Here is a 44,702-nt window from a genome sequence, read left to right on the forward strand (position 1 = left end):
AACGAGTCTGGGCCGGCCTCAAACACCACATCGCCAACACCGCACCCGCCACCATGGCCGACCGCATCCGCCAAACCCACGCCCACTTTCAACACCGGACCACCACCCAGATGCTCACCACAGCCGCACCCTGGACCTCACCCTGGCTACCCAACAATTACGGACAACACTTCTGGCCACATGCTTAGCCGAGCTCCTTGCGGAACTGGACGGCCCGCGCGGTGAAGCCCATCCGCTGCTCGTAGAACGGCATCGAGGTGTGGTTGTTGAGCTCGGTGTCCAGCAGCACGACCTCGGCCCCCTGAGTGCGGCCCCACTGTTCGGCGGCCAGCATCAGCGCGGTGCCGACCCCGCCGCGCCGGTCGGCGTCCCGGACGCCGAGCGCGTTGATGACCAGCCGTCGCCGGGAGAAATCGGCCTGGATCTGCCGCTCGGCGGCCGCCATCGGCTGCTGGAGGGTCGCGGCCAGCTGGCCGGCGATCTCGCCGTCGGCGACCGCGACCAACTGGAGCCACTGGTCGTCGTCCCGCAGTTTCGCGTTGAGCGTCTCGAACCAGTCGGCCAGGCCTTCGGACCCGGGCACCCGGTAGGTGTCCGGGTTGATCCCGGCGAAGAACCGGCCGAGGTCCTGCCACACCAGGGCACAGCCCGGCCCGTCACCCGGCCGGGTGCCCCTGATCTCGATCTCGCTCATCCCATCACTGTGCCAGCCACAAAGGTGCCGGCCACAAAAGCCACCAGAACTAGGGCAGCCGCTGCCCGAAGAACAGCGCCGCACCGGCGCCGATCATCAGCACCAGCGTGCCGACGACGACCCAGGGCTTGCTCGCGTCGGCGTCCTTGAGCTCGTAGCCGATCTGCTCGCCGAGGTCGTCGTAGACCTTCTTCAGCTCGTCGGCGGTCGCCGCCTTGTAGAAGTCGCCGCCGGACAGGCTCGCGATCTCCCGCAACGACTCGTCGTCGACCTTGACGTCCTGCGGCTTGCCCTCGATGTCCACGCTGCCGTGCAGGGTGCCGAAGGAGATCGACGAGATGGGCACCTGCGCCTGCTTCGCCGCCTGAGCCGCGGTGTACGCGCCTCGCGGGGCGAACAGGTCGTCCGGGACGGTCTGCTTGCCGTCGCTCATCAGCACGATGCGCGCCGGTGGCGGGCCGTCGGCGCCGCCCACGATCGACGAGAAGCTCTCGATCGACTGCAGAGCCGCGAAAATGCCCTCGCCGGTGGCGGTGGACTGGGCCAGCTTCAGGTTGTCGATGCCGTTGACCACGCCCTTGCGGTCGGTGGTCGGCGCGACCAGCACGGTCGCGGTACCGGCGAACGAGATCAGTCCGAGGTTGACGCCAGGCGTCATGTTCTGGGCGAACGAGCGGGCCGCCTGCTGGGCGGCTTTGAGCCGGTTCGGGGCGACGTCGGTGGCCTCCATCGACAGCGAAACGTCGATCACCAGCATCACGGTCGCGCGGTTGCGCGGCACCTTCTGCTCGGCAGTCGGCCCGGCCAGCGCGATGGTCAGCACCAACATGGCCAGCACCACCAGCACCGCGGGCAGGTGCCGGATCCAGCCCTGGGACTTCGGCGCGATCTTGTCGAGCAGCTCGAGGTTGGCGAAGCGCATCGTGCGCTTGCGGCGGACCCGCTGCGAGATGACGTACCCCGCGGCCACCGCGGCGACCGCGAGCAGCAGCAGGAACCACCACGGGGAGGCGAAACCGGACAGGCTCACGCCGCTCCCCCCGACCAGCGCCGCTTACGGGCCACCACGAACCGGACCATGTCGGCGATCCAGTCGGAGTCGGTCCGCAACGTCAGGTGCGCGGCGCCCGCCCGCCTGAGCGCGGCCGCGACTTCCTCGCGGTGCGCGTCCGCCGCGGCGCCGAACTCCTTGCGCAGCAAGGCCGAAGCATGCACTTCGCGCTGTTTCCCTGTCTCCGGGTCGGCCAGCACGACGGTCCCCACCTCGGGCAGGTCCACGTCACGCGGGTCGACGATTTCGATGGCGATCAGATCGTGGCGCCCACCGAGCGCCCGCAGCGGCCGCTGCCATTCGGTGCCACCGAGGAAGTCGGAGACCACCACGGCCAGCCCACGCCGTCGCGGCGGCCTGCGCAGCTGCTCCAGCGAAGCGGCGAGGTCACCCCGGACGCCCATTTCGGCACGCGGCGTCTCCGCGATCTTGCGGACCAGGCCGCGCGCGTGCGGCAACCCGCCACGGGCCGGGAACCGGGTGGTCGCCGCGCCGTTCGACACGACCGCACCGATCCGGTTCCCGCCGCCGCCGGTCAGGTGCGCGACGGCCGCGACCGAGCACACGACCAGGTCGCGCTTCTCGCACAGCGCGGTCCCGAAGTCCAGGCTCGCCGACAGGTCGGCGACCACCCAGGTCTCCAGCTCGCGGTCCGCGACGGTCTCCCGGATGTGCGGGTTCGTCGTGCGCGCGGTGACCGCCCAGTCCATCCGGCGGACGTCGTCACCCGGCTGGTAAGGCCGCGCCTCACCGGGCTCCGAACCGGGCCCTGGCACCAGCCCGAGGTGATTGCCCTGCAGGAGTCCGTCGAGCCTGCGCCGCACGTCGAGCTCCAGCGTGCGCAGCCCGGCCTCCAGCCGGTCGCCGCGCAACACCGGCGGCGCCCACGAAGGACGTTCGCCCTTCTCGTTCTTCACGGTTTTTCCCTACCTGACAGGTGCGCCCGCGGGGATGACCTGGCTGCCGGGGGCGCCCCCCTGCGGCCGGGCAGACACCTGCGGCAACGGCACGGTCTGCAGGACGCGGGTGATGATGTGCTCGACCGGCACGGCGTCGGCGAGCGCGTCGTAGGACAGCACGAGCCGGTGGCGCAGCACGTCGGGCACGACGTCGACGACGTCCTGCGGGAGCACGTAGTCCCGGCCGCGCACCAGCGCGAGCGCACGCGAAGCGGCGACGATGCCGAGGCTCGCACGCGGCGAAGCGCCGTAGGACACCCAGCCCGCGACGTCGGCGAGGCCGTGCTCCCCCGGCGTCCGGGTGGTGAGCACGAGCCGGACCACGTAGTCGACGAGCGCGTGGTGCACGAACACCTGCGAGGCGACGTCCTGCAGGCGGACGAGCTCGGCCGGGCTGAGCACCTCCTGCGGCTCCGGCGGCTTCACGCCCATGCGGTAGATGATCTCGCGCTCTTCCTCGGCCGTCGGGTACTCGACGAGGATCTTGAACAGGAACCGGTCGCGCTGCGCCTCGGGCAGCGGGTAGACGCCCTCGTTCTCGATCGGGTTCTGGGTGGCGAGCACCAGGAACGGATCGGGCATCGGGAAGGTCTTGCCGCCGATCGTCACGTGCCGCTCGGCCATCACCTCGAGCATCGCCGACTGCACCTTGGCCGGCGCGCGGTTGATCTCGTCGGCAAGCACGAAGTTGGCCACGACCGGGCCCAGTTCGACGTCGAAGCGCTCGGCGCCCTGGCGGTAGATCCGGGTGCCGAGGATGTCGGCGGGCACGAGGTCCGGGGTGAACTGGACGCGGGAGAACGAGCCCCCGACGACCCGCGCGAAGGTCTCGACCGCGAGCGTCTTGGCGACGCCGGGCACGCCTTCGAGCAGCAGGTGTCCCTTGGCGAGCAGGCCGACGAGCACGCGCTCCACCAGCCTGTCCTGGCCGACGATGATGCGCTTGACCTCGAACACGGTCCGTTCCAGCAGCTGGGCGTCCCGCGCTGGCGTTCCGGGCTGCTGGCCGCCCGCACCCTCGGCGTAGCCGGGCTCGGTCACTCCTGCCTCCTGATTTGTTCTCCGCCCCCATGGCGGTGTGCCGCGGGCACCCGGTGATCTCGCGTGCGGTGCGAACCGTACTGCTTCACGCGGCACGACTGTTCGCGACGGTAGCCAACCGGATCAGCGGTATGACGGCTGTGAAGGGCCTTCCAGCGGGAACGTTAGGAATGCCGGTCGAGGTCCTCGGGCGTGTCGACGTCGGCGCTTTCCCCCGGCTCGGCGGGCACGTCCACGATCTCCAGCGCACCGAGCGTCCGCCGCAGCGAAGCGTTCTCGACGACGTCGGGAAGGGCGTCACGCAGGGCCGAAACCCGCCAGGCGCCGAGAAGCCACTGCCGGTGTCCCGCTTCGTCGAGAAGGACCGCGCCCGCGGCCTCGCCGACGGCGGCCAGCACTTTGTCCACAGTGGACCGGCGCACGCCGGGGAGGTCGGCGGCCAGCAGCGCCACGAGCTCCACGTGTGCGGGCAGTGCGGCGAGTCCCGCCGCCAGCGCGGCCACCGGCCCCGCGCCCACGACGTCCTCACGAGCCCAGACCACGCCGTCGAATCCCGGCCGGGACGGGCCCACGACGATCACCGGGTCGGCCTCGGACAGTGCGGCCAATGCCCTGGCCAGCAAGGACATCCCGCCGACCTCGAGCGCGGGCTTGTCCACTCCGGACAGTCGGCGGGCGGCACCGCCCGCCAGCACGATCCCGGCGTGCCGCACTAGCCGATCAGCCGGGTCGCATACGGCATGATGCCGCCGTAGCGGACCGAGGACACCCGCACGGTCGACCCGGACTGCGGCGCCTCCACCATCTGGCCGCCGCCGAGGTAGAGCGCCACGTGGTGGATACCGCCCGAGCCACCCCAGAAGAGCATGTCGCCGCGGCGCATCTGCGAGAGCGGGACCTGCCTGCCGGACGAGTACTGGTAGCCGCTGTAGTGCGACAGCGACCGCACGCCCGCGAAGGCGTAGATCATCAGGCCGGAACAGTCGAACCCGATCTTGTTGTAGTCGCCGTAACGGTCCGCCACGCCGCCGTCGCGGATGCCGCGGCTGGGTCCGCTGCCGTTGCCGCCGCCCCACGCGTAGGGCAGGCCGAGCTTGGACAGCGCCCTGGCGACCACGGCCTCGACGCTCGCACCGGCGGGGGCCGACGGGCCGGGACGCGACGACGCCGGGGGCGCGTTGTTCCTCGCGGGCCTGGCGGCCGCGGCGAGCGCCGCCTGCCGAGCCTGCTCCTCTTCCTCCCGCTGCTTCTGGGCGACCCAGTCCCGGTACCGCTGCCGCTGCCCCTGGAGCCCATTGACCTTCGACTGCGCGGCGTAGAGCTGCTGCTCGACGGAGGTCTTGTCCGCTTCGAGCTGGGTGTTCTGCACGGCCTGAGTGTTCTGCGCCTGCTGGGCCTCGCCCCGGGCGCCGTCGGCGCTCACCTTGGCGCGCTCGGCCACGGCCTGCTTCTGCTGGGAGACGTCCAGCGCCTGGCGCGCGGCGGCGTCCTTGTTGGCCTTGTCCGTCTGGGCCCGCTTCATCGCGTCGAGCGCGTTCAGCTGGTTGCCGCCGACGGCGTTGAGCAGCTGCGCGCGGGCGAGCAGGTCCTGCGGGCTGCTGGAGCCGACGAAGGCCGACACCGAGCCGATGGTGCTGCCCTGCTGGTAACTCCCGGCGACGAACTTGTCGACGTCGGCCCGGAGCCGCTCGATCGCACCGGCCGCGGCGTCGGACTCGGACCGCGCGTCCTTCGCCGCCTGCTGGGCCTGCGAAGCGTCGTCCTGGGCGGACTGCATGTCCACCAGCGCCTTGTTCGCCTGCTCCATCTTCAGCTCGACGTCGTCCTGCAGCTGCGCGAGCCGCTGGTCCGCCTGGGCCAGCTGGTTCGTCAGCTTGCCGACCTCGCCCGCCTTCGAGTTCGCGGCGGCCTTGCTGGAGTCGAGATCGGAGTCGCTCGGGTTCGGCGGAGGCGGCGGCACGGCCAGGCCCGTCCCCGCGGTGCCGAGCAACACGGCCAGCCCGAAGGCGCCGACGGTCAGCCAGCGACGGACTCCGCCACGGCGTTCCCGCTGGTCATCCAGGCTGCTCGACACGGATTCACCTCCAGATAGCGATTACCAGGGCACTGTGCCACTGCAGTCACATGATTACCAGAAGCAACACCAGAAACTTACGCACCGTAGGCACCATTTCCCCTTTACGGGTGACCCACGAAAGCTTGATCGTCTTCCCGGCGTAGCGGCCGGAGTGGCGCAGAACCCAGGCTCACCCCGCGTGTTGCCCTTGCCCTTAAAAAAGGACACGCGTACTGTTTGGAAGGACGGACGAGGTGTGCCATCCCGCATCCGCACTTACGGTGGGGGTACGCCAGACTCCTCCGGATCGACCCGAACGATCCGGATGACCACACCGAACTGACCCGGGACCACCGCTCGCGAGCATGAGTCCATGCCACTGGAGTTAGACGTGACTGCACCTGCCAGCAAGGACAGCTTCGGCGCCAAAGACACGCTGAAGGTGGGCGACGCCTCGTACGAGGTGTTCCGCCTGAACAAGGTCGAGGGCTCCCAGCGCCTTCCCTACAGCCTCAAGATCCTGCTCGAGAACCTGCTGCGGACCGAGGACGGCGCGAACATCACCGCCGACCACATCCGCGCACTCGGCAACTGGGATCCGAAGGCCGACCCGTCGATCGAGATCCAGTTCACGCCCGCCCGCGTGATCATGCAGGACTTCACCGGCGTCCCCTGCGTCGTCGACCTCGCCACCATGCGCGAGGCCGTCACCGACCTCGGCGGCGACCCGGACAAGGTCAACCCGCTCGCGCCCGCCGAGCTGGTCATCGACCACTCGGTGATCATCGACGTCTTCGGCACCCCCGACGCTTTCGAGCGCAACGTCGAGATCGAGTACGAGCGCAACCGTGAGCGCTACCAGTTCCTGCGCTGGGGCCAGGGCGCCTTCGACGAGTTCAAGGTCGTCCCGCCGGGCACCGGCATCGTCCACCAGGTCAACATCGAGCACCTCGCGCGCACGGTGATGGCCCGCAACGGACAGGCGTACCCCGACTCCTGCGTCGGCACCGACTCGCACACCACCATGGTCAACGGCCTCGGCGTGCTGGGCTGGGGCGTCGGCGGCATCGAGGCCGAGGCCGCGATGCTCGGCCAGCCGGTCTCCATGCTCATCCCGCGCGTCGTCGGCTTCAAGCTGACCGGCGAGATCCCGGTCGGCGTGACCGCCACCGACGTCGTGCTCACCATCACCGAGATGCTGCGCCGCCACGGTGTGGTCTCGAAGTTCGTCGAGTTCTACGGCGAGGGTGTCGGCGCGGTGCCACTGGCCAACCGCGCCACCATCGGCAACATGAGCCCCGAGTTCGGCTCGACCGCCGCGATCTTCCCGATCGACGAAGAGACCATGCGCTACCTCAAGCTCACGGGCCGCTCGCCCGAGCAGGTCGCGCTGGTCGAGGCCTACGCAAAAGAACAAGGGCTCTGGCACTCGTCTGACTCCAATCCGTCCCACGAGCCGGAGTTCTCCGAGTACATCGAGCTGGACCTTTCGACGGTCGTCCCGTCGATCGCCGGTCCGAAGCGCCCGCAGGACCGCATCGAGCTGACCGACGCGAAGTCGGCGTTCCGCAAGTCGGTGCACGACTACGTCGAGGGCGAGGACCTCACCCCGCACACGAAGGTCGACGAGGCCTCCGAGGAGTCCTTCCCGGCCAGTGACGCGCCTTCGCTCTCGTTCGCCGAGGACGACGCGGTGCCGGTCCTGCAGTCCGCCGCCAACGGCGCGACTGGCCGCCCGACCAACCCGGTCACGGTGACGACCTCGGACCGCGGCGAGTTCGTGCTCGACCACGGCGCCGTGGTGATCGCCTCGATCACCTCCTGCACCAACACCTCGAACCCGTCGGTCATGCTGGGCGCGGCACTGCTCGCGCGCAACGCGGTCGACAAGGGCCTCGCGGTCAAGCCGTGGGTGAAGACCTCGATGGCGCCGGGTTCGCAGGTCGTCACCGACTACTACAACAAGGCCGGTCTCTGGCCGTACCTGGAGAAGCTGGGCTACCACCTGGTCGGCTACGGCTGCACCACCTGTATCGGTAACTCCGGCCCGCTGTCGGACGAGATCTCCGCCGCGATCCAGGAGAACGACCTCACGGCCGTCTCCGTGCTTTCGGGCAACCGGAACTTCGAAGGCCGCATCAACCCCGACGTCAAGATGAACTACCTGGCCTCGCCGCCGCTGGTCATCGCGTACGCGCTCGCCGGGACGATGGACTTCGACTTCGAGCACCAGCCCCTTGGCCAGGACACGAACGGCGAAGACGTCTTCCTGAAGGACATCTGGCCCGGTCCGCAGGAGATCCAGGACACGATCGACTCCTCGATCACCCAGGAGATGTTCACCAAGGACTACGCCGACGTGTTCGACGGCGGCGACCGCTGGAAGGCGCTCCCCACCCCCGAGGGCAAGACCTTCGCATGGGACGCCGAGTCCACCTACGTGCGGAAGCCCCCGTACTTCGACGGCATGAAGCCGGAGCCGTCACCGGTCACCGACATCTCCGGCGCGCGCGTGCTGGCGAAGCTCGGCGACTCGGTCACCACCGACCACATCTCCCCCGCCGGGGCGATCAAGCCGGGCACCCCGGCTGCCGAGTACCTGGTCGGGCACGGCATCGACCGCAAGGACTTCAACTCGTACGGCTCCCGGCGCGGGAACCACGAGGTGATGATCCGCGGCACCTTCGCGAACATCCGGCTGCGCAACCAGCTGCTGGACGACGTGCAGGGCGGCTACACCCGCGACTTCACCCAGGACGACGCCCCGCAGTCGTTCATCTACGACGCGGCCCAAAACTATGCTGCGGCTGGCACTCCCCTGGTCGTGCTGGGCGGCAAGGAGTACGGCTCGGGTTCGTCGCGTGACTGGGCCGCGAAGGGCACTTCGCTGCTCGGCGTGCGCGCGGTCATCACGGAGTCGTTCGAGCGGATCCACCGGTCCAACCTGATCGGCATGGGCGTCATCCCGCTGCAGTTCCCGGCGGGCGAGTCGGCGTCTTCGCTGAAGCTGGACGGCACCGAGACGTTCGACATCGCGGGCATCACCAAGCTGAACGACGGCGAGACGCCGCGCACGGTGAAGGTGACCGCCACGAAGTCCGACGGGTCCACTGTGGAGTTCGACGCGGACGTCCGCATCGACACCCCTGGCGAGGCGGACTACTACCGCAATGGCGGCATCCTGCAGTACGTGCTACGCAAGATGACCAAGGCGTAAGGCTTCGGGGGCAAGCCCCTGAAGTGTCATGAAAGGGTCTTTCAGGGCATTTTTCGTCCTGAAAGACCCTTTCATGACACATCCGATGGATCAGGACGGCTCCTCGTCAGTAGGAGCAGGTCAACGTGAAGTCGTCGAGCCGGAGCCACTCACCGTCGTAGCCGCGGCCCGAGTCGTAGAGCCGGAACCGCACCATGACCGTCTGGTACCCGTACAACACGAACTGGTTCGACTGCACCGCTTGATAGCCGGTGAAGCTCAGGCCGCGGATGGACGAGGTCAGCAGGGTGCCCGCCGAGTTGTACACGTAGACCTCGATCGCGGTGGTGCGGTTGTTGAGCGGGTTGGCGTAGACCTGGGCCACGCAGTCGCTCCTGCCGCCGGACCCGGTGGGCACCCTGATCTCCTCGGTGGCGGCGGAAGCCAAGCTGTACCCCGAATGCAGCCAGCCGTTGTTCCGGGCGCTCCGCGCGTTGCCGAGGCCGAAGTCGAACCCGGCCTCGCCACTGCCGGTGCGCGTGATCGCCCACGCGGCACCCGGATTGTCCTCGAAACCGTCCTGGTACTGGCGGAGCCCGGCATGGGCCACGCCCGCACCGGCGATCACCAGTCCTGCCGCGGCGGCCACGGCCGCGAGCGCCCGGCCACATCGTCCGAACATCTTCATGATTCCTCCCCGGAAATCGGTTCGGCACAGCAAACCGGAACCGGGGTGGCGCGGGCACGGCCGAACGGCCGTGTCATCGACGCTGCCGACGCGCGCCAATATCTGCCCGAAAGGGCGCTTTACCTTGTCCGACAAAGGAAAGCGGCCCAGCCCGTGCTGGCATCGGTAGACTGGGAGGACAGGGGAGGCCGGATGACCACGGGCACGATCGCGATCGACAACGGCGAGCTGAGCTACGAGATCCGCGGCGCGGGCAGCCCGGTGATCCTGCTCCACGCCGGCGCGCTCAACGGCGGCATGTGGGACCACGAAATGGACTGGCTCTCCGAGCGCAATTCGGTGGTGCGGTACGACGCTCGCGGTTACGGCGCGTCCTCCGAGCCGTCCGGGCCGTTCACCATGCGCCACGATCTCCGGGAACTGCTCGACGCGTTGGACTTCCCGAAGGCGACGCTCGTCGGACTGTCGATGGGCAGCCGCACCTCGATCGACTTCGCACTGACGTATCCGGAGCGCGTCGAAGCGCTTTTCCTGTGCTCACCCGGGATCAGCGGGATGACCTTCCGCGATCCTGGCATCCTGGCATCCTGGCGCTGGAGAAGGAACTCTCCGAAGCAGCCGCCGCCGGGGACGGCGCGCGAAGTCTCGAATGCTTCCTGCGCATGTGGGTCGACGGCCCGAACCGCACCCCGGGCCAGGTCGACCCGGAGACCCGTTCGCTGTGCGCGCGACTGCTGGCCGACACCTACTCGCGGCACACCATGGCGGGCCAGCGCCTCGTCACCGAACTCGACGGGGTGAACCGGGCCGCCGAGCTGACCGCCAGGATCCTGGCGGTCGTCGGCGAGCCGGACTCGTCGGACATCCACGCCGTGGCGGACCTGCTGGCCAGCCAGGCGGCGGACGCGACCAAGGTCGTTGTGCCCGGTGCCGGGCACAACGTGAACCTCGAACGCCCCGAGGAGTTCCGGCAGCTGCTCACCGAGTTCCTGGCGGGCCAGTAGCGCTCGCGGGTGTCATGAAAGGGTCTTTCAGGGCATTTTTCGTCCTCAAAGGCCCCTTCATGACACCCGCGGGTCAGGCACCGACCAACGCCTCCCAGCGCACGCTGGTGACCGAGGGCTCCAGCGAGAGGCGGGAGACCGCGGACTCCATCTGCGCGTCGTCGCGCTGGTCGCCGATCAGTTCGGCGCGCACCTCGACCGCGTGCGCCTCCGGGCGGTCCGTGCTCTGCACCGACAGCAGCCGGAAGTCGGTGCGGGTCAACGACTGCACGAGCAACGCGCGGATGTGCGCCTCGGCGTCGCCGGTGGTCACCGCCTGGAAGGCGTAGCGGGTTGGCGTCTCGTCACCGGTGTCCGGACGGCGGTCGACCACCCGGCCGAGTGCCCGCAGCGCGACGTTGACGCCGACGACGACCGCTGTCCCGGCGAGGGCGACCTGGTACAGCCCGGTGCCCGCGAGCGAGCCGACCGCGGCCGAGCACCAAAGCGTCGCGGCGGTGTTGAGCCCGCGGACGTTGAGGCCGTCCCGCAGGATGACCCCGGCGCCGAGAAACCCGATGCCCGACACGATCTGGGCGGCCACCCGGGTCGGGTCGGCGTGGGAGCTGCCCGACAGCCCGCCGAACCCGTGCGCCGACAGCAGGACGAACAGCGTGGCGCCGACGGCGACCAGCGCGTTGGTGCGCAGCCCGGCCATCCTGGCCCGGTACTGACGCTCGAAGCCGATGACCGCGCCCAGCCCGACGCCCGTGCCGACCCGCAGCAGCATTTCGAAGGTGTTCATGATTCCGGCTCTTTTCCGGCGTGCCAACACAAAGCCAGACAGAAGGTGGGACCGGAAGAACCGCGCGGAAGGTCAGCGCGTGCGGGGCGCGAAGGTGACGGCGCCCAGAATACGTCCGGTCGTCTCAATACTGTCTTCCGGCATGTGCCGCTCACCTCGCTTTCGTGCTCGTGACCGTTTGATCAACCCGGTGAGCTTAACCCGGACGGGCCGGTCTGCCGCTGTGATGATCACCTCGCCGGTTCGCGCCACATCGTCAGCGTGCTGAGGCTGTCGTCGATCTTGACCTCGCCGATGACTTCGAAACCGAAGCGCGCGTAGTAGGGCACGTGCGACTGTTTGCATTCCAGGTAGGCGGGTAGGCCGTCGATGTCGCACTGCTCGAGCCTCGCACGCAGCAACGCCGTCCCGGCGCCCCGCGACTGCCACTCCGGATCGGCGCCGAGGTGGAACAGGTACCAGTGCGACTCCTCCGGGCGAGCCTTCTCCAGTGCCTCGCCGAGTGCGGCGAGCTTGGGCAACCGGCTCCCCACGGCACGCAGCATCCCCGGGAGCGCGCGTGCGGTCCGCACCGGCCCGGCCCGTACCGCTCCCGGCCGGTCCCAGACCGCCGCGCCGATGACCTCCCCGTCGGCGACCGCCACCTCGACGATGCCAAGCCCGGGGTGCAGGCGCCAGACGAAAGTACCCAGCAGCAACGGAAGCCGCCGCGCCCGGAGTCCGGTTCCGGGGTACAGCCACTCGTAGACCGGCTCGACCTGGAACGCCCGGCCCAGCACCTCCGCGACCCGCCGCCGGTCACTCCTGCTGGCGGTGCGGACGACGACATCCCGCTTCGGCCCGGCCATGTCAGCCCACCTTCCCGGTGACCCGCGCCCAGTGCCGCAGGAGGTGGGGCACCAGGTCTTCCGGCCGCTCGTCGGGGAAGAACAGCTTCGCGCCGTCGATCTCGACCACCTCCAGCACCCCGGGAATGGTGTCACGCAACCAATACGCCCAGCTCACCGCGAAGTTCGGGTCGTCGGTCCCCCACACCACGAGCGTGGGCACGGTGAGTTCCTTGAGTCGCGGCTCGATCGCGACCAGGTCCGCGGCGTCGAGTGACAGGACCAGTCGTTCGAACTGCCGCGCGGCCGTCGCGGTGCCGAACACCGGCTCGACGTAAGCGCGCAGCACCTCGTCGGGAACCAGGTCCGGACGCTCGAAGCCGAGGCCGAGCACGCCCGCGCGGGCCTGCCCGAGATCGGCGGCGAGCCGGGTGGACACCCTGGCCAGCAACCCGCGCTCGGCCAGTTCGACGATCGGCCGGAACGCCTCCGGCGGCAGGTTCGTGTGGGTGTCGCAGTTGGTGAGCGTGAAGGTCCGCAGCCGCTCGGCGTGCCGCACGGCGAAGACCTGCGCGACCGCGCCACCGGTGTCGTTGGCGACCAGGTCGAACTCGTCGAGCCCGAGCGCGGCGCGGAAGTCCTCGAGGACGTCCGCCAGCCCGCCGAGGGTGAAGTCCTGCTGCGCGGCGGCCGGGGACCGGCCGTGCAGCGGCAGGTCGAGCGCCAGGCAGCGCCGCTGCGCCCCGCAGGCTCCGAGCACGTGGCGCCACAGATAGGCGTTCGTGCCGATGCCGTGCACGAACAGCGCGACCGGACCGGTGCCGACGTCGAGGTAGCTGAGTTCGCCGGAGCGCGTCGACACGCTGCCGCGGTGTCGTTCCAGGGTCCGCAGGTCCATGGGTAGAGTGCCTCCAGCAGTAGACCGACTGACGGTCTAGTATCAACAGACCGACAGTCGGTTTGTCAACCACGGAGGGAACGACTGAGGGTGCGGACCAAGAGCGACCGTGGCCAGGTGACCCGCGAGAAGCTGATCGCCGTCGCCACCGGGCTGTTCACCGAGCCCGGTTACGACGACACCTCGATCGAGGCCGTCCTGCGGGAGTCCGGGGTGAGCAGAGGTGCGCTGTACCACCACTTCGCGGGCAAGGACGCCCTGTTCGCCGCCGTGGTCGACACCGTCTACGACCGGGTGGACGAGCACCTGGCGACAGCGGTCCATGGCCTGACCGAACCGGCCGCGGCGTTGCGGGAGGGCTGCTTGGCCTGGATCCGGTTCACCACCGACCCAGTGGTGCGGCGCGTGCTCCTCATCGACGCGCCGGCCGTGCTCGGCTGGCAACGGTGGCGGGAACTCGACGAACAGCGCACGCTCGGGCTGATCAAGGTCGCGTTCCGCGGCGCCGTGGCCGACGGCCTGGTCGAGAAGGCTCAGGCGAGCTTCTTCGCCCACGCCGTGCTGGCCGCCATGAACGAGATCGCCATGATGATCGCGAGGGCCGCCGACCACGACCTCGCGGCGGCCGAGGCGGAGACGGCGGTGCGCGAACTCCTGCGGCGGCTGCTCGGCCAGGCGTGAAACAGGCCGGGCGGACCATCGAGGATGATCCACCCGGCGCCGGGCGGAACGGCTGCCCCGCAGCGCCGTCCCGCCGCTCCCCGCGACTCCCGGTCAGGGGGAAACCATGGTCCGTCGTATGTCGACGGCACCGGTCACCGACGCCTGCTCGGCCGGGGCGGCGTGGTCTCGGTCATGGTCACAACCTGGGCCCCTAACCTGAGAATTGGCGCAGAGCAGCCTTGAATCCGCCAATGAACCCGGACGCTAGTACCGCCCGACGGTGCTGGTGTGCGCGTTGCCGACCGGACTCTTCGCCAGATCGATCTGCCAGTCCGACTGCTGGTCGAAAATGTCTTCGAACTTCTCGAACGTGCAGCCCGAGGTGAACCCGTGCCGCGCGCCGTCCCAGTCGGTGCCGCTCTTGAAATACACCTGGTAGGTGCCGGTGATCCCGCTGATCGTGGCTTTCGCCTCGACACGCACGTAGATCATCACCTGCGGCTTGGCGGGGTCGCCGGTGACCACCGAGACAGCGACGTCCCGGGTGAGTCCGTTGGTGATCTCGAGCCTGCCCCGGCCGCGGGGACCGGACCGTTCGACGATCTTCCCGTTGGCCGCCCGGCGGTCTTCCGGTGGTGAAGGCGCGGCCGTCGGCACCTTCGGCAGCGAGGTGCCCACCCGGAACTGGTGGGCGGCGAAGGCCGCGGCCGCCTTGCCCAAGCTGCTCTGTCCAAGGGAGAGCGCCCTGACCGAGGCACGGACGGCGTCGCTCACCGGTGGCGAGACACCGCACTCATTCGGGGTGGACGGCCGCGTCGGCTGCTCGAAAGCAGTCGCGAGCTCGTAGAGGCTCCGCCGCAGCTGTTCGTGTTCGGCAGCGACGGCGTCCGGCGGGACGAGCGCGCCCAGCTTGTCCGCCTGTGCCCGCAGCACCTGGGAAAGGCGAGCGTTCGCCGCGTTCAGCTCGGCCACCGTGCGCGCGGCGTCCACCTGCCCGGCGCCTGGCCGGACGGCGTCGTCGAATGCGGTCAGCGCACGCTGGTAGTCGGCCGCGGACACCGGCAGGTGATCGTCGGCCGCTACCGGCGCCAGCTGCGGAGCCGTGACGGACGGCGCCGGGACCTGACTGCCGGAATTGACCTGACCCGCCCAGATCCCGACCGCGACGACGACCACACCTACCGTCAGTACGAGGATCCCGCGTGCCTTGCCCATGACTGCCCCCGTCGATCGTCCACCCCACCGGCCGAATCAGGTTAAGGGTCGCGACGCGGGACGAGGACCGTCAGGCAGCAACCGGCCAGACACGGAAACAAGCCGGGCGGGTCGTCGAGGACGACCCGCCCGGCCTTCGCCTAACGCGGAGGATCAGCCTTTCGTCGCCGCCGCCGGTGGGTCGAACGGCTGGACGTTCGGCTGGAACACCTGACCGGAAGCGGGCACCTTCAGGTCGATCAGGTAGTCGGCCGCAGCCTTGTCGACGCCGAGCGCGTCACCGAGGATGCAGTGGCCGAAGGCGTCGACCGAGAGCAGCCGCGCGTTGCCGAGCTCCTTCGTCATCCGCTGCGCGAAGACGTACTGCGTGGCCGGGTCGTAGAAATTGCCCACGACCAGTACCGGGGTGTCGGTCGAGACCTGCCACGGACCGCGGTAGACGTCCGGCTTCTTGACGGGCCAGACCGGGCAGCCCGCGACGTCCGAGAACGCGTGGTAACGGCCGAAGGTCGGCGACTCCCGTTCCCAGTCGGCGGCGATCGCGGGGACCTTCTCCTGCTTGATCGTGATCTTCTTGTCCGAGCAGTTGACCCCGAAGTACGAGTCGTCGCTCGTGTACGGGCTGTCCGGGTTCACGTCGGCGCGGCCGGTCCTGCCTGAGCGCAGGGTCTTCAGCTCGACCCTGGTCGACTGGGTCTGCGCACCCGCCGGGTGGGCGAGCCCGTAGAGCGCCTGCAGGTCCTCGGCCAGCCCGCTGAACGACGCGGGCGAGTAGAGGGCGCCGGACACCTCGCCGGTGAAGGCGTTGATGTCGAAGGAACCGCCGTCCGGCAGCGCGATCGGCTGCTGGCGCAGATAGTCGCGCAGTTCGTCGAACTTCGCCCGCGGCTGGCCGGGGCTGAACGCGCATTTGGAGCCGACCTGCTGGCACTTCTTGAGGAAGCCGTCCAGCGAGATCTCGAAGCCGCGAGCACGCTCGCGGTCGTACTGGACACCGTCGCTGGTGCGCAGGGCCGGGTCGACGTTGCCGTCGATGACGATGGCCCGCGTCTGCTTCGGGTACATGTTCGCGTAGGTCGAGCCGATGAGCGTGCCGTAGGAGAAGCCGGTGAAGGTCAGCTTCTGGTCGCCCACGGCCGCGCGGAGCAGGTCGAGGTCACGCACCACGTCCTTGGTGGACATGTGGTCGAGCAGCGAGCCCGCGTTGTTCTTGCAGAACTGGCCGTAGTCGCGGTACGCGGCGAGCGTGTTCGAGATTTCGGTGCGGCTGAGCGGCACCGGTGTCTGCGCCCCGAAGACCTCGTCGGCGTCCTCGGCGGTGGTGAAGCAGCGCAGCGGGTTGCTGGCCCCGACACCCCGCGGGTCGAAGCCGACCGTGTCGAAGCGGTCCAGCACCTGCGGCTGGAAGTAGGCGCTCGCGCTGATCGGCATCCGCAGGCCGGAGCCGCCGGGGCCGCCCGGGTTGAGGAACAGCGAGCCGATCTTCTTGTCCGGCGTCTTCGCGGCACGCTTCAGCAGCGCGATGTCGATCGTCCCCAGCGCGGCGTTGTCGTGGTCGATCGGCACCCGATAGCTGGCGCAGCTGTAGAACTTCACCTGATCGGCGGGTACTCCGCGCAAGGTCGCGGCGGAGCAGGTGCCCCATTTGACCGGCTTCGTGGCACCAACCTGGGCCGCGGGTGTGCCCGTCACGGGCGCGGCCGCGCCCGTCCCCGGCAACCCGACCAGTGCCGTACCGGCCGCGAGTGCCCCCACCAGCACGAAGGCCCGCACCCGATTCCCTGACGATCTGGGCAAGACGTCTCCTCCCATCACTGCACCGTGCGCATCACATGTCACGGCGCGTCACCTGGGAGAGACTGGCACAAACCGGCGATTCCCGTCACCGGCCGAACGGATGGTACAAACCACTATCGAGTGGTCACGGTCAGGACGAAGATCGGCAGCTCCCGCCCGGCCGCCTCCAGCTCCATCGCGTAACCCGGCCAAAACCCCAGCAACTCCCGCCACATCGCCTGGTATTCGTCGCCGGTGAGCTCGCGAGCCTTGACTCGCGTCTCGCGGCCGCCGAGCGCGATGACCGCTTCGGGGTGGTCGCGCAGGTTCAGCGTCCAGGCCGGGTTGTTCGGCCGTCCCCAGTTGGACCCGGTAAGCACGTAGTCCGCGCTGTGCGGGAAGTAGAGCAGGTTGGTGCTGCGGGCGAGCCCGCTCCGGCGGCCGGTCGTGGTCAGCCGCAGGGAGGGCAGCCCGGCCATGGCGACCAGGCTGACCCTCCCCTTGAACAGCCGGTGCAGCTTCCTGTCGGCCCAGCTGATCCCGCCCGCGAGCTTCATCAAACAGGGTTTCGTGCCCAGGGCACGGGCGAGGGAAGCCAGCGGGTTAGCCACGCACAGATCTTGCCAGTGTCACCCCGAACCGCTTCGCCGAGTCGGTCCACCACTGCTCGACGGCGAACCCGGCCGCCGCGAGCTCGGCCTCGACCTTCTCCGGGCGGAACTTCGCGGAGATCTCCGTCCGGATGTACTCCCCCGCGGCGAAGCCGACCTCCAGGCCAGCGCCGGGGATCCGGACCGTGTGCGCCTCGCGCGCCCGCAGGCGCATCTCGACCCACTCCTGCTCCTCGTCCCAGTGGGAGACGTGGTCGAACGCCTCAGGGTCGAAATCCGCGCCGAGCCGCTCGTTGATCACCCGCAGCACGTTGCGGTTGAAGTCGGCCGTCACGCCCGCCGAGTCGTCGTACGCGCGCTCCAGCGTCTCGCGGTCCTTCACCAGGTCCGTGCCGAGCAGCAGCCATTCACCCTCGTCCACGACCTCGCGCACCGAACGCAGGAACTGGGCGCGGTCGGCGGGCAGGAAGTTGCCGATGGTGCCGCCGAGGAACACGACCAGGCGCGGCTGACCGCCGGGAAGGAGGCCGAGATGTTCGGTGAAGTCGCCCACCACCCCGCGGACCTCGAGCTTCGGGTAGTCGGCGGAGATCGCTTCGGCGGCCTCGGCGAGCGCGGACTCGGAGACGTCGAGCGGGACGAACGCCTCCAGGGTGCCGTGCTCGGTCAGCCCGTCGAGCAGCAACCGGGTCTTCTCGCTCGACCCGGAGCCGAGTTCGACCAGCGTGTGCGCACCGGTGACCTCGGCGATCTCGGCCGAGCGGGCGGCGAGCACCTCCCGTTCGCTGCGGGTCGGGTAGTACTCGGGCAGCGCGGTGATCTCCTCGAACAGTTCGCTGCCACGGGCGTCGTAGAACCACTTGGGCGGCAACCACTTCCGCTCCGCGGTGAGCCCGGCGCGCACGTCGGCGCGCAGGGCGTCCGTGATGTCCGCCGTACTGCGGTGTACGTCGAGATCGAGTTCGGTCATGACGCTCGGGTGCTCCGATCAGGTTCGGGGTTTTCGAGAGGACTTTCGAGAGAGAGGAATTCCACGATGCCGCCCGCGACGCGGACGGCGTGCCGGTCGGGTACCGGCCGCCAGTGCGGGCCGGGATCACCGGGCTCCGACGCCACCAGCACGCCCTCGGCCGTCTCACACACCGCGAGGGAGTGCGTCCAGGCCGTGGCGAGCAGGCTCGCGCCGTCGGTGAGCAAGAGGTTGAGCCGGGAACCGGGCGCGGCCCGTTCGACGGCGAGCACGAGCTCGGCCACCGCTTCGAGCGGCTCCTCCCCCGCCCGCAGCCGATCCCGCAGCAGCGCCCAGAGCAGGGCCGAGTCCGTCGGCGCGTCGAGCGTCAGCAGGTCGGTGACCGGGAGCTTGCTCGCGAGCTCCGCCACCGACTCCGGCCAGCCGCGCACGACGCCGTTGTGGCTGAACAACCAGCGCCCGTCGGTGAAGGGGGCGCAGGCCTGTTCCATGACCGGCATCCCGGTGGTCCCGTTGCGGATCGCGGCGACGAAGGCATGGGTTCTCACCGAGCCCGCGATCGCGGGCAGGGCGTCGTCCGTCCACAGTGGAGCGACCCGGCGGTACCGCAGCGGCTCGGGGCCGCCCGCGTACCAGCCGAGCCCGAAGCCGTCCGCGTTCACCGAGCCCCCGCCGCGCATGTCGGCGGGGGCGTAGGACTGCACGAGCAGGGAATGCGGGGCATGGAACAGGAACCCGGCGGGCGAACAGGGCGCGCCGAGGTACGCCAGATGGCGGCACATCCGGCTCAGCTCACCTCGCCCGGTCGCGCGTCGCGGGCACACCGGAAGCCGGAGAAGATCTGCCGCCGGATGGGATGGTCCCAGTTGCGGAAGGTCGCCCGGACGGCGGCCGAGTCGGTGCCGAACGAGCCACCGCGCAGGATCTTGTAGTCGCCGCCGAAGAAGACCTCGGAGTACTCGCGGTACGGGAACGACGAGAACCCGGGATAGCCCTCGAGACCGCTGCTGGTCCACTCCCAGACGTCACCGATGAGCTGGTGGACGCCCAGTGGCGAGGCGCCGGCCGGATACGCGCCCGCCTCGGCGGGCCGCAGGTGCCGCTGACCGAGGTTGGCGTGCTCGGGCGTGGGCTCCTCGTCGCCCCAGGGAAACCGCCGGGACCGCCCGGAGGCCGGGTCGAAGCGGGCCGCCTTCTCCCACTCCGGCTCGGTGGGCAGCCGCCTGCCAGCCCAGGCCGCGTACGCCTCGGCCTCGTGGAACGACACGTGCACGACCGGCTCGGCCGCGGGCACCTTCTCGAACACCCCGAACCGCGTGCGCCACCAGCCGTTCGCCGCTCGTTCCCAGAACCGCGGCGCGGTGATGTCGTGCTCCGTGCGGTACGCCCAGCCCCGCTCGCTCCACCAGCGGGGTTCGTCGTAACCGCCGGAGTCCAGGAACTCGACGTACGCGCCGCAGGTGACCGGCGTGGTGTCGAGGAAGAAGGCGTCCACGAACGTCTCGTGCGCGGGACGCTCGTTGTCGAGCGCCCACGGCTCGGCCGACGTGCCCATGGTGAAGGCGCCGCCCGGGACGAACACCTCGGCGGGCAGCCGGGGCGACCGGTTGCCCGGCGGGGCGGGCGCGTGCAGCACCGGCTCGCCCCGGCGCAGCTGGTGCGTAGCGAGCATCGTCTCGTCGTGCTGCTGCTCGTGCTGGGTGACCATGCCGAAGGCGAACGCGTCCTCGGTGAGCCTGCGGCCCTCCAGCGGCACCTTTTCGAGCACCTCGAAGGTCTTCACCCGTACCTCGCGGACGTACTTGCGCGTCTCCTCCGGGCCCAGCAGGGGCAGCCCTGGCCGATCGGCGCGGGCGTGCTGGAACGCGTCGTAGATCTCGTCGATGTCGGCGCGCAGCGCGGCGCGGCCGCCCACGTCGCGGACCAGCCAGAGCTCCTCCTGGCTGCCGATGTGGGCGAGGTCCCAGACCAGCGGGGACATCAGTTTCGAGTGCTGGCGGACGAGGTCCTCGTCGTCCACCGCGTCGGTCAGTGCCTCGCTGCGGGCCCTGGCCCTGGTCAGCGCTTCGGCGGCACGGGCCCGCAGGTCCTGCGGGCTCAGCTCGGACAAGGGAGTGGTCTCCCGCGTCTGGGCATTCCGAGTCTGGGCATTCCGAGTCTGGGTCATCGCTGGTAACTCCTCGATCCGTGCACGCGTGCCTGCACGCTCTCGCTGATCTCACCGACCACGGCGGTGGACAGCCCGGTCACCCCCAGTTCGGCGCACCCGAGATCCACCACCTCCGCGGCGACCGCGGCGATCGCCGGGTCGGCGAGGCCGGCCCTGGCCGCGGTGTCCCACCGGTTCGCGACCGGCGCGCAGATGTCCAGCACCTTGTCCACTGTGGACGGACGGGCGAGCAGCCCGGCGACGAGCGCCACCGGGTGCAGCCACTGCCCGGCGGGCTGGGCGTCGAGGTAGCGCACCTCGAGGTAGCCCTGCGGCCGGACCGGGGTGAACATCGTCGTCAGGTGGTAGGCCAGGTCCTGCTCTGTCGGCCTGCTCAGCAGCGGATCCGTGCCGTGGCCGTCGATCCAGTCGGCGAACGTCAGCCCGTCCGGCGCGTCCCAAGGCCGGTTGTCGCCCGGCAGCACCATCAGCGGGGTGTCCAGGATCCGGTGCGCCCAGGAGGCGGCGGGATCCGCCGAGGCCGCACCCGGCCGCACCCGCGTCTCCTCGGTGCCCATCACCGCGAGCCAGCGCGCGGACGCGAAGCCCGTGTCACGGCCCGCGTGGAACCGGGAGTTGGCGAAAGTGGCCAGCAGCGGCGGGCCCATCGCGTGGACGGCGGCCCAGCGGCCGGCGTAGGCGTCCGCCTCGCCGGTGTCCACGCAGATCTGCAGGCCCGCGGTGCTGCACATCATGGTGATGCCGCCTTCGCCCAGCGGGGCGAACCGGCGTTCCATGGCGGCGTAGCGCTCGGTGCGGAGCTTGCGCTCCGGCGCGCGGTGCTCGTCGATACCGGACTCGCCGAGGACGAGCCCTTTCCCGGCGAGCAGTGCGGTGAGGTGGGCCAGATCCGCGGAGACGACGGCGTCGAGTTCACGCAACGTGGTCTGCGGATGGGCGGAGATTTCGACCTGGCAACCGGGCTCGAGGCTCAGGGGCGAGCCACCCGGAAGGGGCGAAGCGGGGCTCTCGGGGCGCAGGGTCCGCGGGGTGTGCGGGCCGAGGGCGGTGGCGAGGTCGTCAGGGTCGAGGGGCCTGGCGGGGTCCCCGGCGTAGTGCACGGTGTACTCGAGTTCGACGCCGAGGAGTCTGGGCGGACCGTGCTTGAAGCACACGGACGCCACATACGCCTCACCCGCCGCCCGATCCGCGAGAACCCGGGCCGTCGCGTTGGACGCGCTGCCCGACTTCTCGGGGAAATCGTGAACCGCAGTCATGCTCTTACCGCCGTCCAGTCAGTGGAAGAACTTGACTTCGGACGCTACACGCGGGGTCCGACAAAAGCAGCGGACATCCTGCCGGTCAGGATTCGTTCACCACCCCGTAAGAACACCCTGATCAGGGCAAAGCGGATTCCGCGCCCAGGCCGAGTTCGGCCGCCGCGGCCCGCACCGCCTCGATGACCAGGTTCAACGCCGGGCGGCGCAGCGCCGTCGTGCGGTAGGCGATCGACACGGTCCGCAGCAGCGGAGTGGTGAGCGCCACGACGTCGATCCCCGGCGGGCGCAGGGTCAGCCCGAGGTCCGAAACCAGGGTCACGCCCAGGCCGGCGGCGACCATCGCCATCGCCGTCGACTGTTCCTCGACCTCGTGGTTGATCTTCGGTTCGAACCCGTTGCGCAGGCAGGCCGTGCGGACCGCGCGCCCGAAATGACTCTTCGCGCTCGCCAGGATCCACGGGTGCTCCGCCAGGTCGAGCAGCGAGGCACTGCCCGAGGGCACCGCGCCGGACGGCACCGCGGCGTGCAACCGTTCGACCGCGATGATCGCCCGCTCCAACCCGTTGTCCCACTGCATCGACGCGTCCGAGTAGTCGATGACGAAGGAGAAGTCGAGCGTCCCGTCACGCACCGCGTCCGCCGTGTCCTCCGGCGCCAGCTCCCGGGTCTTGACCTGGATGCCGGGATGGTCGGCGGCCAGCGCCGTGAGGGCCCTCGGCAGCAGCCCGGAGGCCACGGACGCCCAGACCCCCGCGGTGAGCCGCACCGAAACCGTCTCCTGTGCCTCTTCGAGCGCCATGGTCGCCCGCTCGACCGAGCTCAGGATCTCCTCGGCGTGCTCCGTCAGCAGCACCCCGAGCTCGGTCATCTGGACACGGCGGCCCAGCCGTTCGAACAGTTGGCCCCGACGTCCCGTTCGAGCTGCGCGAGCTGCTGCGAAACCGCCGACGCGGTGTAGTGCAGTGACGCCGCCGCGGCCGTGACCGTGCCCCTGCGGTGCAGTTCGCGGAGCATCCGTAAGCGGTGCAACGAAAGCTCCATGCACAAACCCTAAACAACATCGTGCAGGTTCGGTAACTGGACGCGCGACCTGGTGGTGGCGCACGCTCGGTCGGGCCGGTCGCGAGGCCGGCTCCTGGCTACTGGAGGTGGGTGCCCCGATGACAGTGCAGAACGCCGAACCGCTGATGAGGCTGACGTGGACCGACGAGGTCACCGGCGCGCGGGGCTACCTGGTCGTGCACACCCTCGTCTCCGGCGTGGCCACCGGCGGCACCCGGATGCGCGCCGGCTGCACGATGACCGAGGTCGAGGACCTGGCGAGGGGCATGGCCAACAAGACCGCCACCTTCAACCTGCCCGTCGGCGGGGCCAAGGGCGGCGTCGACTTCGACCCCAAGGACCCGCGGGCCTTCGGCGTGCTCGAGCGGTTCTGCTCGTTCCTGCGCCCGTGGATCGACAACCACTGGGTCACCGCCGAGGACCTCGGCGTGCCGCAGCACCTCATCGACGCGGTGTTCGAGAAGCTCGGGCTGCAGCAGTCCTACCATGCGGCGATCCGCCGTTCGGCCGATCCGGAGCGCACCCTGCGCCGGGTGCAGGCCGGCCTCAACGCCCCGGTTCCCGGTGGGCTGCTGCTCGGCGACGTCGTCGGCGGCTACGGCGTGGCGCAGGCCTGCCTCGGGGTCGGCGCGGCCTGGGAATGGGCCGCGGCCGACACGACGGTCGCCATCCAGGGCATCGGCACGATGGGCGGTGGCGCCGCCTGGTACCTGTACGAGGCCGGGATGCGCGTGGTCGCCGTCGCGGACGCGGCGGGCACCTTATACCAGCCCGAAGGACTCGACATCCCGGCGCTGCTGGAGCTGCGCGACCAGTTCGGCGAAGTGGACCGCACCCGGCTGCCCGAGGGCGTCCGCACGCTTCCCCGCGACGCCATCATCGGCATCGAGGCCGACATCCTCGTGCCCGCCGCGATCTCGTACGCACTGCGGGAGGACAACCAGGGCGCTGTCCGCGCGAAGGTCGTCATCGAGGCGGCCAACGCGGCGACGACCCCCGAGGCCGAGGTGGCGCTGACCGCCAGGGACATCCCGGTCATCCCGGACTTCGTCGCCAACGCCGGTGCGGCGGCCTGGGCGTGGTGGCTGCTGCTCGGGGAGGTCGGGGCGGACCCGGCGGACTCCTTCCTGCGGCTGCGCACCGAGATGCAGTCCAAGGTCGCGCTCCTGCTGAGCCAGTGGAACCTCGACCGCATCGCACCCCGCGTCACCGGGCACGAGCTCGCCGCGACCACCCGCGCGGCGCGCACCCAGGACGCGCTGGCCCCCGAGGGCGAACCGGCCCTGATGATTCCCTGACAGCCCCCGATTGCCCCTGAAGGCCACCTTCACGGCGTAAAACGCCGTGAAGGTGGCCTTCAGGGGCTTTCCGTCAGAGGTCGGTGGTGGCCAGCTCGCGCAGGGTCTTGGCCAGCGCCGCCGGGGTCGCGGGGGCGAGGTGGATGGCCTCGTCGGGCCCGGTTCCGGTGGTGTAACTCAGGTAGCGGCCCCAGTCGGTGTCCGCGAAATGCAGCGGCTGCCGGAGGAACGTGTGCCTGCCAACGTCGTCGCGGCGGCCCGCGTAAAGCTCGCCGCTGCCTTCGACGGGCCGCTGGACCAGGCTGACGACGTCGGCGAGCGCGGGATCGAGCGGGTACGCGTCGTCACCGAGCTCAGCGGTGCGGGCAAGGTCGGAGACCAGGACCGTGCGCGGGTTGCCGCCGCCGGCCCGCAGCGGCGGCAGCTGGCCGATCAGCTCCTCGACCAGCCGCTGCCGGTCGATCGCCTGGATGCCGACCAAGTTTCCGACCAAGTTTCCGACCGAGTTCCCGCCCAAGTTCCCGCCCGACACCGCCAGCACCGCCTGCAGGCCGCGTGCGGCGGCGAGGATTCCGTAAGTGCGGCCGCCGGTGCGCACCCAGCCGTAGTACTCCACCGAGGGCTTCGACAGCAGCGGCAGCCAGTCGAGGAAGTCGACCGTGGTCCGGCCACGCTCGTCGACCAGCCCGGCCACGGACAGCGCCTCGTCGACGCGCTTGTCCGCCTCGGCCTTGTCCTGTGCGGACAGCCACAACGGCTCCGGTCGCAGCGTCACGTGCAGCTGGCCGACCTGTTCCCGCTCGGCCAGCGCGACCAGCGCCTCCACGGGCACGTCGACCCGGCCTGTCACCACGTTCAGCCTTTCCCTACTCGCCGATGACCGGCGGACTGGTCCGCTGATCGGTGCCGAACACCGCGTCGGGATCGGGCTCGATCAGGAAGTCCGGCCGCTGGTGCTCGGCGTCCTCTTCGCCCTCGGCGGTCCGCCCGGCCGCGCCCAGCGGACCCGGCTGCCCGCCACGAGCACGGGCCACAACGCCGTCCCGAGCAGCTGCTGCCCCGCTGAGACCGGATCCCTTGGCGGTATCCTGGCCACGCGCGCTTTCGCCGGTCACGCGGCTTTCGCCGTCGAGAGGCCTGCCACCGGCACTCGTCCCGCGCCCGCCCGTGGCGGCGGTGCCGAAGCCGGGGCCGTCCTGGTCGGCCTGGCCGCGTCCCGGTGTCGGCAGGACGTCCGTCGGCGGCGGGGTGGGACCGACGCCCAGCTTGCCGCCGACCGGCAGGGTGCGGTCGGCGCGAGGCCCGGATCGGACCGGCGGTGTCACCACGCCGGTCGGCTTCGTGTGCCCGCCGGTCTCGTCACCGGAAGACCCACCGGACGAGCCGTCGCTGGTCAGGCCCTGTCCCGGCTGGACGTACCCGCTGGACGACGTCTGCTCGCCGGACCCGCCGCCGCCCTTCGACGGCACGGTCGTGACAGGCGGGCCGCCGACCGCCCCGGGAGCCGAAGGCGTCTTGAGCGCGATCGGGGCGCCGTCGGACTTCAGCACCCCGAAGTCGGCCGGGAGCACGGACCGGGTGCCATCGGTGGAGTTGCTGTACTGGTCCATCACCCGGACATTGGTGTCGTTCGCGGCGTTGTACTTGGTGACGCTGTCCTGGTACGAGCTGAGGTCGCCGGCCGCCATGAACGGCCCCGCCAGCGGGATCGCGGCCTTCAGCCCGGTGGTCCACGGGCTGGGCGACTCCGGCTTCGGCGGCACCGGCACGACAGCGTGCCCGGAGCTGTCGAAACTCGACGCCTGCAGGTCCACCGAGGCCTTGGTCATGTCCAGCGGGGTCGCGGTCTGCGCGAAAGCCTGCTCGAGCGGGCCCGCGCCGGCGTTGGCCGCGTCCGCCCCGCTGCCCGTCCAGGCCTGCTTCATCCGGTCTTGCAACGCCTTGATGCTCTGCGCGCGCTCGAGGTAGGACGAGGACAGGTCGCTGACGCCGTCCGCGGCGTCGCGCAGTCCCCGGGTGTCGCCCTCGGTGAAGTTCTCGAAGATCTGCTTGCCGTCCATCTCAAGCCCCCTTGAGCGTCTTGAGCACGGCGGCCGCGACCTGCCCGGCGGCGGCGCACGAGTCCTGCTGCCCCTGAAAACCGGACGTCCCGGCGGAGAACACCAGGTCGTCGGCGATCCCGACGACGAGGGTGCAGTCGCCCTTCGGCCGCCGGTCGCTCAGGTCCGAATACACCGCCGGATACCCGTCGACCGCCGGGGCGGGCTCCAGGAAGCCGAGCTGGCCGGAGCCCTTCGCCGTGTACTGGCCGGTGAGCCCGCCTATCCCGGCCGCCTGGTTCCCGGTCTCGAGAACGAGGAGCACGCTCAGCCCGTCGGCGCCGATCCACGCGCACCCCGGACCCGCCTTCTCCGAAGCCGACTGCCCGACCCGCGGTTCACCCGGTGCGGTGAACCGGAGCGCGGCCATGGCCGCCGGGGGCACGGTCTCGCACGGATCGGACTGGTAGGCCGACACGGTCAGCGGGCGGGCCACCCTGGGCACGTCCGGGTTCCGGGACGAGGTGGACGCCGGTGGGCTCGGAGCCGGCGTCGCGGTGCCGGAGTTCGTGCCCGAACACGCGACGAGCCCGAGCGCGGCAGCCGCCGTCAGTGAGCCGCGCAGCAGTGCGCCCGGCACGGTCACGTCGCCTGGGTGAAGGACTCGGCGCCGGCCTGGTCGGTCTTCGCCGTCGCGGTCTTCGCCTCGCGCAGCTTCCGGATGTACCCGGTCACGTAAGCCTTCATGGAGTCGTTCTGGTCCTGCAAGGACTGCAGGGAGCTGGCGCCCGAGGTGACGTAACCGCTGCTGACGACGTCCTTGCCCGGCGACTTGAGCAGGCGGACGATCCCGCTGATCTTCAGGCCGTCCTCGGTGATCAGCTTGAGCTGGTCCTCCCACAGCCCGATCACCGAATCGAGCTCATGGGCGTCCATCTCGAAGCGGCCGCCGCCCCCGGTGGCGCCGCCGAACACCGGGGGCTGCTCACCCCAGACCGTGTGCGCGGCCTGTTCCGCTTCGCCGATGAACACGCCCGCACCTTCCCCTCAGCTCCCGCACAACGCGCTGCGCAAAGAGTAGCCAAGGCCACCACTGCGTGTCAGCAGAACCGCCGGTCCCGTGCCGTTGACCCACCCGGTCACAGTACGTACGTACGGATTGCATTACCCCGGTGGTCGGTGTCAGGATCTCAGGATGCCACGGGTCAGCCAGGATCACCTCGACGCACGCCGGCGCCAGATCCTCGACGGCTCGCGGGTGTGCTTCGCCCGTTATGGCTACGAAGGTGCCACTGTACGCCGTCTCGAGGAAGCGACCGGACTGTCGCGCGGCGCGATCTTCCACCACTTCCGCGACAAGGAGTCGCTGTTCCTGGCGCTGGCCGAGGACGACGCCGTGCGGATGGCCGACGTCGTCGCCGAACAGGGCCTCGTCCAGGTCATGCGCGATCTGCTGGTCAACCGCAGCGAGCACCCCGCCGACTGGCTGGGCACCCGGCTGGAGGTCTCGCGGCGGCTGCGCACCGACCCCGAGTTCCGGGCCCGCTGGGCGGAACGGTCCGAGCAGCTGACCGTCGCGACCCGGCAGCGGCTGCTGCGCCAGCGTGAGGCCGGGAAGCTGCGCGACGACGTCGACGTCCACGTCCTCACCGCGTTCCTCGAACTCGTGCTGGAGGGACTCGTGTCACATCTGGCGATGGGCCTGCCCGGCGACGACCTCGGCCCGGTGCTCGATCTCGTCGAGGAGACCGTCCGGCGCCACCGGGTCGGCAGTGGGACGACTCACCCCGCCTGAAACCGTGCGGCCCGCGCCGCACCGTGCTGAACTGTGCGCGTGGAACTTCTCGACGCCCACGGCGAAGCCCTGCAGCTGTTCGACCGGGCGGTGCGCGCGGTCGGCCCCGAGGACTGGGAGCGCGCCACGCCGTGCTCCGAATGGACCGTCCGCGCCCTCGTCGATCACCTGGTCACCGAGCAACTCTGGGCGCCGCCCCTGCTCGGCGGGTCGACACTGGACGAGGTCGGCGGCCGGTTCGACGGCGACGTGCTCGGACCCGACCCCCTCGACGCCTGGACCTCCGCCTCCGGCGCCGCCAGGGCCGCGTGGCTGCGGCCCGGCGCGCTGCGCGCGACGGTGCACGTGTCCACCGGCCTGATCCCGGCGGAGGACTACGGCTGGCAGATGACGGCCGACCTCGCGGTGCACGGCTGGGACCTGGCCAGGGCGGGCGGCGCCGCCAACCCGATCGGCCCGGCGCTCGCCGACCGGCTGATCACCGAGCTCAGGCCGCAGATCGACGCCTGGCAGGGCATCGGTTTCTTCGCCCCGCCGGTCGCGGTCCCCCGGTACGCGGACGCGCCCACGCGCCTGGTCGCGCTGCTCGGCCGGACGCCCCGGTGAGTCCGGCGACACAGGGAGTGGCCGCGATCGGCGGCGAGGACACGTTAAGATTGCGGCAAAACCCCTGTACAACCGCTTTCCTTCTGAGGAGTGACTCCTTTCGTGCGCGACGCGCAGTCACCTGGTGACAGTATCGAGCCGGGTGACAGCCCCGGCTCCCCCTTGGCCGCTCTCCGCGGCCCGGTCGACATCCCCCGTGCCTTCGAGGCCGGTGCCCGATGATCGACATCCTGTTCGCCGTCTTCGGCGTCCTGCTCTTCCTCCTGCTGACCATCGGCACCGGCCTGGCCGTGGCGGCGGAGTTCTCCCTGACCGCGCTGGAACGCAGCACGATCGACGCGAATGTGCGCCAGGTCGGCGACAAGCGCTCGCTGACCGTCCAGAAGGCCCACCGCACGCTGTCCTTCCAGCTCTCCGGCGCGCAGGTGGCCATCACCATCACCACGCTCGTCACCGGTTACCTGGCGGAGCCGCTGATCGGTAGCCTGGTCCGCCCGCTGTTCGGTCTCTTCGGCGCGTCCGAGGGCTTCGCGGCAGGCGGGTCGGTCGTGCTCGCGCTCCTGATCGCGACCTCGCTGTCGATGATCCTCGGCGAGATGATGCCGAAGAACCTGGCCATCGCCAGGCCGCTCGAGACGGCGCGCGCGGTCGCCGGGTACCACTCCCGGTTCTCGGCCCTGTTCCGCTGGCTCATCACGCTGATGAACAACAGCGCCAACTTCCTGGTCCGCAAGTTCGGCGTGGAGCCGCAGGAGGAACTGCGTTCCGCCCGCTCTCCGCAGGAACTCGGCTCGATCGTGCGGTCCAGCGCGGAGCGCGGAACGCTCGACACCTCGACCGCGGAGCTGCTCGACAAGTCCCTGCGCTTCGGCGAGCGGACCGCGGAGGAGCTGATGACCCCGCGCGTGCAGCTCGAGTCGCTGACCGTGGACGACACGATCTCCGACCTCGTCGAGATCTCCCGGCGGACCGGGTTCTCCCGGTTCCCGGTGTACACCGAGGACCTCGACGACGTGCAGGGCGCGGTGCACATCAAGCAGGCCTTCACCGTGCCCGCGGCCGAACGGGCCACGGTGCGGCTCGGCTCGGTGATGCGCCCGATCCCCACGGTGCCCGAATCACTGCCGGGCGACTCCCTGCTCAACCGCCTGCGCGACTCCCGCTTCCAGCTCGCCATCGTGGTGGACGAGTACGGCGGCACCGCCGGGCTGGTCACCCTCGAAGACGTCGTCGAGGAGATCATCGGCGACGTCCGTGACGAGCACGACGGCCAAGAGGCCCCGGCCTCACAGCAGCTCGGCGCCGACAGCTGGCTGGTGTCCGGGCAGCTGCGAGCCGACGAGATCACCGACCTCACCGGTTTCCGGATGCCCGACGGCGACTACGAGACCATCGCGGGCCTGATCCTGGAGCGGCTCGGCAAGATCCCCGCCCCCGGCGACGCGACCGACGTCGACGACTGGCGGCTCACCGTGACCACCATGGACCGGCACCGCATCGCCGAGGTCCAGGTGCGGCGCGCCGAGCCCGCGCTCGAAGCGGCGGCCGCCGAGCAGGAACCGGAGCCCGCGCGATGAACGACTGGTTCAACATCTTCCTGGTGGTCGTGCTCCTGCTGGCCAACGCCTTCTTCGTCGGCGCCGAGTTCACCCTCATCTCGTCGCGCCGGGACCGGCTCGAGGCACTGCTCGACCAGGGCAAGACCCGGGCCAAGATCGTCATCAACGCGAGCAAGCACGTCTCGCTCATGCTCGCCGGTGCTCAGCTGGGCATCACGATCTGCTCGCTGCTGCTCGGCCGCCTCGGCGAGCCGGCGATCGCGCACCGGCTGTCCGGGTTCTTCGAGCTGGTCGGCATCCCGGACGTGCTGCTGCACGCGATCTCGTTCGCGCTGGCGCTGGCGTTCATCACCGTGCTGCACGTGCTGATCGGCGAGATGGTGCCGAAGAACCTCGCGATCGCCGAACCGGAGCGCCTCGCGCTGTGGCTGGTCCCGGTGCACGTCGGCTGGGTGAAGCTCGCGAACCCGTTCATCTGGCTGCTGAATTTCGTCGCCAACTCACTGCTGCGGCTGCTCAAGGTAGAGCCGAAGGACGAGCTGGAGACGGCGTACACCTCCGACGAACTCGCCGAGCTGCTCAGCGAGTCGCGCCGGGAGGGCCTGCTGGAGCAGTCCGAGCACCAGCGGCTGAGCAAGACGCTGTCGTCGGTGCAGAAAACGGTCGCCGACGTCCTGGTGCCGACGGCGCAGCTCACCACGCTGCCCTGCAAGCCGACGCTGGGCGACGTCGAGCGCGCGGTGTACTCCACCGGCTTCTCGCGGTTCCCGGTGTGCGCCGACGACGGCGACCTGACCGGCTACATCCACGTCAAGGACGTGCTGGACCAGGTGGGCGACGACCCGGCGTCGATCGTGCCGGCCAGCAAGACCCGAGCGCTGACGGAGCTGCGTGCCGACTCGCGACTGGACGTCGCCCTGTCGGCGATGCGCAAGGAAGGCAGCCACCTGGCGCGCGCGCTCGACACCGCGGGCAACCCGGTCGGTGTGGTGGCGCTGGAGGACCTCGTCGAGGAATACGTGGGCACCGTGCGCGACGGCACCCACGTCAGGGCATGACCGGCGAAACCCCGGAAGCCGCGCTCTGAGAGAGCGGCTGACAACGCTCTGTCGACAACCGCGGGAACCGCGTTGAAAGTTAAGGCGACTGTGGGTTCAGCCGGGAAAAATCACCAGTGGAGTAATCGATTAACTGTGAGTTGCAATATTTCCGAGATGTCGTTCCCCTGTTAGAGTGGTTACGGTTTCGTTGCACACTCACCGCAAGCAAGCGCGTCGCGAAAGGACACCGATGGGGCGACACACTCTGGCCGACGAGCCGGTGCCGCATCCCCTCGACCCGCCGAAACGCTACGAAGGCCGCGGCGAGACCACTGGATCGCACCGGATCGTCGCCAAGAAGGCCCCCCGCCGCCGCATCGCCAAATGGCCGATCGCGTGCGCGGTGCTCGTCGCGCTGGTCGGGCTCGGCATCTTCGGCTGGAACTGGGCCGACGGCGTGCTGAACAACCGCGCGGAGGCGCAGGCCAGCGGCTGCGCGGACGGCAACACCGCGATCAGGGTCGTGGTCACCCCCAGCGCGCAGAAACCGCTCGAGCAGGCCGCCACGAGGTGGAATCAGGCGGTCACCGTCGTGCACGGGCACTGTATCCAGGTCAGCATCGATGCCGCGCCTTCGTCACAGGTGCTGGACGCGCTGGTCGGCCGGACGAACATCGCCGCGATCGGCGGGCAGCCCGCCGCCTGGCTGCCGGAATCGTCCTACTGGGTCAGCGAGCTCACCTCGAAGAAGCCCGAGATCGTCGGGGCGGCCCCGCAGTCCGTGGCGTCGGCCCGCTCCGCGGACTACCCGTTCATCGGCCTGGCTGGCACCGGCGCCGACGACGACATCCAGCAGCGGGCCTCGCAGGCGTTCCGCGAGTACCTCGAGCAGCCCACCCAGCAGACCGACTTCGCGAACGCCGGGATCAAGTCCTGACCCCGGTGCCGCCCGGCTGACTCAGTCGGGGTCGAAGGTGTCCGGATCCGGTCCGGTCCTGGTGCCGTCGTCGAGCTCGCCCAGCGCGGTCATGTCGTCTTCGGCCAGTTCGAAGTCGAACACCTCCAGGTTCTCCCGGATCCTCGACGGCGTCACCGACTTCGGGATCGCCACCGTGCCGAGCTGCAGGTGCCACCGGAGTACGAGCTGTGCCCCGGTCTTGCCGTACTTCGCGGCCAGCGCCTTGACGGTCCGATCCGCCAGTAACGTGCCCTGGGCCAGCGGGCTCCACGCCTCGGTGACGATCCCGTGCCCAGCGTGGACCTCGCGCAGCTCGGCCTGCGGCAGCCTGGGATGCAGCTCGATCTGGTTGACCGCCGGGACGACGTCCGTCTCGGCGAGCAGCCGCCGCAGGTGCGGCGGGTGGAAGTTCGACACGCCGATCGCGCGCACCCGGCCATCCGCGTAAAGCTTCTCCAGCGCGCGCCAGGTCTCGACGTAGTCGTCGCGCTTCGGCAGCGGCCAGTGGATCAGGAAGAGGTCGAGCCGGTCGAGGCGCAACTCGGCCAGGCTCCGGTCGAACGCGCGCAGCGCCGCGTCGTAGCCGTGGTCGGGATTCGCCAGCTTCGTGGTGACGAATACGTCGTCCCTCGGCAGGCCGGAGGTCCGGATCGCCTCGCCGACGCCCGCTTCGTTGCCGTACGAGGCAGCGGTGTCGATGCTGCGGTAGCCCGCTTCGAGCGCGGTCAGGGCGACCCTCGCGGTGTCGTCGGCGGGCACCTGCCAGACCCCGAAGCCGACCTGCGGTAGTGCGACGTCGTTGTTCAGGACGAGGGAAGGCGGAGTGTCCATGGGCGGAGGTCCTCAAGTCGAGTCGGTGCTGCGTACCGGGTTCCTGCGCCAGATCATCCCACTGCCCGCCCGTGCAGCTCGCGCAGACGGTCCGCCGTCGCCGTGTCGGCCGGGAAGAAAGATTCGATCACCAGCTCCGCGAGGGTGACGTCGAGCGGGGTGCCGAAGGTGGCGACGGTGCTGAAGAAGGTCAGCTCGACGCCGTCGTGGAGCAGCCGCAGCGGGACGATGATGTCGCCGGGGCCAGGCACCTCGACCTCGGGCACCGGCTGGTCGCACGGATAGGCCCGCAGCTCGTCGAGCAGGGCGACGAGCACGGGGTCGGCCGTCTGCGCGACCTGACGCCGCAACCTGCCGAGCAGATGCGCCCGCCACTCCCCCAGGTTGAGCACGAACGGCGCCATCCCGTCGGGGTGCAGCGTCACCCGCAGCACGTTCACCGGCGGCACGAGCAGCTCCGGCGCCACCCGATCGGTCAGCACCCCGAGGCTGGCGTTCGCGTCGAGCAGGTTCCACCCCCGGTCGACCACCGCGGCCGGGTACGGCTCGTGGCTGGTCAGCAGCTGGCGCACGGCCTGGCGGACCAGCGCGAGTTCCGGATCGTCAAGGCCGCTCTCGGTGTACGCCGGGGCGTAGCCCGCCGCGAGCAGCAGCTGGTTGCGTTCGCGCAACGGCACTTCGAGGTGTTCCCCGAGGCGCAGCACCATATCCCGGCTCGGCCGGGAGCGACCGGTCTCGACGAAACTCAGGTGCCGGGTGGAGATGTCGGCGGAGATCGCGAGATCGAGTTGGCTGATCCGGCGGCGGTCGCGCCACTCCCGCAGGAGTTCGCCCACCGGGCGCTGCCTGGTCAGCGCGGCGTTCTGCGTCATCGTCACCCCCGCGACGCTACGGGGGTGCCGGAGCCGTGGCCATTACCTCCGACGTAATCGACGGGCCGCGCCCGCTCGGCCAAGGTTGTCCCCAGCACCGAAAGCGTTACCCCCCAAGCGAAAGAGGTTCGACCATGTCCGACGTCCAGCAGATCGCCGAACGCTACATCGCCGTCTGGAACGAGACCGGCGCGACGGCCCGCCGCTCGCTGATCGGCGAGGTGTTCACCCCGGGCGCCCGCTACACCGACCCGCTGGGCGAGGTGCGCGGGCACGACGGCATCGACCAGTTCATCGCCGGAGCGCAGGCCCAGTTCGCCGGGCTGGGTTTCAGCCTGCCCGGGGCGGTCGACGCGCACCACGACCTCGCCCGGTTCCAGTGGCACCTCGGCGCACCCGGGGCCGAGGAGCCGCTCGCGATCGGCTTCGACGTGATCGTGGTCGAGGACGGCCGGATCGCCCAGGTCCACGGCTTCCTGGACAAGCTGCCCGGCTGAGCGCGCTCGGTACGGTGGCCCCATGGAATTCTCCGAGGTGGTCCGGCGGCGCCGGATGGTGCGCCACTACACGAATCAGCCGCTCGAACCCGAGGTCGTCGAGCGGGTGCTGGCGAGCGCGCTGCGGGCCCCGTCGGCGGGTTTTTCCCAGGGCTGGGCGTTTCTCGCCCTGACCGAGCCCGCCGACAGGGCCCGCTTCTGGCCCTTCGTACCGAAGCGGGTGGAGGACACGCCGACGATGCGGGACGCGCCGCTGGTCGTCGTGCCCCTGGCTCACAAGCAGACCTACCTGGAGCGGTACGCCGAGCCGGACAAGGGCTGGGAGGACCGGGCCGAGGCCCGCTGGCCCGCGCCGTACTGGTTCGTCGACACCGGCATGGCCTCGCTGATGATGCTGCTGACCGCCGTGGACGAGGGCCTCGACGCCTGCTTCTTCGGGATCATGCCCGAGCACCTCGACCCGTTCCGCGCCGAGTTCGGCATCCCGGCGCAGTACGCACCTCTCGGCGGGATCACTGTCGGCCACCGCTCGGCCGACGTCCCACCGCAGAGCCCCCGGGTCGAGCAACGCCGCCGAGGCGTTGACGACGTCGTGCACCGCGGCCACTGGCGTCCGGCCTGACTGCCCCTGAAGGCCACCTTCACGGCGTTTTACGCCGTGAAGGTGGCCTTCAGGGGCGATCAGGAGAGTCGGTGGTCGGTGACGAGGTCGTCGAGCAGGTGGCGGGCGCGGGCCGCACGGGCGGGGTCGGCAGACGAGAGTTCGGCCGGTGCGGGCAGTACCGCGCTCAGGCCCCAGGCCCGGCCGCGTGCCCAGGTCGCGTCGTCGATCGACAAGGCCGTGCGGAAGACGCCCCTGGCCTCGGCTGGCAGGAGGGTCCACGCGGCGATCAGGTCGCACGCGGGATCGCCGACGCCCAGGGTGCCGAAGTCGATGACGGCGCTGAGCCTGCCGTCCACGGCCAGCAGGTTGGCCGGGGCCGGATCGCCGTGCACCCAGACGGGCGGTCCGTGCCACGCCGGGGCCGCCAGCGCCGTTTCGAACACGGCGGTCAGCGCGCCGGTGTCGGCCAGGCCAGCCAGCGCCGCGATCCTGGGCCGGATGCGGGCCTCCACCACCGCGGAGTCCCGCTCGTCGGCCATCGGCACGCCGCGGAAGCCGTTGCTCCACTCCGGCGGCGGGCCGTCCGCGGCGTCGATCCCTTGCAGGGCGGTCAGAAACCCGGCGAGGTCGGCCGCCGCCCCGGACGGATCGACGAGACCGGCCGGATCCGCACGCTCACCTTCGAGCCACCGGTAGACCGACCACGGAAACGGGTAGCCCTCGGCGGGCACGCCCTGGGCGAGCGGGACGGGAACCGGGAGCGGGAGGTGCGGGGCCAGCCGCGGCAGCCATCGTTGCTCCCGCTCGACCTGGCCCTCCCACCTCGCGTACCGCGGCAGGCGCACCGACATTTCCGCGCCCAGCCGGTAGGTCGCGTTGTCCACGCCTTGGGCGCCGGACCGGACGACGGGAAGCTCAGCCCACTGCGGGAACTGACCGGCGACCAGCCGCCTCACGAGCGCGGCGTCGATGGACACTTCGTTGGAAGAGGTGTCTCCAGTGGACACTCAGCAGCTCCTTGGGCGTGGACCGGACATCGTCCCGATCCCACCAAGCCGGGCAGTGGGTGTCCACCGAATTACGGCGGCGCTCAGCCCGCGAAGGCCTCCGGCGGCGGGCAGGAGCAGACGAGGTTGCGGTCACCGCTCGCACCGTCGATCCGCCGCACCGGCGGCCAGCTCTTCGCCGCGGTGAACCCGGCCGGGAACACCGCGATTTCCCTGCTGTACGGGCGATCCCAGTCGCCGGTGACACACCGGGCGGTGTGCGGGGCGTTGCGCAACGGGCTCTCGGCCAGCGGCCACTCCCCCGCCTCGACCCGGTCGATCTCGCCCCGGATGGCGATCATCGCGGCGCAGAACCGGTCCAGCTCCGCGAGGTCCTCGCTCTCGGTGGGCTCCACCATCAGTGTGCCCGCGACCGGGAACGACATGGTCGGCGCGTGCAGGCCGTAGTCGGCCAGCCGCTTCGCCACGTCGTCGACGGTGACGCCGGTGCGCTTCGTGAGCCCGCGCAGGTCCAGGATGCACTCGTGGGCGACCAGCCCGTCGTGCCCGGCGTAGAGCACCGGGAAGTGCTCGCCGAGCCGCTTAGCGATGTAGTTGGCGTTCGCCACCGCGGTCAGCGTCGCGCGGCGCAGGCCTTCGGCGCCCATCATGCGGATGTACGCCCAGGAGATCGGCAGGATCGACGCGCTGCCCCACGGCGCCGCGCTGATCGGTCCGACCCCGGTTTCCGGGCCGGCGAGCGGTTGCAGCGGGTGGTTCGGCAGGAACGGCGCCAGGTGCGCGCGCACGCCGATGGGCCCGACGCCGGGACCACCGCCCCCGTGCGGGATGCAGAAGGTCTTGTGGAGGTTGAGATGCGAGACGTCGGCGCCGAATTTCCCGTACTGCGCCAGCCCGATCAGCGCGTTCAGGTTCGCACCGTCGACGTACACCTGCCCGCCCGCGTCGTGGACCAGCCCGCACACCTCGCGCACGGTGTCCTCGTACACGCCGTGCGTCGACGGGTAGGTGATCATGATCGCGGCCAGGTCGGCCGCATGTTCGTCCACAGTGGACTTCAGGTGCCCGAGGTCGATGTTGCCGCCCTCGTCGCACCGCACGACGACCACCCGCATCCCCGCCATCACCGCGCTCGCCGCGTTCGTGCCGTGCGCGCTGGCCGGGATCAGGCAGACGTCCCTGGCGCCGTCGTCGCGGCCGCGGTGGTACGCGCGGATCGCCAGCAGCCCGGCGAACTCGCCCTGACTGCCCGCGTTCGGCTGCAGCGACACGGCGTCGTACCCGGTCAGGCGGGCGAGCCAGGTTTCCAGGTCCGCGACGATGCCGAGCAGACCGGCGGCGTCCTCAGCCGGGGCGAACGGGTGCAATCCGGCGAACTCCGGCCAGGTGATCGGCTCCATTTCGGCCGTGGCGTTGAGTTTCATCGTGCAGGAGCCGAGCGGGATCATGCTCCGGTCCAGCGCGACGTCCTTGTCCGACAACGAACGCAGGTACCGCAGCAACGCCGTCTCCGAGCGGTGCGCGTAGAAGACCGGGTGCGTCAGGTACTCACTGGTGCGCACCAGCTCCACCGGGACACCGTCGGCGGTGTCCGCGTCCAATGCGTCCACATCGGACACCGCGACGCCGAACGCCTTCCACACCAAGGAAAGATGCTCGCGCGTGGTCGTCTCGTCGCAGGCCGCGGCGACGGTGTCCTCGTCCGCGAGCCGCAGGTTGACCCCGAGCTCCCGCGCCGTCGCGACAACGGCCGCGGCCTGGCCGGGAACCACCGCGGTCACGGTGTCGAAGAATTCGCCGTGCCGGACGTCCACCCCGCCTTCGCACAGCCCGGCGGCCAGCACCGTGGCCATCCGGTGCGCGCGGTTCGCGATCGTCCGCAAACCCTCCGGGCCGTGGTACACCGCGTACATCGAGGCGATCACCGCCAGCAGGACCTGCGCGGTGCAGATGTTGCTGGTCGCCTTCTCCCGGCGGATGTGCTGCTCGCGCGTCTGCAGGGCGAGCCGGTACGCGGGAGCGCCGTCGGCGTCGACCGAGACGCCGACGAGCCGCCCCGGCAGCTGCCGCTCGAGTCCCCGCCGCACGGCCAGGTACGCCGCGTGCGGGCCGCCGAAGCCCATCGGGACGCCGAACCGCTGGGTCGAGCCGATCGCGACGTCCGCGCCCAGCTCGCCCGGCGAGCGAAGCAGCGTGAGCGCGAGCGGGTCCGCCGCCATCACCACGGCCGCGCCGAGTGCCTTGGCCTCCGCGATCACGCCTTCGTACTCGCGCACCGCCCCGGAGGCACCTGGGTAAGACAGCAACAGCCCGAAGAAGTCACCGCCGAGGCCGAGTCCGGTGAGGCCCTGGGACAGGTCGGCGAGCACGATCTCGATGCCCAGCGGCTCGGCCCTGGTGCGCAGGACCGCGATGGTCTGCGGCAGCGAGTCCTCGTCGACGACGAACCTCGCCGACTTCGACCGGCCCGCGCGGCGCACCAGCGTCATCGCCTCCGCCGCCGCTGTCGCCTCGTCGAGCATCGACGCGTTGGCGACCGGCAGGCCGGTGAGATCGGCGACCATGGTCTGGAAGTTGAGCAGCGCTTCGAGGCGGCCCTGCGAGATCTCCGGCTGGTACGGCGTGTATGCGGTGTACCAGGCCGGGCTCTCCAGCACGTTGCGGCGGATCACCGGCGGAGTGACCGTGTCGTGGTAGCCGAGGCCGATCATCTGGACCATCGGCCGGTTGCGCGCGGCCAGCGCGCGCAGTTCCGCGAGCGCCTGGGCTTCGGTGGCGGGCTCCGGCAGCTCCAGCGGGACGGCGGACTCGCGGATCGACGCGGGAACGGCCCGGTCGGCGAGCTCGTCGAGCGAAGCGACGCCGATGACCTCGAGAATGCGGGCGAGTTCGTCCTCACCGGGCCCGATGTGCCGGTCCGCGAACGGCAGGCCGTTCTCCAGCGCTGCGAGGGAAGGACGTACGGCCATCGGTGCTCTCCCGGAGGGTGGGGGTGGGCCGAGGACGGTGAGTCCTGGCCCTCCCCACTCTGTCCGTGCCCCCGAAGAGGGCGCCTGAGAGTTTCACCCGTGTGTTGAGCCGGGCTTGCACCGTCGGCGGGGCCTGCAGGCTGTGACCTGCCGACCCACTTTCCAGAGGCGTCTCATCCACGCGGTCCTGGGTGCCTGAGAGGTTCCGGGGAGGACTTGCTCCTTCGGCGCCGAGCTCATGGTCGCGGCTCGGACTCTCCCGCGTGGATTCGTCGACTGCGTTTCAGACCTTACCCTGCCGCCCGCGACGGGCGTTGATCACCCGGTGCGACGCGCGTTGCGGCGCTGGGTGAACTCGTCGGGGACGGCGGTTTCGACCACGCCACCGTCGGCGCGTTCGGCCTGGAACTCGTGGATGGTGCCGCTGATCTCCTGCATCGCACCGCTGACGGCGATGCCGAACACGCCTTGCCCGCCCTGCAGCAGGTCGACGATCTCCTCCGGCGAGGTGCACTCGTACACCGTGGTCCCGTCGGAGAACAGGGTCACCCTGGCCAGGTCACGGACGCCGCGCAGGCGCAGGTGATCGACCGCGACCCTGATGTTCTGCAGCGACACTCCGGTGTCCAGCAGGCGCTTGACCACCTTCAGGACCAGGATGTCCTTGAACGAGTACAGCCGCTGCGAACCGGAGCCGTGCGCGGTGCGGATGCTCGGCGCGACCAGCTTCGTCCTGGCCCAGTAGTCGAGCTGCCGGTAGGTGATCCCGGCGATCTGACAGGCCGCCGGGCCCCGGTAGCCGACCAGCTCGTCGGGCAGGGAGGAGTCCGGGAACAGTTCACCCTGTTCACCGTCGGCGACCTGAACAGGCTGCTTTTCAGGACTGCCAGCCTCGACCACGCTATGCCTCCCCTCGCCCGACCAGGCGGCCGGCGAAAACAAGCCCAGTGCTCCCCTGACGGGTTCAGCTGGGGATGAACCGCCACGACCGTGCCCCAGATGGCCGAATCACACCGTAGCGATTTACCGCTATTGACGGTAAACGCGTAACGGGGGCCGGTCAACGCGACGCGCGGCGAGCCTCAAGCTCATCTTGAGGCTTCCGGCCGATCCGTCGCCCCTTCGGCCGCCTTCTTGCGCCTTTTTACTCAGCTGTGTTAATTTTTACTCATGCAAGTAACTCCATCGCTCCAGGCCGAGCTCGGCCTCAGCGTCACCGAAGCCGCCCGGCGGGCGCAGATCATCGGCGCCACCATCGGGACCATCGCGGACGTCGGCTACCGCAAGACCACGTTCACCAGGATCAAGGAACGCGCCGGGTTGAGCAGCACCCGGATCATCTCCTACCACTTCACCAACAAGGCCGGGCTGATGCAGGCCGTGGTCAGCACGGTGTCCGAGCAGAAGGCCGAGTTCCTGCGGGAGCGGACGCGGGGACGGGTCGACCCCGGCGACCGGGCCGGGAACCTGCGAGCGCACATCGAGACGTCGGTGGAGTTCCTCCGGGCTTACCCCGAATGCACCAAGGTACTGGTCGAAATGGCCGCCAACGCCGAGGACGAGGACGGCTGGTACCTGACCGGGCCGATGGTCGACCAGCTCCGGGTGGGCGGCTTGTCGCGCCAGCTCAAGCAGGGTCAGGACGAGGGGGCGTTCGGGACGTTCTCCCCCGAGGTCATGGCGATGTCCGTCGCGCAGGCGATCGACGGGGTGGCGGCGCAGTACGCGGCGAACCCTCAGCTCGATCTGGAGAACTACGGCAAGGAGCTGGCGGACCTGTTCGAGCGGGCCACCGCACCCCAGAAAAAGTGAAGCGGCTGCGGGCCGGAGCCCGCAGCCGCTTCGCGGTGCTTGTGGTTGGTTATGTATCGGCGCCGCGGAAGTCTTCCGGTGAGACGGAGTCGAGGAACTCGCGAAACTTCTCGACCTCGTCCTCCTGCTCGTCGGGAATGATGAGACCGGCCTCTTCGAGCACCGCGTCCACCGCGTGGATCGGGACGCCGATCCGCAGCGCCAGGGCGACCGAGTCGCTCGGGCGGGCGGAGACCCGGATGTCACCGTCGAAGACCAGTTCGGCGAAGAACGTGCCTTCACGCAGGTCGGTGATGACGACCTGTTCGAGTTCCCGGCCCAGCGCGCCGATGACCTCTTTGAGGAGGTCGTGGGTGAGCGGGCGGGCGGGACGGACTCCCTGCTGCTCCAAGGCGATCGCGGTGGCCTCGACCGAGCCGATCCAGATCGGCAGGTACCGCTCGCCCTCGGTTTCCCGCAGCAACAAGATCGGCTGATTCGCGGGCAGTTCGACCCGCACACCGACGACGCGCATCTCGCTCATCGGGCTTCGCCTCCCTCTCGTGCACACGGGCTGCAGCGCTGTCACGACGACCCCGCATCGACACCGTCGACGCTACCCGCCATCCGAGCGCTGTGCTCGTTGTCCGGACAAACTGGTTCGCTCGCGGCAAACCCTGCTCTCACGGTACGGCATACCGCGTCGAACATTCAGACATTGACCTGTGGTGAAACAAACGAATTACCGCGCCGGTCGCATTCAGCCGCCGGTGACGCCTCGTATCCCGGCCTTGACCAGCAGCGTATGCAGCGTCACCGACAGCGCCGCGAGCTCGCGGACCACCTCGTCGGCGCGTGCTTTCGAGTCCGCGTCGCGGTGGCGATACACCGGTGTCACAATCTGCTCCAGCAGTCCGACCTCGCGATCGGCCGAGGCCCGGAATGCTCGCAAATGTCTCGGCTCGATACCGAATTCCAGCATCGCCTTCACGGTTTTCGCCACCAGGACCGCGTCCGGGTCGAAGAACCCCGCGGGCCCGGGGCGGACCAGACCGTACTGCTGCAGCTCGGCCAGCGTCTCAGTGTCGACCCCCGCCTGGGCGAGCAGCTCCTCCTGGGTCAGGCGGATCTCCCGGTCGGTCTCGAAGTCTTCCGGGACCGGGAGGCCACCGTGCTCGCCGGACGTGCCGAGCGAGACCAGTTTCCTGGGCGGTTTCGGACCGGACTCCGGCGGCTCGGCGCCGCTGTCCGCCGCGTCCAGTTGTTCCTTGATCACCTTCAGTGGCAGGTAGTGATCCCGCTGGGCGGACAGCACGAAGCGAAGCCTCTCCACGTCCGCCGCGGCGAACTGCCGGTACCCCGAGGGGGTCCGGCCCGGCTGGACCAGGCCTTCCGCCTCAAGGAACCGGATCTTGGAGATGGTCACATCGGGGAAGTCACCGCGCAGCTGCGCCAGTACGGCCCCGATGCTCAACCCATCGCGCTGTGGCCGCCCGGCCGCCGTCACTGTGTCCCCTACGCCCCTTGCCCGGCACCGGTCAGGAAGACCAGGCGGAACTTGCCGATCTGGACCTCGTCGCCACCGGCGAGCACGGCCTGGTCGACCGGCTCGCGGTTGACGTACGTGCCGTTGAGGCTGCCGACGTCGATGACGACGAACTCGCCACCCTCGCGGCGGAACTCGGCGTGCCGGCGCGAAACCGTCACGTCGTCGAGGAAAATGTCGCTGTCCGGGTGCCGTCCCGCGCTGGTCGTGTCGCGGTCGAGCAGGAAACGAGAACCCGCGTTCGGGCCACGCTTCACCACCAGCAGTGCGGAGCCGGCCGGCAGGGCGTCCACACCCTGAACCGGGGCTTCAGCCGCCGGAGGCGCCTCGTGACCTTCGACGTCGGCCAGGAAGTCGGCCCGGAAGACAGAGGTCCGCTCCGGAGACTGCTCCGGGGGAACGCCGGGCCCGTCGTTCGTGCTCACCTGAGCTCTCCTAACGCATGATGTTGCCATAACTCAAGAACGTGTAGATGCCAACGTACCGTGTCTGATCGCTTCCGGACCCCCGGGCCACCCCAACGCCGTGGGCACCGCTCCGGCCAGCGGTGATCCGGCCGGAGCGGTGGTTCAGCCCTGGATCAGTGCCTGGTAAGCCTCGGCCTCGAGCAGGCTTTCGAGCCCGGCCGGGTCGTCGAGCCTGATCTCGATCAGCCAGCCCTCGCCGTAGGGATCGCTGTTGATGAGCTCGGGCGATTCGGACACCGCGTCGTTGACCGCGACGATCTCGCCGTCCAACGGGGCGAACAACTCCGAGACGCTCTTGGTCGACTCGACCTCGCCGAACACGTCGCCGGTGCCGAGATGCCTGCCCACCTCGGGCAGGTCGACGAACACGACGTCACCGAGCTGGTCCTGCGCGTACTCGGTGATGCCCACCCGGACCAGCGCGGTGTCGCGGGTGGCGATCCACTCGTGCTCTTCGGTGTAGCGCAGTTCTTCTGGAGTGGACAACGCCGCTCCCCTTTCTGGTGCCCTCGCCAAGAATTCGGTGCGCGCAGTCTCGCATCCCCGTCCGCGCGCCGCCGCTCGTGTCTCAGCAGGCGTCCGGAAGCTGATGTCACGTCGTCCAGTTTGGCGCCTGAGTCGAGGGAAGTCCCCTTCAGTCGCCACCCCAGGCTTGCCGTGTGCCCTGATGGGAGCCTTCACGGCGTTTAACGCTGTCATGGTGGCCTTCAGGGGCACGCATGAAACGGTCGTGGAGGTATGAAACGGGCGAATGGGCCGATTTTCCGTCCTTTGTGGAGGGTAGGCGGCTTCGCAGGACAGGCGCCCGAGGCTTCAGCATGGGGCCACAGCGACAGTGTCCAGACGTCCTCTCACACCGGGCTGGTCGGCGCGGGCGATCGCAGCGCGCGCACGGTCTGCACGACGTAGAGCGCGCCGGACCAGACGTACAGCACCGCGCCCCAGGCGGTGAAGGCGTAGCCGACCGGCCGGGCGAACGCGGCGAGGTCGGAGCCGCCCTGGGTGACCAGCAGGAACGGGAAGGCGTACATCAGCACGAAGGTCGCGCCCTTGCCGATGTAGGTGACCTCCGGCGGGGAGAACCCGCCGCGGCGCAGCAGCAGCACGCACACGCCGAGCACCGCCTCGCGCAGCACTAGCGGCACCACCACCCACCAGGGGATGATGTCGCGCAGCAGGAAGGCGATCAGCGTCGCGAGGATGTAGAGCCGGTCGGCCGCGGGGTCCAGCAGCCTGCCCAGCCTGCTCATCTGGTTCAGCCAGCGGGCGAGCTTGCCGTCGAGCCAGTCGGTCAGTGCGCTGAAGATGAGCAACGCCAGCGCCCACGCGTCCGCCTTCGGGCCCAGGAGCAGCCAGAGGAAGACCGGGACGCCGGCGAGCCGGAGCAGGGAGATCAGGTTCGGCACCATGAGGAGCTGCCGCGCCAGCGACGGTTCTTCACGGACGGCACCGGGTTCGGATGGCGTGCTACTCACCCGCTCAGCCTAGTGCGCGGGGCTATGCCCTCGCCCGCCCGGCGCGTCGGTAGCTCCACCCGCGGCGCTGCAACTCGGCGCTGCTCAGCGCCTCCGGGCGGCCGCGGTCGTCGGTACCCATCCAGCGCGACCGGCCGGGTGAGCTTTCGAGGACGTAGGGGCGGCCCGTGCACCACACCACCGTGCAGGGCACGGTCGGCGGGCTCGCGGGGGACGGGGCGGGGACTGTGGTGACGGTTTCGGTGCTCATCGCTCTCACGGCTCGGGGATTCGGGAGGGACACTCGACAGCTATGTCGGCTCCCGGGCGTCCGGCGTTAACCGCGAAGGCCGGAATTCCACCGATCGATTCTCTTTGACAGCAGTATGTGTCCGCGTGTTTCCGGTAGGTTAACCGTCCTTAGTGGACCCCGCGGCCGCGCCCC

The 44,702-nt window shown here is 70.1% G+C and carries 45 protein-coding genes, 2 pseudogenes and 1 riboswitch; of the genes and pseudogenes, 14 read left to right on the forward strand and 33 right to left on the reverse strand.

The genetic code is table 11. The annotated features are described in order from the left end of the window. Positions 1-188 (forward strand): annotated as a pseudogene (locus QMK34_RS32420) (IS630 family transposase); the annotation flags it as partial. Here the strand turns inward: QMK34_RS32420 and QMK34_RS32425 are convergent. The 6 genes from QMK34_RS32425 to QMK34_RS32450 form a co-directional block, all read right to left on the reverse strand. Next, on the reverse strand, positions 185-694 hold the full coding sequence (locus tag QMK34_RS32425; RefSeq protein ID WP_326418457.1) for a GNAT family N-acetyltransferase: 510 nt from the start codon (positions 692-694) through the stop codon (positions 185-187). The pseudogene QMK34_RS32420 and the gene QMK34_RS32425 overlap by 4 nt on opposite strands. A gap of 49 nt (positions 695-743) precedes the next feature. Continuing rightward, entirely contained in the window at positions 744-1,724 is a 981-nt protein-coding gene (locus QMK34_RS32430) for a VWA domain-containing protein (protein ID WP_326418458.1), read from the reverse strand. After that, positions 1,721-2,662: a DUF58 domain-containing protein gene (locus QMK34_RS32435; RefSeq protein WP_326418459.1), complete on the reverse strand. Its 942-nt coding sequence runs from the start codon at positions 2,660-2,662 to the stop codon at positions 1,721-1,723. The genes QMK34_RS32430 and QMK34_RS32435 overlap by 4 nt, the downstream gene beginning before the upstream one ends. A 9-nt stretch (positions 2,663-2,671) precedes the next feature. Next, positions 2,672-3,745 (reverse strand): AAA family ATPase, encoded by a 1,074-nt coding sequence (locus tag QMK34_RS32440; protein WP_326418460.1) that lies wholly within the window; start codon positions 3,743-3,745, stop codon positions 2,672-2,674. Positions 3,746-3,909: 164 nt separating this feature from the next. Further along, positions 3,910-4,458 carry a molybdenum cofactor guanylyltransferase gene (gene mobA, locus QMK34_RS32445; protein ID WP_326418461.1) on the reverse strand — a complete coding sequence of 183 codons (549 nt, stop codon included), beginning with the start codon at positions 4,456-4,458 and terminating at the stop codon, positions 3,910-3,912. Next, a complete protein-coding gene (locus tag QMK34_RS32450) occupies positions 4,458-5,819 on the reverse strand; it encodes an NlpC/P60 family protein (RefSeq protein ID WP_326418463.1) in 1,362 nt (453 codons plus the stop codon). The genes mobA and QMK34_RS32450 overlap by 1 nt, the downstream gene beginning before the upstream one ends. 355 nt (positions 5,820-6,174) lie before the next feature. On the opposite strand from QMK34_RS32450, the gene QMK34_RS32455 reads away from it, so the two are divergent. After that, on the forward strand, positions 6,175-9,018 hold the full coding sequence (locus QMK34_RS32455; RefSeq protein WP_326418464.1) for an aconitate hydratase: 2,844 nt from the start codon (positions 6,175-6,177) through the stop codon (positions 9,016-9,018). 106 nt (positions 9,019-9,124) lie between these two features. Here the strand turns inward: QMK34_RS32455 and QMK34_RS32460 are convergent, their stop codons facing one another. After that, positions 9,125-9,685 (reverse strand): hypothetical protein, encoded by a 561-nt coding sequence (locus QMK34_RS32460; RefSeq protein WP_326418465.1) that lies wholly within the window; start codon positions 9,683-9,685, stop codon positions 9,125-9,127. Between the two features lie 192 nt (positions 9,686-9,877). Here QMK34_RS32460 and QMK34_RS32465 point away from each other — a divergent pair, with 192 nt between their 5' ends. Next, complete coding sequence (locus QMK34_RS32465; protein ID WP_326418466.1) at positions 9,878-10,486, forward strand: alpha/beta fold hydrolase; 609 nt, start codon at positions 9,878-9,880, stop codon at positions 10,484-10,486. Then, complete coding sequence (locus QMK34_RS32470; RefSeq protein ID WP_326418467.1) at positions 10,447-10,689, forward strand: alpha/beta fold hydrolase; 243 nt, start codon at positions 10,447-10,449, stop codon at positions 10,687-10,689. Before QMK34_RS32465 ends, QMK34_RS32470 begins: the two co-directional genes overlap by 40 nt. Positions 10,690-10,762: 73 nt before the next feature. On the opposite strand, the gene QMK34_RS32475 is transcribed toward QMK34_RS32470, so the two are convergent. From QMK34_RS32475 to QMK34_RS32485, 3 genes are all read right to left on the reverse strand, one after another. Continuing rightward, positions 10,763-11,473, reverse strand: a complete 711-nt coding sequence (locus QMK34_RS32475) for an MgtC/SapB family protein (RefSeq protein ID WP_326418468.1) — start codon at positions 11,471-11,473, stop codon at positions 10,763-10,765. 230 nt (positions 11,474-11,703) lie between these two features. After that, positions 11,704-12,321 (reverse strand): GNAT family N-acetyltransferase, encoded by a 618-nt coding sequence (locus QMK34_RS32480; protein WP_326418470.1) that lies wholly within the window; start codon positions 12,319-12,321, stop codon positions 11,704-11,706. Between the two features lies 1 nt (position 12,322). Next, the gene (locus QMK34_RS32485; protein ID WP_326418471.1) at positions 12,323-13,198 is read right to left on the reverse strand and encodes an alpha/beta fold hydrolase; all 876 of its coding nucleotides are present in this window, start codon (positions 13,196-13,198) and stop codon (positions 12,323-12,325) included. A 117-nt stretch (positions 13,199-13,315) separates the two neighbouring features. Here QMK34_RS32485 and QMK34_RS32490 point away from each other — a divergent pair, with 117 nt between their 5' ends. After that, entirely contained in the window at positions 13,316-13,879 is a 564-nt protein-coding gene (locus QMK34_RS32490; RefSeq protein WP_326418472.1) for a TetR/AcrR family transcriptional regulator, read from the forward strand. 246 nt (positions 13,880-14,125) lie between these two features. Here QMK34_RS32490 and QMK34_RS32495 read toward each other — a convergent pair whose 3' ends face one another. From QMK34_RS32495 to QMK34_RS32530, 8 genes and pseudogenes are all read right to left on the reverse strand, one after another. Further along, on the reverse strand, positions 14,126-15,076 hold the full coding sequence (locus QMK34_RS32495) for a hypothetical protein (RefSeq protein WP_326418473.1): 951 nt from the start codon (positions 15,074-15,076) through the stop codon (positions 14,126-14,128). A 153-nt stretch (positions 15,077-15,229) separates the two neighbouring features. Beyond that, entirely contained in the window at positions 15,230-16,849 is a 1,620-nt protein-coding gene (locus QMK34_RS32500) for an alpha/beta hydrolase (RefSeq protein WP_326418500.1), read from the reverse strand. 137 nt (positions 16,850-16,986) lie between these two features. Then, positions 16,987-17,409 (reverse strand): nitroreductase family deazaflavin-dependent oxidoreductase, encoded by a 423-nt coding sequence (locus tag QMK34_RS32505; protein WP_442785259.1) that lies wholly within the window; start codon positions 17,407-17,409, stop codon positions 16,987-16,989. Positions 17,410-17,455: 46 nt separating this feature from the next. Then, positions 17,456-18,433, reverse strand: a complete 978-nt coding sequence (gene egtD / locus QMK34_RS32510; RefSeq protein WP_326418475.1) for an L-histidine N(alpha)-methyltransferase — start codon at positions 18,431-18,433, stop codon at positions 17,456-17,458. Next, positions 18,430-19,215, reverse strand: coding sequence for an ergothioneine biosynthesis protein EgtC (gene egtC, locus QMK34_RS32515; protein WP_326418476.1), 786 nt, complete (start codon positions 19,213-19,215; stop codon positions 18,430-18,432). Before egtC ends, egtD begins: the two co-directional genes overlap by 4 nt. 5 nt (positions 19,216-19,220) lie before the next feature. Continuing rightward, positions 19,221-20,600: an ergothioneine biosynthesis protein EgtB gene (gene egtB / locus QMK34_RS32520; RefSeq protein ID WP_326418477.1), complete on the reverse strand. Its 1,380-nt coding sequence runs from the start codon at positions 20,598-20,600 to the stop codon at positions 19,221-19,223. After that, positions 20,597-21,859 carry a glutamate-cysteine ligase family protein gene (locus QMK34_RS32525; protein ID WP_326418478.1) on the reverse strand — a complete coding sequence of 421 codons (1,263 nt, stop codon included), beginning with the start codon at positions 21,857-21,859 and terminating at the stop codon, positions 20,597-20,599. Before QMK34_RS32525 ends, egtB begins: the two co-directional genes overlap by 4 nt. 121 nt (positions 21,860-21,980) lie before the next feature. Further along, a pseudogene (locus tag QMK34_RS32530) lies at positions 21,981-22,903 on the reverse strand (LysR substrate-binding domain-containing protein). Between the two features lie 119 nt (positions 22,904-23,022). On the opposite strand from QMK34_RS32530, the gene QMK34_RS32535 reads away from it, so the two are divergent. Next, a complete protein-coding gene (locus QMK34_RS32535; protein ID WP_326418479.1) occupies positions 23,023-24,222 on the forward strand; it encodes a Glu/Leu/Phe/Val family dehydrogenase in 1,200 nt (399 codons plus the stop codon). Positions 24,223-24,295: 73 nt separating this feature from the next. On the opposite strand, the gene QMK34_RS32540 is transcribed toward QMK34_RS32535, so the two are convergent. The 4 genes from QMK34_RS32540 to QMK34_RS32555 are packed head-to-tail and all read right to left on the reverse strand — an operon-like array spanning position 24,296 to position 27,293. After that, on the reverse strand, positions 24,296-25,081 hold the full coding sequence (locus QMK34_RS32540; protein ID WP_326418501.1) for an ESX secretion-associated protein EspG: 786 nt from the start codon (positions 25,079-25,081) through the stop codon (positions 24,296-24,298). A 7-nt stretch (positions 25,082-25,088) separates the two neighbouring features. After that, positions 25,089-26,282, reverse strand: coding sequence for a hypothetical protein (locus tag QMK34_RS32545; protein WP_326418480.1), 1,194 nt, complete (start codon positions 26,280-26,282; stop codon positions 25,089-25,091). Position 26,283: 1 nt separating this feature from the next. Next, a complete protein-coding gene (locus QMK34_RS32550; protein WP_326418481.1) occupies positions 26,284-26,907 on the reverse strand; it encodes a DUF3558 domain-containing protein in 624 nt (207 codons plus the stop codon). Continuing rightward, the gene (locus QMK34_RS32555) at positions 26,904-27,293 is read right to left on the reverse strand and encodes a hypothetical protein (protein WP_326418482.1); all 390 of its coding nucleotides are present in this window, start codon (positions 27,291-27,293) and stop codon (positions 26,904-26,906) included. The genes QMK34_RS32550 and QMK34_RS32555 overlap by 4 nt, the downstream gene beginning before the upstream one ends. A gap of 163 nt (positions 27,294-27,456) precedes the next feature. Between QMK34_RS32555 and QMK34_RS32560 the strand changes: the two genes are divergently transcribed. The 5 genes from QMK34_RS32560 to QMK34_RS32580 all read left to right on the forward strand — a co-directional run bounded on the left by QMK34_RS32560 (position 27,457) and on the right by QMK34_RS32580 (position 32,198). Then, positions 27,457-28,056 (forward strand): TetR/AcrR family transcriptional regulator, encoded by a 600-nt coding sequence (locus tag QMK34_RS32560; protein ID WP_326418483.1) that lies wholly within the window; start codon positions 27,457-27,459, stop codon positions 28,054-28,056. 39 nt (positions 28,057-28,095) lie between these two features. Further along, on the forward strand, positions 28,096-28,662 hold the full coding sequence (locus QMK34_RS32565; RefSeq protein ID WP_326418484.1) for a TIGR03086 family metal-binding protein: 567 nt from the start codon (positions 28,096-28,098) through the stop codon (positions 28,660-28,662). Between the two features lie 218 nt (positions 28,663-28,880). Next, complete coding sequence (locus tag QMK34_RS32570) at positions 28,881-30,239, forward strand: hemolysin family protein (protein ID WP_326418485.1); 1,359 nt, start codon at positions 28,881-28,883, stop codon at positions 30,237-30,239. Beyond that, positions 30,236-31,279, forward strand: a complete 1,044-nt coding sequence (locus QMK34_RS32575) for a hemolysin family protein (protein WP_326418486.1) — start codon at positions 30,236-30,238, stop codon at positions 31,277-31,279. Before QMK34_RS32570 ends, QMK34_RS32575 begins: the two co-directional genes overlap by 4 nt. A gap of 232 nt (positions 31,280-31,511) precedes the next feature. After that, entirely contained in the window at positions 31,512-32,198 is a 687-nt protein-coding gene (locus QMK34_RS32580) for a hypothetical protein (protein WP_326418487.1), read from the forward strand. Positions 32,199-32,219: 21 nt separating this feature from the next. On the opposite strand, the gene QMK34_RS32585 is transcribed toward QMK34_RS32580, so the two are convergent. Continuing rightward, positions 32,220-33,050 carry an aldo/keto reductase gene (locus QMK34_RS32585; RefSeq protein ID WP_326418488.1) on the reverse strand — a complete coding sequence of 277 codons (831 nt, stop codon included), beginning with the start codon at positions 33,048-33,050 and terminating at the stop codon, positions 32,220-32,222. A 53-nt stretch (positions 33,051-33,103) separates the two neighbouring features. Next, the gene (locus QMK34_RS32590) at positions 33,104-33,922 is read right to left on the reverse strand and encodes a helix-turn-helix domain-containing protein (protein WP_326418502.1); all 819 of its coding nucleotides are present in this window, start codon (positions 33,920-33,922) and stop codon (positions 33,104-33,106) included. A gap of 134 nt (positions 33,923-34,056) precedes the next feature. Between QMK34_RS32590 and QMK34_RS32595 the strand changes: the two genes are divergently transcribed. Next, complete coding sequence (locus tag QMK34_RS32595) at positions 34,057-34,419, forward strand: nuclear transport factor 2 family protein (protein WP_326418489.1); 363 nt, start codon at positions 34,057-34,059, stop codon at positions 34,417-34,419. A 22-nt stretch (positions 34,420-34,441) separates the two neighbouring features. Next, positions 34,442-35,041, forward strand: coding sequence for a nitroreductase family protein (locus QMK34_RS32600; RefSeq protein ID WP_326418490.1), 600 nt, complete (start codon positions 34,442-34,444; stop codon positions 35,039-35,041). Between the two features lie 59 nt (positions 35,042-35,100). On the opposite strand, the gene QMK34_RS32605 is transcribed toward QMK34_RS32600, so the two are convergent. The 3 genes from QMK34_RS32605 to QMK34_RS32615 all read right to left on the reverse strand — a co-directional run bounded on the left by QMK34_RS32605 (position 35,101) and on the right by QMK34_RS32615 (position 39,899). Further along, positions 35,101-36,030, reverse strand: coding sequence for an aminoglycoside phosphotransferase family protein (locus QMK34_RS32605; protein WP_326418491.1), 930 nt, complete (start codon positions 36,028-36,030; stop codon positions 35,101-35,103). A gap of 83 nt (positions 36,031-36,113) precedes the next feature. Further along, the gene (gene gcvP, locus QMK34_RS32610) at positions 36,114-38,999 is read right to left on the reverse strand and encodes an aminomethyl-transferring glycine dehydrogenase (RefSeq protein ID WP_326418492.1); all 2,886 of its coding nucleotides are present in this window, start codon (positions 38,997-38,999) and stop codon (positions 36,114-36,116) included. Positions 39,000-39,171: 172 nt separating this feature from the next. Continuing rightward, a riboswitch (glycine riboswitch) is annotated at positions 39,172-39,271 on the reverse strand. A gap of 46 nt (positions 39,272-39,317) precedes the next feature. Next, entirely contained in the window at positions 39,318-39,899 is a 582-nt protein-coding gene (locus tag QMK34_RS32615) for a MerR family transcriptional regulator (RefSeq protein WP_326418493.1), read from the reverse strand. Between the two features lie 270 nt (positions 39,900-40,169). On the opposite strand from QMK34_RS32615, the gene QMK34_RS32620 reads away from it, so the two are divergent. Further along, the gene (locus tag QMK34_RS32620; protein WP_326418494.1) at positions 40,170-40,811 is read left to right on the forward strand and encodes a TetR/AcrR family transcriptional regulator; all 642 of its coding nucleotides are present in this window, start codon (positions 40,170-40,172) and stop codon (positions 40,809-40,811) included. A 49-nt stretch (positions 40,812-40,860) separates the two neighbouring features. Here the strand turns inward: QMK34_RS32620 and QMK34_RS32625 are convergent, their stop codons facing one another. From QMK34_RS32625 to QMK34_RS32650, 6 genes are all read right to left on the reverse strand, one after another. Continuing rightward, positions 40,861-41,334 carry a bifunctional nuclease family protein gene (locus QMK34_RS32625; protein ID WP_326418495.1) on the reverse strand — a complete coding sequence of 158 codons (474 nt, stop codon included), beginning with the start codon at positions 41,332-41,334 and terminating at the stop codon, positions 40,861-40,863. A 216-nt stretch (positions 41,335-41,550) separates the two neighbouring features. Continuing rightward, a complete protein-coding gene (ftsR, locus tag QMK34_RS32630) occupies positions 41,551-42,297 on the reverse strand; it encodes a transcriptional regulator FtsR (RefSeq protein ID WP_326418496.1) in 747 nt (248 codons plus the stop codon). 8 nt (positions 42,298-42,305) lie between these two features. Continuing rightward, on the reverse strand, positions 42,306-42,761 hold the full coding sequence (gene garA / locus QMK34_RS32635; protein WP_326418497.1) for a glycogen accumulation regulator GarA: 456 nt from the start codon (positions 42,759-42,761) through the stop codon (positions 42,306-42,308). Positions 42,762-42,905: 144 nt separating this feature from the next. After that, positions 42,906-43,289: a glycine cleavage system protein GcvH gene (gcvH, locus tag QMK34_RS32640; protein ID WP_326418498.1), complete on the reverse strand. Its 384-nt coding sequence runs from the start codon at positions 43,287-43,289 to the stop codon at positions 42,906-42,908. Positions 43,290-43,654: 365 nt separating this feature from the next. Then, a complete protein-coding gene (locus tag QMK34_RS32645) occupies positions 43,655-44,212 on the reverse strand; it encodes a CDP-alcohol phosphatidyltransferase family protein (RefSeq protein WP_326418503.1) in 558 nt (185 codons plus the stop codon). 88 nt (positions 44,213-44,300) lie between these two features. Beyond that, positions 44,301-44,528 (reverse strand): hypothetical protein, encoded by a 228-nt coding sequence (locus QMK34_RS32650; RefSeq protein WP_326418499.1) that lies wholly within the window; start codon positions 44,526-44,528, stop codon positions 44,301-44,303. Positions 44,529-44,702: the final 174 nt, after the last annotated feature.

This window comes from Amycolatopsis sp. H20-H5 (genome assembly GCF_035828755.1).
Taxonomy (GTDB): Bacteria; Actinomycetota; Actinomycetes; order Mycobacteriales; family Pseudonocardiaceae; genus Amycolatopsis.

Bases quoted from the DNA above. Each gene is read 5' to 3' on its own strand.
- QMK34_RS32425 (WP_326418457.1), bottom strand. From the start codon at position 694: ATGAGCGAGATCGAGATCAGGGGCACCCGGCCGGGTGACGGGCCGGGC.
- QMK34_RS32455 (WP_326418464.1), top strand. From the start codon at position 6,175: ATGCCACTGGAGTTAGACGTGACTGCACCTGCCAGCAAGGACAGCTTC.
- QMK34_RS32460 (WP_326418465.1), bottom strand. From the start codon at position 9,685: ATGAAGATGTTCGGACGATGTGGCCGGGCGCTCGCGGCCGTGGCCGCC.
- QMK34_RS32465 (WP_326418466.1), top strand. From the start codon at position 9,878: ATGACCACGGGCACGATCGCGATCGACAACGGCGAGCTGAGCTACGAG.
- QMK34_RS32470 (WP_326418467.1), top strand. From the start codon at position 10,447: ATGGCGGGCCAGCGCCTCGTCACCGAACTCGACGGGGTGAACCGGGCC.
- QMK34_RS32475 (WP_326418468.1), bottom strand. From the start codon at position 11,473: ATGAACACCTTCGAAATGCTGCTGCGGGTCGGCACGGGCGTCGGGCTG.
- QMK34_RS32480 (WP_326418470.1), bottom strand. From the start codon at position 12,321: ATGGCCGGGCCGAAGCGGGATGTCGTCGTCCGCACCGCCAGCAGGAGT.
- QMK34_RS32485 (WP_326418471.1), bottom strand. From the start codon at position 13,198: ATGGACCTGCGGACCCTGGAACGACACCGCGGCAGCGTGTCGACGCGC.
- QMK34_RS32495 (WP_326418473.1), bottom strand. From the start codon at position 15,076: ATGGGCAAGGCACGCGGGATCCTCGTACTGACGGTAGGTGTGGTCGTC.
- QMK34_RS32505 (WP_442785259.1), bottom strand. From the start codon at position 17,409: ATGAAGCTCGCGGGCGGGATCAGCTGGGCCGACAGGAAGCTGCACCGG.
- egtD (WP_326418475.1), bottom strand. From the start codon at position 18,433: ATGACCGAACTCGATCTCGACGTACACCGCAGTACGGCGGACATCACG.
- egtC (WP_326418476.1), bottom strand. From the start codon at position 19,215: ATGTGCCGCCATCTGGCGTACCTCGGCGCGCCCTGTTCGCCCGCCGGG.
- egtB (WP_326418477.1), bottom strand. From the start codon at position 20,600: ATGACCCAGACTCGGAATGCCCAGACTCGGAATGCCCAGACGCGGGAG.
- QMK34_RS32525 (WP_326418478.1), bottom strand. From the start codon at position 21,859: ATGACTGCGGTTCACGATTTCCCCGAGAAGTCGGGCAGCGCGTCCAAC.
- QMK34_RS32535 (WP_326418479.1), top strand. From the start codon at position 23,023: ATGACAGTGCAGAACGCCGAACCGCTGATGAGGCTGACGTGGACCGAC.
- QMK34_RS32545 (WP_326418480.1), bottom strand. From the start codon at position 26,282: ATGGACGGCAAGCAGATCTTCGAGAACTTCACCGAGGGCGACACCCGG.
- QMK34_RS32560 (WP_326418483.1), top strand. From the start codon at position 27,457: ATGCCACGGGTCAGCCAGGATCACCTCGACGCACGCCGGCGCCAGATC.
- QMK34_RS32570 (WP_326418485.1), top strand. From the start codon at position 28,881: ATGATCGACATCCTGTTCGCCGTCTTCGGCGTCCTGCTCTTCCTCCTG.
- QMK34_RS32575 (WP_326418486.1), top strand. From the start codon at position 30,236: ATGAACGACTGGTTCAACATCTTCCTGGTGGTCGTGCTCCTGCTGGCC.
- QMK34_RS32580 (WP_326418487.1), top strand. From the start codon at position 31,512: ATGGGGCGACACACTCTGGCCGACGAGCCGGTGCCGCATCCCCTCGAC.
- QMK34_RS32585 (WP_326418488.1), bottom strand. From the start codon at position 33,050: ATGGACACTCCGCCTTCCCTCGTCCTGAACAACGACGTCGCACTACCG.
- QMK34_RS32590 (WP_326418502.1), bottom strand. From the start codon at position 33,922: ATGACGCAGAACGCCGCGCTGACCAGGCAGCGCCCGGTGGGCGAACTC.
- QMK34_RS32595 (WP_326418489.1), top strand. From the start codon at position 34,057: ATGTCCGACGTCCAGCAGATCGCCGAACGCTACATCGCCGTCTGGAAC.
- QMK34_RS32600 (WP_326418490.1), top strand. From the start codon at position 34,442: ATGGAATTCTCCGAGGTGGTCCGGCGGCGCCGGATGGTGCGCCACTAC.
- gcvP (WP_326418492.1), bottom strand. From the start codon at position 38,999: ATGGCCGTACGTCCTTCCCTCGCAGCGCTGGAGAACGGCCTGCCGTTC.
- QMK34_RS32620 (WP_326418494.1), top strand. From the start codon at position 40,170: ATGCAAGTAACTCCATCGCTCCAGGCCGAGCTCGGCCTCAGCGTCACC.
- QMK34_RS32625 (WP_326418495.1), bottom strand. From the start codon at position 41,334: ATGAGCGAGATGCGCGTCGTCGGTGTGCGGGTCGAACTGCCCGCGAAT.
- QMK34_RS32645 (WP_326418503.1), bottom strand. From the start codon at position 44,212: ATGGTGCCGAACCTGATCTCCCTGCTCCGGCTCGCCGGCGTCCCGGTC.
- QMK34_RS32650 (WP_326418499.1), bottom strand. From the start codon at position 44,528: ATGAGCACCGAAACCGTCACCACAGTCCCCGCCCCGTCCCCCGCGAGC.